The sequence below is a fragment of the Rhizobium sp. TRM95796 genome, from assembly GCF_025779995.1.
Classification (GTDB): domain Bacteria; phylum Pseudomonadota; class Alphaproteobacteria; order Rhizobiales; family Rhizobiaceae; genus Rhizobium_E.
Genome location: NZ_JAOXHE010000002.1, coordinates 395644 through 452087, shown reverse-complemented (window position 1 = coordinate 452087; position 56444 = coordinate 395644). Strand labels below are relative to the sequence as shown.

General features: G+C 61.4%; 53 protein-coding genes (2 of these 53 only partly in view). 23 read left to right on the top strand and 30 right to left on the bottom strand.

Features of this window, described 5'->3' with window-relative positions:
• The 3 genes from OCK01_RS08290 to pepN all read right to left on the bottom strand — a co-directional run.
• Positions 1 to 248, bottom strand: partial view of a hypothetical protein gene (locus OCK01_RS08290; RefSeq protein ID WP_263823337.1) — the 5' portion only. Its footprint begins 7 nt before the window's first position; 248 of the gene's 255 nt are visible here — the first part of the coding sequence; its start codon is at positions 246 to 248; the stop codon falls past the left edge of the window.
• A 92-nt stretch (positions 249 to 340) separates the two neighbouring features.
• Positions 341 to 2632 (bottom strand): ATP-binding protein, encoded by a 2292-nt coding sequence (locus tag OCK01_RS08285; protein ID WP_263823336.1) that lies wholly within the window; start codon positions 2630 to 2632, stop codon positions 341 to 343.
• A gap of 261 nt (positions 2633 to 2893) precedes the next feature.
• Positions 2894 to 5542 (bottom strand): aminopeptidase N, encoded by a 2649-nt coding sequence (gene pepN / locus OCK01_RS08280; RefSeq protein ID WP_263823335.1) that lies wholly within the window; start codon positions 5540 to 5542, stop codon positions 2894 to 2896.
• A 288-nt stretch (positions 5543 to 5830) separates the two neighbouring features.
• Here pepN and OCK01_RS08275 point away from each other — a divergent pair, with 288 nt between their 5' ends.
• Positions 5831 to 6748, top strand: coding sequence for a DMT family transporter (locus OCK01_RS08275; RefSeq protein WP_263823334.1), 918 nt, complete (start codon positions 5831 to 5833; stop codon positions 6746 to 6748).
• On the opposite strand, the gene OCK01_RS08270 is transcribed toward OCK01_RS08275, so the two are convergent.
• The 3 genes from OCK01_RS08270 to OCK01_RS08260 all read right to left on the bottom strand — a co-directional run bounded on the left by OCK01_RS08270 (position 6726) and on the right by OCK01_RS08260 (position 9367).
• Positions 6726 to 7886 (bottom strand): MFS transporter, encoded by a 1161-nt coding sequence (locus OCK01_RS08270; RefSeq protein WP_263823333.1) that lies wholly within the window; start codon positions 7884 to 7886, stop codon positions 6726 to 6728. The genes OCK01_RS08275 and OCK01_RS08270 overlap by 23 nt on opposite strands.
• Before the next feature lie 46 nt (positions 7887 to 7932).
• Entirely contained in the window at positions 7933 to 8712 is a 780-nt protein-coding gene (locus OCK01_RS08265) for a hypothetical protein (protein ID WP_263823332.1), read from the bottom strand.
• A gap of 151 nt (positions 8713 to 8863) precedes the next feature.
• Complete coding sequence (locus OCK01_RS08260) at positions 8864 to 9367, bottom strand: hypothetical protein (protein WP_263823331.1); 504 nt, start codon at positions 9365 to 9367, stop codon at positions 8864 to 8866.
• Between the two features lie 360 nt (positions 9368 to 9727).
• Here OCK01_RS08260 and OCK01_RS08255 point away from each other — a divergent pair, with 360 nt between their 5' ends.
• Positions 9728 to 10024, top strand: a complete 297-nt coding sequence (locus OCK01_RS08255) for a hypothetical protein (RefSeq protein ID WP_263823330.1) — start codon at positions 9728 to 9730, stop codon at positions 10022 to 10024.
• A 52-nt stretch (positions 10025 to 10076) separates the two neighbouring features.
• Here the strand turns inward: OCK01_RS08255 and OCK01_RS08250 are convergent, their stop codons facing one another.
• The gene (locus tag OCK01_RS08250; RefSeq protein ID WP_263823329.1) at positions 10077 to 11369 is read right to left on the bottom strand and encodes an Hsp70 family protein; all 1293 of its coding nucleotides are present in this window, start codon (positions 11367 to 11369) and stop codon (positions 10077 to 10079) included.
• Positions 11370 to 11701: 332 nt separating this feature from the next.
• Between OCK01_RS08250 and OCK01_RS08245 the strand changes: the two genes are divergently transcribed.
• Both OCK01_RS08245 and OCK01_RS08240 read left to right on the top strand, forming a co-directional pair.
• The gene (locus OCK01_RS08245; protein WP_263823328.1) at positions 11702 to 12067 is read left to right on the top strand and encodes a type II toxin-antitoxin system VapC family toxin; all 366 of its coding nucleotides are present in this window, start codon (positions 11702 to 11704) and stop codon (positions 12065 to 12067) included.
• 175 nt (positions 12068 to 12242) lie between these two features.
• Positions 12243 to 13904, top strand: coding sequence for an electron transfer flavoprotein-ubiquinone oxidoreductase (locus OCK01_RS08240; RefSeq protein WP_263823327.1), 1662 nt, complete (start codon positions 12243 to 12245; stop codon positions 13902 to 13904).
• A 12-nt stretch (positions 13905 to 13916) separates the two neighbouring features.
• Here OCK01_RS08240 and OCK01_RS08235 read toward each other — a convergent pair whose 3' ends face one another.
• Positions 13917 to 15143 (bottom strand): RNA polymerase sigma factor, encoded by a 1227-nt coding sequence (locus OCK01_RS08235; protein WP_263823547.1) that lies wholly within the window; start codon positions 15141 to 15143, stop codon positions 13917 to 13919.
• Positions 15144 to 15145: 2 nt separating this feature from the next.
• Positions 15146 to 15529 (bottom strand): YciI family protein, encoded by a 384-nt coding sequence (locus OCK01_RS08230; RefSeq protein ID WP_182826805.1) that lies wholly within the window; start codon positions 15527 to 15529, stop codon positions 15146 to 15148.
• On the opposite strand from OCK01_RS08230, the gene OCK01_RS08225 reads away from it, so the two are divergent.
• Both OCK01_RS08225 and OCK01_RS08220 read left to right on the top strand, forming a co-directional pair.
• Complete coding sequence (locus OCK01_RS08225; protein WP_263823326.1) at positions 15512 to 15976, top strand: hypothetical protein; 465 nt, start codon at positions 15512 to 15514, stop codon at positions 15974 to 15976. The genes OCK01_RS08230 and OCK01_RS08225 overlap by 18 nt on opposite strands.
• A gap of 83 nt (positions 15977 to 16059) precedes the next feature.
• On the top strand, positions 16060 to 16677 hold the full coding sequence (locus OCK01_RS08220; protein ID WP_263823325.1) for a L,D-transpeptidase: 618 nt from the start codon (positions 16060 to 16062) through the stop codon (positions 16675 to 16677).
• Here the strand turns inward: OCK01_RS08220 and OCK01_RS08215 are convergent.
• On the bottom strand, positions 16668 to 17573 hold the full coding sequence (locus tag OCK01_RS08215; protein ID WP_263823546.1) for a DMT family transporter: 906 nt from the start codon (positions 17571 to 17573) through the stop codon (positions 16668 to 16670). The genes OCK01_RS08220 and OCK01_RS08215 overlap by 10 nt on opposite strands.
• A 140-nt stretch (positions 17574 to 17713) precedes the next feature.
• Here OCK01_RS08215 and OCK01_RS08210 point away from each other — a divergent pair, with 140 nt between their 5' ends.
• Positions 17714 to 18184, top strand: coding sequence for an Lrp/AsnC family transcriptional regulator (locus OCK01_RS08210; protein ID WP_263823324.1), 471 nt, complete (start codon positions 17714 to 17716; stop codon positions 18182 to 18184).
• A gap of 9 nt (positions 18185 to 18193) precedes the next feature.
• Here OCK01_RS08210 and OCK01_RS08205 read toward each other — a convergent pair whose 3' ends face one another.
• Complete coding sequence (locus OCK01_RS08205; RefSeq protein ID WP_263823545.1) at positions 18194 to 19384, bottom strand: MFS transporter; 1191 nt, start codon at positions 19382 to 19384, stop codon at positions 18194 to 18196.
• Between the two features lie 274 nt (positions 19385 to 19658).
• Between OCK01_RS08205 and OCK01_RS08200 the strand changes: the two genes are divergently transcribed.
• Positions 19659 to 20588 (top strand): diacylglycerol/lipid kinase family protein, encoded by a 930-nt coding sequence (locus tag OCK01_RS08200; RefSeq protein WP_263823323.1) that lies wholly within the window; start codon positions 19659 to 19661, stop codon positions 20586 to 20588.
• Here the strand turns inward: OCK01_RS08200 and OCK01_RS08195 are convergent.
• Positions 20563 to 21309, bottom strand: coding sequence for a class I SAM-dependent methyltransferase (locus tag OCK01_RS08195; protein ID WP_263823322.1), 747 nt, complete (start codon positions 21307 to 21309; stop codon positions 20563 to 20565). The two genes, OCK01_RS08200 and OCK01_RS08195, sit on opposite strands and share 26 nt — an antisense overlap.
• On the bottom strand, positions 21306 to 22808 hold the full coding sequence (locus tag OCK01_RS08190) for an AMP nucleosidase (RefSeq protein WP_263823321.1): 1503 nt from the start codon (positions 22806 to 22808) through the stop codon (positions 21306 to 21308). The genes OCK01_RS08195 and OCK01_RS08190 overlap by 4 nt, the downstream gene beginning before the upstream one ends.
• 22 nt (positions 22809 to 22830) lie before the next feature.
• Between OCK01_RS08190 and OCK01_RS08185 the strand changes: the two genes are divergently transcribed.
• On the top strand, positions 22831 to 23136 hold the full coding sequence (locus OCK01_RS08185) for a hypothetical protein (RefSeq protein ID WP_263823320.1): 306 nt from the start codon (positions 22831 to 22833) through the stop codon (positions 23134 to 23136).
• A gap of 99 nt (positions 23137 to 23235) precedes the next feature.
• Positions 23236 to 23937 (top strand): glutathione S-transferase N-terminal domain-containing protein, encoded by a 702-nt coding sequence (locus OCK01_RS08180; protein ID WP_263823319.1) that lies wholly within the window; start codon positions 23236 to 23238, stop codon positions 23935 to 23937.
• Positions 23938 to 23991: 54 nt separating this feature from the next.
• On the opposite strand, the gene OCK01_RS08175 is transcribed toward OCK01_RS08180, so the two are convergent.
• Positions 23992 to 24327 carry a DUF2147 domain-containing protein gene (locus OCK01_RS08175; RefSeq protein ID WP_182826798.1) on the bottom strand — a complete coding sequence of 112 codons (336 nt, stop codon included), beginning with the start codon at positions 24325 to 24327 and terminating at the stop codon, positions 23992 to 23994.
• 447 nt (positions 24328 to 24774) lie between these two features.
• On the opposite strand from OCK01_RS08175, the gene OCK01_RS08170 reads away from it, so the two are divergent.
• Positions 24775 to 25038 (top strand): sel1 repeat family protein, encoded by a 264-nt coding sequence (locus tag OCK01_RS08170; RefSeq protein ID WP_137154091.1) that lies wholly within the window; start codon positions 24775 to 24777, stop codon positions 25036 to 25038.
• 119 nt (positions 25039 to 25157) lie between these two features.
• Here the strand turns inward: OCK01_RS08170 and OCK01_RS08165 are convergent, their stop codons facing one another.
• From OCK01_RS08165 to OCK01_RS08120, 10 genes are all read right to left on the bottom strand, one after another.
• Positions 25158 to 26270 carry a pyridoxal phosphate-dependent aminotransferase gene (locus OCK01_RS08165; RefSeq protein WP_263823318.1) on the bottom strand — a complete coding sequence of 371 codons (1113 nt, stop codon included), beginning with the start codon at positions 26268 to 26270 and terminating at the stop codon, positions 25158 to 25160.
• A 35-nt stretch (positions 26271 to 26305) separates the two neighbouring features.
• The gene (locus OCK01_RS08160) at positions 26306 to 26698 is read right to left on the bottom strand and encodes a PilZ domain-containing protein (RefSeq protein ID WP_182826796.1); all 393 of its coding nucleotides are present in this window, start codon (positions 26696 to 26698) and stop codon (positions 26306 to 26308) included.
• Positions 26699 to 26896: 198 nt separating this feature from the next.
• Complete coding sequence (locus OCK01_RS08155; protein ID WP_263823317.1) at positions 26897 to 27274, bottom strand: hypothetical protein; 378 nt, start codon at positions 27272 to 27274, stop codon at positions 26897 to 26899.
• Positions 27275 to 27572: 298 nt separating this feature from the next.
• Positions 27573 to 27818 carry a type II toxin-antitoxin system VapC family toxin gene (locus tag OCK01_RS08150; protein ID WP_263823316.1) on the bottom strand — a complete coding sequence of 82 codons (246 nt, stop codon included), beginning with the start codon at positions 27816 to 27818 and terminating at the stop codon, positions 27573 to 27575.
• A complete protein-coding gene (locus OCK01_RS08145) occupies positions 27818 to 28054 on the bottom strand; it encodes a type II toxin-antitoxin system Phd/YefM family antitoxin (protein ID WP_263823315.1) in 237 nt (78 codons plus the stop codon). Before OCK01_RS08145 ends, OCK01_RS08150 begins: the two co-directional genes overlap by 1 nt.
• A gap of 48 nt (positions 28055 to 28102) precedes the next feature.
• Entirely contained in the window at positions 28103 to 28900 is a 798-nt protein-coding gene (iolB, locus tag OCK01_RS08140; RefSeq protein WP_263823314.1) for a 5-deoxy-glucuronate isomerase, read from the bottom strand.
• 36 nt (positions 28901 to 28936) lie between these two features.
• On the bottom strand, positions 28937 to 29854 hold the full coding sequence (gene iolE, locus OCK01_RS08135) for a myo-inosose-2 dehydratase (protein WP_263823313.1): 918 nt from the start codon (positions 29852 to 29854) through the stop codon (positions 28937 to 28939).
• Positions 29855 to 29945: 91 nt separating this feature from the next.
• A complete protein-coding gene (gene iolD / locus OCK01_RS08130; protein ID WP_263823312.1) occupies positions 29946 to 31793 on the bottom strand; it encodes a 3D-(3,5/4)-trihydroxycyclohexane-1,2-dione acylhydrolase (decyclizing) in 1848 nt (615 codons plus the stop codon).
• 139 nt (positions 31794 to 31932) lie between these two features.
• The gene (locus OCK01_RS08125; protein ID WP_263823311.1) at positions 31933 to 33849 is read right to left on the bottom strand and encodes a bifunctional 5-dehydro-2-deoxygluconokinase/5-dehydro-2-deoxyphosphogluconate aldolase; all 1917 of its coding nucleotides are present in this window, start codon (positions 33847 to 33849) and stop codon (positions 31933 to 31935) included.
• A gap of 75 nt (positions 33850 to 33924) precedes the next feature.
• Positions 33925 to 34794 (bottom strand): MurR/RpiR family transcriptional regulator, encoded by an 870-nt coding sequence (locus OCK01_RS08120; RefSeq protein ID WP_263823310.1) that lies wholly within the window; start codon positions 34792 to 34794, stop codon positions 33925 to 33927.
• A 173-nt stretch (positions 34795 to 34967) separates the two neighbouring features.
• On the opposite strand from OCK01_RS08120, the gene OCK01_RS08115 reads away from it, so the two are divergent.
• A complete protein-coding gene (locus tag OCK01_RS08115; RefSeq protein ID WP_263823309.1) occupies positions 34968 to 38417 on the top strand; it encodes a caspase family protein in 3450 nt (1149 codons plus the stop codon).
• Positions 38418 to 38480: 63 nt separating this feature from the next.
• Here the strand turns inward: OCK01_RS08115 and OCK01_RS08110 are convergent, their stop codons facing one another.
• The gene (locus OCK01_RS08110) at positions 38481 to 39476 is read right to left on the bottom strand and encodes a calcium-binding protein (protein WP_263823308.1); all 996 of its coding nucleotides are present in this window, start codon (positions 39474 to 39476) and stop codon (positions 38481 to 38483) included.
• A gap of 321 nt (positions 39477 to 39797) precedes the next feature.
• Between OCK01_RS08110 and OCK01_RS08105 the strand changes: the two genes are divergently transcribed.
• The 6 genes from OCK01_RS08105 to OCK01_RS08080 all read left to right on the top strand — a co-directional run bounded on the left by OCK01_RS08105 (position 39798) and on the right by OCK01_RS08080 (position 47010).
• Complete coding sequence (locus tag OCK01_RS08105) at positions 39798 to 40289, top strand: MgtC/SapB family protein (protein WP_263823544.1); 492 nt, start codon at positions 39798 to 39800, stop codon at positions 40287 to 40289.
• 90 nt (positions 40290 to 40379) lie between these two features.
• Positions 40380 to 40664 carry a DUF1778 domain-containing protein gene (locus tag OCK01_RS08100; RefSeq protein ID WP_412178982.1) on the top strand — a complete coding sequence of 95 codons (285 nt, stop codon included), beginning with the start codon at positions 40380 to 40382 and terminating at the stop codon, positions 40662 to 40664.
• Between the two features lies 1 nt (position 40665).
• Complete coding sequence (locus OCK01_RS08095) at positions 40666 to 41160, top strand: GNAT family N-acetyltransferase (RefSeq protein WP_263823306.1); 495 nt, start codon at positions 40666 to 40668, stop codon at positions 41158 to 41160.
• Between the two features lie 147 nt (positions 41161 to 41307).
• Positions 41308 to 42231: an ImuA family protein gene (locus OCK01_RS08090; RefSeq protein ID WP_263823305.1), complete on the top strand. Its 924-nt coding sequence runs from the start codon at positions 41308 to 41310 to the stop codon at positions 42229 to 42231.
• Positions 42232 to 42271: 40 nt separating this feature from the next.
• Positions 42272 to 43678, top strand: coding sequence for a DNA polymerase Y family protein (locus OCK01_RS08085; protein WP_318530234.1), 1407 nt, complete (start codon positions 42272 to 42274; stop codon positions 43676 to 43678).
• Positions 43678 to 47010, top strand: a complete 3333-nt coding sequence (locus OCK01_RS08080; RefSeq protein ID WP_263823304.1) for an error-prone DNA polymerase — start codon at positions 43678 to 43680, stop codon at positions 47008 to 47010. The genes OCK01_RS08085 and OCK01_RS08080 overlap by 1 nt, the downstream gene beginning before the upstream one ends.
• Positions 47011 to 47087: 77 nt before the next feature.
• Here the strand turns inward: OCK01_RS08080 and OCK01_RS08075 are convergent, their stop codons facing one another.
• The gene (locus OCK01_RS08075) at positions 47088 to 48314 is read right to left on the bottom strand and encodes a hypothetical protein (protein WP_263823303.1); all 1227 of its coding nucleotides are present in this window, start codon (positions 48312 to 48314) and stop codon (positions 47088 to 47090) included.
• Between the two features lie 259 nt (positions 48315 to 48573).
• Between OCK01_RS08075 and OCK01_RS08070 the strand changes: the two genes are divergently transcribed.
• Together OCK01_RS08070 and OCK01_RS26535 are read left to right on the top strand one after the other, a co-directional pair.
• Complete coding sequence (locus OCK01_RS08070; protein WP_263823302.1) at positions 48574 to 49653, top strand: GlxA family transcriptional regulator; 1080 nt, start codon at positions 48574 to 48576, stop codon at positions 49651 to 49653.
• 10 nt (positions 49654 to 49663) lie between these two features.
• A complete protein-coding gene (locus tag OCK01_RS26535; RefSeq protein ID WP_412178981.1) occupies positions 49664 to 50044 on the top strand; it encodes an OB-fold nucleic acid binding domain-containing protein in 381 nt (126 codons plus the stop codon).
• A 24-nt stretch (positions 50045 to 50068) separates the two neighbouring features.
• On the opposite strand, the gene OCK01_RS08060 is transcribed toward OCK01_RS26535, so the two are convergent.
• On the bottom strand, positions 50069 to 51577 hold the full coding sequence (locus tag OCK01_RS08060) for a hypothetical protein (protein WP_263823301.1): 1509 nt from the start codon (positions 51575 to 51577) through the stop codon (positions 50069 to 50071).
• Between the two features lie 341 nt (positions 51578 to 51918).
• Here OCK01_RS08060 and OCK01_RS08055 point away from each other — a divergent pair, with 341 nt between their 5' ends.
• Genes OCK01_RS08055 through OCK01_RS08045 form a run of 3 tightly spaced genes read left to right on the top strand, consistent with a single transcriptional unit; the run spans position 51919 to position 54456 of the window.
• Positions 51919 to 53328, top strand: coding sequence for a cytochrome ubiquinol oxidase subunit I (locus OCK01_RS08055; RefSeq protein WP_263823300.1), 1410 nt, complete (start codon positions 51919 to 51921; stop codon positions 53326 to 53328).
• Positions 53318 to 54322 (top strand): cytochrome d ubiquinol oxidase subunit II, encoded by a 1005-nt coding sequence (cydB, locus tag OCK01_RS08050; RefSeq protein WP_263823299.1) that lies wholly within the window; start codon positions 53318 to 53320, stop codon positions 54320 to 54322. The genes OCK01_RS08055 and cydB overlap by 11 nt, the downstream gene beginning before the upstream one ends.
• A complete protein-coding gene (locus OCK01_RS08045; protein ID WP_263823298.1) occupies positions 54322 to 54456 on the top strand; it encodes a hypothetical protein in 135 nt (44 codons plus the stop codon). Before cydB ends, OCK01_RS08045 begins: the two co-directional genes overlap by 1 nt.
• Here the strand turns inward: OCK01_RS08045 and OCK01_RS08040 are convergent, their stop codons facing one another.
• The 3 genes from OCK01_RS08040 to OCK01_RS08030 form a co-directional block, all read right to left on the bottom strand.
• Positions 54457 to 54831: a hypothetical protein gene (locus OCK01_RS08040; RefSeq protein WP_263823297.1), complete on the bottom strand. Its 375-nt coding sequence runs from the start codon at positions 54829 to 54831 to the stop codon at positions 54457 to 54459. It lies immediately after the preceding gene.
• A 62-nt stretch (positions 54832 to 54893) separates the two neighbouring features.
• Positions 54894 to 56360, bottom strand: a complete 1467-nt coding sequence (locus OCK01_RS08035; protein WP_412178988.1) for a protein adenylyltransferase SelO — start codon at positions 56358 to 56360, stop codon at positions 54894 to 54896.
• Positions 56361 to 56439: 79 nt separating this feature from the next.
• Positions 56440 to 56444, bottom strand: the 3' end of a protein-coding gene (locus tag OCK01_RS08030; protein WP_263823295.1) for a calcium:proton antiporter. Its footprint extends 1096 nt past the window's final position; only the last 5 of its 1101 coding nucleotides appear in the window; the start codon falls outside the window, past its right edge; its stop codon occupies positions 56440 to 56442.

The following is a 56444-nucleotide window of genomic DNA, read 5'->3' as shown; positions in this document are numbered from 1 at the left end:
GATACTTCGCCGTATTCGGCATTCTTTATGGCGTCGAGAAGTTCGTCATCAATATCTTCAACAGCCACGACCTCACGCTCTTTGAGCTTGAGACGCCGGTAGTGTTCGAGTTCCTTGGGACTGAGATAGCCGCCGACAACACGATCGTGCGACGTCACTTCGATCACGCCGACGGCGTGGACCTCTTCCCGATATCGCGCGAAGCTGCGAGAAAACTGGGTTGCTGAAACCTGCAGAGGACGAGACATCGAAACTTCTCCTATAGGAGAAAAATACGTAAATTGCGTATTTTGTCAATGCGAGGGCAGAGGTCAAGAGGTAGCAATCTCCGCCTTCTGTCTTAAATCCTCACAACAATGATCGTGCCCTTGCCCTCTTCGGAATGGATCTTCATTTCGCCGCCGTGGAGTTGGGTGAGGGAGCGGGAGATGGCGAGACCGAGGCCGGAGCCGCCCTGGCTCTTGGCGTATTGGCTCTGAACCTGCTCGAAGGGCTGGCCGATCTTGTGCATGGCGGATTTCGGGATGCCGATGCCGGTGTCCGCGATGGTCATGCAGATGCAATCGCTGAGCTTGCGGGCGCGGACGATGACCTTGCCGTCGGGATTGGTGAATTTCACCGCATTGGACAGCAGATTGAGCAGGATCTGCTTCATGGCGCGCTTGTCGGCCATCAGGCGCAGATCGCCGTCGATATGCTGCTCCACGGTGATGTGCTTCTGGGCTGCGGCGATGTTGATGAAACGCAGGCTTTCCTCGATCAGCACGCCGAGATCAGTGGGCTCGGGATTGATCTTGAGATGTCCCGCCTCGATCTTGGACATATCGAGAATGTCGCTGATGACCTGGAGCAGGTGCTTGCCGCTCTCATGGATGTCTCCGGCATATTCGAAGTACTTTTCCGAGCCGAGCGGGCCGAACATCTGGTTCTGCAGGATCTCGGAAAAGCCGAGAATGGCGTTGAGCGGCGTGCGCAGCTCGTGCGACATATTGGCGAGGAATTCGGACTTGGCGCGGTTTGCGGCCTCGGCGCGCTCCTTCTCCGCCTGATAGTTGGAGTTGGCGACCGACAGTTCGGATTTCTGCCGTTCGAGCTTGAGGCGGGAGGCGGAGAGATCGCCGATCGTCGCCATAAGCCGGCGCTCGCTGTCGCGCAAACGCTCCTGGTGGCGCTTCAGAAGCGTGATGTCGGTGCCCACCGAGACGAGGCCGCCGTCATGGGTGCGGCGCTCGTTGATCTGCAGCCAGCGGCCGTCGGCAAGCTGCACTTCCATAGTCTGGGACATGACCTGACCGGGATCAGGATCGGCGAGTCGTCGTTCGATCACCGGACGTGAGGCCGCCCCCAGCACCACATGCCGCTCGGCGCCGGGGACCAGCACGTAATCGGGAAGGCCGTAAGCCTGTTGGTAGTGCGAATTGCACATTACCAGCCGGTCGTGCTTGTCCCAGAGCACGAAGGCTTCGGAGGTGGATTCGATGGCGTCGGCCAAACGCTGGTCGGCCTCCGCATAGCGCTGGGCGAGCTTGTGCTGCTCGGTGACATCCATGGCGATGCCGATGAGATGAACCCGGCGCGAGGTGGAACGGATGATTTGGGCGCGGGCGCGCAGCCAGACATAATGGCCGGACGCATGACGAACCCGGAAAACCTGGTCGAGCTGGCGCAGTTCGCCGCGCGCGATGCTGCGGGCGAGCGAATAGATGGACTTGTCGTCCGGATGCATGAGCCGGGCGACCTCGCCGAAGGACATCACCGTGTCGCGCGAGGCGACGCCGAGCATTTCGAACATCGAGCGCGACCAGAACAGCCGCCCGTCCTCCATGTCCAGATCCCAGAGGCCGCAGCGACCGCGCGACAAGGCCGTTTCCACCCGCACATTGGATTCGACGAAGATCTCGTCGGCGTCGCGCGCGCGCTTCGCCTGATTGTAATAGGCGTAGAGAATGACGAGAATGATCGCCGCAATGCCGGTGAACAGCGTGACGTTGAGCGAAATTTCCTCGCGCCAGAGCGCGTCGACGCCATCTGTGGGCAGGAAGACCATCACCGAACCGAGATCAGCGCCGATGCGCGCGACGGAAGCATAGAAGCTCTTGCCATTCAGCAGGACGCGTTGATCCGCCGCGGGGATCTGGTCGGCATAGAAACTCGGCGCCAGCGTCTGGATATAGCGTCCGGGCCGGCCGGCTTCGGAACCGATGGCGGCGACGATATAGCCGCTTCTATCTGCGGCATAGACTTCCAGTCCCGAATTGATCAGAGCGGCCGGCAGATCGGCGCGAGCAAGGGCCTCGGCGCGCATGGCTTCGTTCTTCGTGACGACGTCCGGATTGCCGGCGAGCCGCGCCGCGATGGTATTCGCCGACAGTTGAGCCTGAAGGATATGGGCGTCCTCCAACCGCTGCACTTCGGCATAGATGCCGAAAGCGCGCGAGGCGGCGACGACCAGCAGAAAAGCAGTGATCAGGATAGGGATGGAACGCTTCAGATGCGGTTGCGCCCGGGACATGCTCCCCGCGCGCCGCCAGCCTTTCATGAATGTTCGCACCTGCCGCTCGACGCCCGAAAGAGCCGTAAAGCCGGGACGAACGGAGCCGTCGGTCACGCTTCCCCGTCGCGTATCCGCCATGTTTTCCGCCTTGATTCCTTTGATGATTCGACCGCCGCTCGCTCGAATCTGCCGTAATGAATCATCCCCGAATCGGCTTGTCCAGAGATCAGGATTAAACTTTTATTAACCCCTTTATTCGACTCGGCTTTTTTTCGGGGACATCGCCGGAGCCGGAACAAAATCAGCCGGATAGGCGGCTCTTTCGGGTGTCGGGGTTGAGTTCGGCGGCGCTGCGAAGAGGGGGAGGAAGAGCGGCGGGAACCACCCCGCCGCGCTCCGTCAGCCTTTCAGCATGCGATCGACGAGATCGCGGACATCAGGAGAGAGCGGCCCCGACCGATCAATCTCCATCAGCGCGGACTTCGCATGGCTGGCGCGAACGGGTTCGAGCGACCTCCAGGAGCGCATGGAGGTGAGGATACGGGCTGCGACCTGTGGGTTGCGCTTGTCGATCGCCACGATCTGCTCGGCGAGGAAAGCATAGCCCGCGCCGTCCTTGCGGTTGAAGCCGGTGGGGTTCTGCATGGCGAAAGAGCCGATCAGCGACCGCAGGCGATTGGGATTGTTCGGCGCAAAATGGCGGCTTTCCGTGAGGGCCTTGACGCGATCAAGCGTCGAAGCGCCGGGAATGGCGGCCTGGATGGTGAACCACTTATCCATGACCAGCGGATTGTCGCCGAACCGCGTTTCGAAGGCGGCGAGCGCGTCGGTCGCTTCGGCGCTGCCGGGGAAACGATGCGCGAGCGTGGTCAGAGCAGACGCCTGTTCGGTCATGTTGTCGGCTTCGGCGAAGGCCTTTGCGGCCCGCGCCGGCGTCCCGTCGGCATAGGCGAGCCAGCCGAGCGCGGCGTTGCGCAGGGCGCGCTTGCCGGCGCTGACGGCGTCGGGGCTGAACGGACCTTCGGGGGCTAGCGTCGCATGGATATCGGCGAGCGCCCCGGCTGCGGCCTTGGCGGCGGCGCCGATTACTCCCTCGCGGGCTTCGTGAATAGCGTCGGTGTCGATATTGGCGCCGATCTCGCGGGCGATGTCGGATTCCGACGGCAACGCCAGCGCCTGCGCGCGGAAAGCGGGCTCGAGCGCATCATTGACGAGCGTCGCGCCGAGAATGTCGATCAATTCGGCGCTGGCGGACGGCGCCTCGCCGGCCTGGACGGCGCGCACGGCCTTCAGGAGATCCTGCAGCGCCAGCGTGTTGATCGCCTGCCAGCGTGAGAAGAGATCGGCGTCGTGACGGGCGATATGAACGATGTCGGCGGCCGACTGGTCGAGATGCAGGTTGATCGGGGCCGAGAAGCTGCGATTGACCGACAGGACCGGACGAGAGGGTACGCCTTCGAACACGAAAGTCTGGGCGCGATCGGTGAGATGCAGGACGCCGCCGGAATATTCGCCGCCGGAGACGGCGCTGGGCTTGGCTTCCGAACCGTCTTCCAGGATCAGCCCGAGCGACAGCGGAATATGCATCGGCTGCTTACTGGGCTGGCCCGGCGTCGGCGGGATCATCTGTTCAAGCGACAGCGACAGCGTCTTGGCCGCCGCGTCATAGGCGGCGGAGGCCGACACCAGCGGCGTGCCGGACTGGCGGTACCAGAGTGAGAACTGGCCGAGATCACGGCCGCTCGCATCCTCGAAGCAGGTGACGAAATCCTCGATCGTCACCGCCTGGCCGTCATGGCGCTCGAAATAGAGATCCATGCCCTTGCGGAAATCCGCAGCGCCCAAGAGTGTCGCGATCATGCGGGTGACTTCAGAGCCCTTCTCATAGACCGTGGTCGTGTAGAAGTTGTTGATCTCGCGGTAGACCTCAGGGCGGACGGGGTGGGCGAGGGGGCCGGCGTCCTCGGCGAACTGCTCGGCCTTGAGATGGCGGACCTCGGCGATGCGCTTGACGGCGCGGGAGCGCTGGTCGGCGGAGAATTCGTGGTCGCGATAGACGGTCAGGCCTTCCTTGAGGCAGAGCTGGAACCAGTCGCGGCAGGTGATGCGGTTGCCGGTCCAGTTGTGGAAATATTCATGCGCGACGATCGCTTCGATATTGGCGTAGTCCTGGTCGGTGGCGGTTTCCGGATCGGCGAGAATGTATTTGTCGTTGAAGACGTTGAGGCCCTTGTTCTCCATGGCGCCCATGTTGAAGTCGGACACGGCGACGATCATGAAGATGTCGAGATCATATTCGCGGCCGAAGGCTTCCTCGTCCCACTTCATCGAGCGCTTGAGCGCGTCCATGGCGTAGGCCGCGCGCGGCTCCTTGCCATGCTCGACATAGATCTTCAACGCGACGTCGTTGCCGGACAGGGTGGTGAAGGTGTCTTCAACCACGCCGAGATCGCCGGCGACCAGCGCGAAGAGATAGCTGGGTTTGGGATGCGGATCGAACCAGGCGGCGAAACGGCGGCCGTCGCCATAGGGACCGGCGCCGAGAAAATTGCCGTTCGACAGCATGAGCGGATTGGCCTCGCCATCGCCGATGATGGTGATGGTGTAGACGCCGAGAACGTCGGGGCGATCCATGAAATAGGTGATCCGCCTGAAACCCTCCGCCTCGCACTGCGTGCAATAGGTGCCGTTGGTGCGGTAGAGCCCCATCAGCTTGGTGTTGGCTTCCGGATTGATGATGGTCTCGATGGTGACCTCGAACGTCACGCCCGTGGGCAGATCGCGGATGACCAACTGTTTATCGGAGACGTCGTATTGCGAAGCGGGAATTTCGTTGCCGTCTATGGCGACCGCTTTCAGCGACAGTTCATCGCCATCCAGCACAAGCGGCGCATCCTCGGCTGCGCCATCGCGGCGATGCATCAGCGAGCGCTGGATCACCAGCGTCGCCGTAGGGTCGAGTTCGAAGGTGAGATCGACGCGCTCGAGCACGAAATCTGTGGGGCGGTAGTCTGTCAGATGAATAATCTGGCCGGAGGAGGCGTCCATCGTGTCTTCCCGGTTTGCAAGCGCGAATCATCATGGTGATCGTCGGCGAAAGCGCTCATCCCGCTTGCAATTCATGCGATGCGCGCAAATCCGGCGGCAGTATTTCAGTGAAATGCTGATCTAACGTTAACATGTATCAAAAGGGAACAGCTTTGTCTTGCAGTCGATCGTATGCGATCATTCTTGGGGCGGGATGATCGCAGCCGCCGCTATTTTGCCCGTCGACGTCTTGTCTTGGCCGTCGAATGAGCGCAAGTGGGAAACTCAAGCCCTGCCGAGCCGAATCCCATGGACAAGACCGTCACCAATCCGCTGCGCGGCATCACGATGAAGCTGCTGTCGATCGTGCTGTTTCTCTGCATGCAGATCCTGATCAAGGAAGGCGGCAAGGGGTTGGCGACCGGGGAGATCACCTTCTTTCGATCCCTCTTCGCCATGCCCGCAATCCTAGCCTGGCTGGCGATGCGCGGCGAATTTCTCTCGGCCTTCCGCACCGACAACCCCTTCGGCCATTTCAAGCGCGGCTTTATTGGCGTTATATCGATGTCATTCGGCTTTTACGCGTTGGTGCATCTGCCGCTGCCGGAGGCGATCGTCATCGGCTATGCGTTGCCGCTGTTCACCGTCATCGCAGGCGCCGTGCTTCTGGGGGAGACAGTCCGGGCCTATCGCTGGAGCGCGGTGGCTGTGGGGTTCTTGGGGGTGATGATCATTCTCTGGCCGAAACTCGATCTGTTCACATCGGGGCGGATGAGCGCCGGAGAATTTGCGGGCGCGATCGCAGCCTTGACGAGCGCGGCGCTGGCGGCGCTCGCCATGGTGCAGGTCAGGCAGTTGGTGCGCACCGAGAATACGCCGACGATCGTGTTGTATTTCTCGCTGTCGGCGACCTTGCTGTCGCTTCTGACCATCCCCTTTGGCTGGCCGGCGATGAGTTGGGAGCAGGCGCTGATGCTGATGGGGGCCGGTTTCTTCGGCGGGGTGGCGCAGATCCTTCTGACCGAGAGTTACCGTTACGCCGACGTCTCGACCATCGCGCCTTTCGAGTATACGTCAATCATCGGCGGGGCGGCGGTGGGCTATTTGCTGTTCGGGGAAACGCTCAGCGGCTCCCTGTATCTGGGAGCCGCCGTGATCATCGGCTCCGGCGTGTTCATCATCTGGCGGGAAAGCCGCCGCGGCGTCAAACGTCCGACGGCGGGATGACGGCGGGACGCTGCCGCAAGCGAAGCCCCGCATAAGCGCCGTAGAGCGCGAAACACAGAGCCAGCAGCATCGGCAGGCCCGGCGCGCCGCCGAAGGCGATGGCCTGGCCGGCGGCCAGTGGGCCGACGACGACGCCCAATCCGTAGAGCACAGTGATGCCGCTGGAGATCCGCACATATTCGCCGGGCTCGGCGAGATCGTTGGCATGCGCGACATTCAGCGAATAGATCGGGAAGATCACCATGCCGGCGAGGAAGCCCGAGAGATAGACGAAATAGGGCGAGGCTGACGACGCCGCCATGGCGAGCGCCGCGACGATGCCGAAAGCGCCACAGCCGACCATGACCAGCCGGCGGTCCATGCGGTCGGAAATGCGGCCGAGCGGGAACTGCGCCACCACCGAGCCCAAAATGACGGCGGCGATGAGATTGGCCCCACCCGTTTCGCTGAGCCCGCTCATTTTGGCGTAGACGGCGGAGAAATTCACCCAGGCCGCCGAGATGACGCCGGCGATGAAGGTGCCGACAAAGGCGACCGGCGAGCGCGTCCACAGGCCCTTGAGATCGAAACCCGCTTCGGTGGGGATAGAGGGCGAGGTGCTGGAGGACAGCGCGATCGGGAAGATCGCCACGGAAAACAGGATCGCGGCGACGATGAACAGCACCGTTGTCATGGGATCGGCGAGCGCCGCGATATAGGGGCCGGCGATCGAGCCGCCCATGGCCACGACCATATAGACCGAAAACATCAGGCCGCGATTTTCATTGGTGGCCTTCTCGTTGATCCAGCTCTCCATGATCATGTAGCCGCCGGCGATGGCGAAGCCGAACAGGCCGCGAAACAGCATCCACCAGAGGGGCGTTTGTTCGAGCGAGCAGAGCAGGATCGAGATCGACATCAGCGCGATATAGGCCGAGAACACCCGCACATGGCCGGTGCGGCGGATGAAGCGCGGCGTGACGAAGGACGACAGCGTATAGCCGAGCGAATAGACCGCCCCGATCAGCGAAATGTCATAGGCCGTCCAGCCCTCTCCGAGCGCGCGCAACTGCACGATATAGCCGCCCAGCCCGAAACCGGTCATGACGATGAAGATCGTGAGAAGCAGGCTGGAAATCGATTTGAGGCTGTTGGTCACGTCAAGGCTCCGTAGCAGCCGCCGATTGTAGCGCGCCGGCGGCTGCTTAGGCTATTCCGTCCGCGCCGTCCATCGGCGAAGCCGACGCGTAGCGGGTGGACTCTAGGATTTGTTCCGCGCGGAGATAGGCGCGGGAGATGACGACGGAGAGATAGGTGACGAGGAGGGCGTTGAACCAGAATACCACCACAACAAGGATCCATGTGGTCATGGACCACGGCCCACCGATCAGGCGTGTTGCCGGAACGTGTTTGTCGATCTGCGAACCCAACACGGCGGCGCCCAACGTCGCTCCGATGAAAGCAAGATTGCCGAGGGCCGCGCGTGCGAATATGGCCCAGAATGTAAAGCGAGTGCGGTCCAAGGCATCGCCGAAACCGCTGCGCTCGCCCTTGATCGAAGCGGGAAGCCAGGTGGCTGCTGCGCTGAACAATAACAATGTCAGGATGCCGGATACGACGAGGACAAACACCACGAGCAGATCTCTGTTCGCGGGTGTTACATCGAAAATCGTGAAACCAAGGCCCAATGTTATGATCATCGGAGTTCCGAGAAGCACGACGGCCTTCAGGAGAAAGCCGGCATAAAAGCCCTTGAAAGGCGTTTTGGCGGAGCGGGTCAGAGGCGGCAAAACGCCATTTTCTGAAAACACAATCGCCCAGACGACCACTTCGGCAAGGATGACCCAAAGCATTGTGGTCCCGAAATTGATGGACTGGTCTACCAGTCCGAGATCGCGGGCATAGCTGGCGCCGACCATGAAGGCCATGAAAGTCCAGTAAATCGCACCGTATTTTCGAATAACCGAAAAGGCTTCTTTCAACATTTTTCGCCCCGCAAGTTTCTAAATTTCGGCACGGCTATAGCTCGCTCTACAACCTGCAGCAAGGGCGGTCACAGCTCCGCCCTAGCCTTCAGAGTTCCACCCATTTTGCCTGTGCAGCGCTGATATTCAACCAAAGGCGGCCGGCGGTTCCCTATATCAGTCCGTGTTCCAGGCAGTTCGGCAAGATTTGCCGACGGATGTGATCTAGGTCATCCTGAAACATGTCATCTGAAGGAAATGGTAGATCATTCTTGAAAAAATCGATCAATTCCTGATCACTCACCCCCGGAAAGGGTGACGGATGCAATATAGCATCCCGTGAATATATGCAAAATTCAAGCCGTGCATCGAAATACAAAGCCAGTTTTGCGCTGGGTTTTATTGCAATGACATGCTGAGAATAATTCGCGAACTGCAGAAATCTGGTTAGCATTCCAGATTTAAAGCTAACGCATTTGACCGCAAATGTAATCTGTCGATAGGGCTCGAAAAAATATACTGGCCCCTCCATTTCCCCGAATTTTTTCTCGATCAAATTGTAGATGAGGATAGCTTGACCATCATTTTGTCCTCCTCCGGAAACAAAATCCCAAAGAAAGTGATTTTTCCATGTCGGATGGAGGGGAATAGAAATGGTTCCCATAAAGCGGATCATATGGTTTTGTATTCGCCACGGCGCCGGGAACCGCCAATAAAAGCTCGGTCTCGGAAATCATCTCACAACATGGGGCAACAAACGTTGGATCCCTGGATGTCGCCGCGCTCGGGTTCATATTAATAATACACCTCATTTTTGTGGCGATTTTGTCCTGAGATTCTGAGTTTGAAAAGTTATTCCTCCTCGAAATCGCGCAACGGATTACATCACACCTCGACAAAAATGTTCAGAGCTTCACTGGCATAATCGCTCTATCGTGGATGCCGTAAGAGTTCTTTTTAGGGCTAAACCCAAGAGCGCTTTTGTGCGACCATCTCCTGACCTGTTGATTTGGATACCTACGGAAGAAGAATAGGAATGCGGGAGATTCCGCCATTTAAGTTATCGCTTGTCCCCCTAAATGATGAGGCGGCAAAACTAGAAAAATTTCAATGGGCAGGAGGCGGTGTCGGAGACCGAAATAGGCTGGGCGGCAAGCCAGATTTCCTTCAGGGTGAGGAGTATCCTGCGTGCATGGAATGTGGGAGAAAAATGAGATTCTATGCCCAGTTGGATTCATTGAATGATGAATTTATAATTGCTGATTGCGGGATGATCTATGTCTTTATGTGTTTTGAATGCGTAGAGACACAATCCATTATTCAATCATACTGAAAGCCAATGCTTGCAACCCACTGCATTTATTTGCGAGCGGCAAGCGCCCCGCTTAAAGCGCCGCCCAATCCGCCGCGTCCTCACGCTCGCCGATCAGGGCGAGGCCATGGGCGATGGAGAGGAGTTCGCCGCCGCTTTCGATGCGCTCGGCGCCGAAGCGGTTTTCGAACAGGCGGCGCACCGCCGGCACGAAGGAGGTGCCGCCGGTGAGGAAGACCTTGTCGATCGCCTCGGGCGCCATGCCGGTCTTGGTCAGCACGTCGTCGAGCGCGGTTTCCATCGCCTTGAGGTCGTCGGCGATCCAGCCTTCGAAATCCGTGCGCTTGACCATGCGGCGGCTCTTTTCGCCGAGCGGCGCAAAGAAGAATTCGGTCTCTTCCTCCTCCGACAGGCGCATCTTGGTCCGCGACACCGCCTGATAGAGCGGATAGCCTTCGTCCTGTTCGATCAGGTCTATGAAGGCTTCGAGCTTTTCCGGCTCAAGCGAGGCGCGAACCAGCCCCTTCAAATCCTGGAAATCCTTGAGCGTCTTGAAGATCGACAACTGGTTCCAGCGACCGAAATTGGCGTAATAATTGGTCGGAACATCGAGGATCTTGTCGAAGCTCTTGAATTTCGAACCTTTGCCGATCACCGGGGAGACGAGATTGTCGATGATGCGGTAATCGAACTGGTCGCCGGCCACGCCGACGCCGGAATGGCCGAGCGGCGTCGCGGTCAGCCGGCCCGCAGACGTCTCGAAACGGATGACGGAGTAGTCGGTGGTGCCGCCGCCGAAATCGGCCACCAGCACGGTGGCGTCGCGCTTCAGCTTTTCGGCGAAGAAGAAGGCGGCGGCGACGGGCTCGTAGACGAAATGCACCTCCGGAAAACCGAGACGGCCCAGCGCTTCGTTGTAGCGCGTGACGGCCAGGCCTTCATCGGGATTGGCGCCGGCATATTTGACCGGCCGTCCGACGACAATGCGGCTGATGCCGCTGTCGAGCGCCGCGCCGGCATAATCGCGCAAACGGTTGAGGAAGGTCTCCATCAGGTCTTCGAAGCTGAAGCGCTTGGCGTAGACCATCGTGCCCTGAAACAAGGGCGAGGCGGCAAATGTCTTGATCGACTGCAGGAAACGCACGTCGCCGGGATTGTCGACAAAGACGCGGATCGCCGCGGCGCCCGCTTCGACATCCAGCTTGGACGCGCCGAGACGACCATCCTTCATGAAGGACAGACAGGTGCGCATGCTGTCGGTGTGGCCGGCGAGGCTGTCGAAGGACAGCGAGCGCGAGCCGTCGCCTTCCTTGACCGCGAGCACGGTGTTGGTGGTGCCGAAATCCAGGCCGAGCGCGGTCGCCATCTGAAAACTCCATCGAGAATGGGAAATGCTGCGCCGCAGCGGAAGGCGCGCCTCATGCCACAGGGGCAGGGGGATGGCAATGGGAATTTGACGCTGAGCCTGAACGCGACTACCTTCGCGCGAAGGACACGGAGGATCTTCCGCATGGCCAGTACGACTGCAAGCCGAGACGGCGCCGATAAGATAAACGCGACAGAAAATGACGGTTCAGCGGAGTGGAGGTCTGCGCTTCAGGCCGTTTTCGGCGTCTGGCGGGATCATGATGACCTGGACCGACAAACCATCGAGGAGCGGCGAAAACTCGTCGAGCGAATGTCAAGAGCCGACGGCGCATGATTGTCGACAGTTGCATTCTGATTGATGTTTCCCGGGGCAACCAAGCCGTTCTCAATTTTCTCCTACACCAGAATGAGCGTCCCGCCATCTCTATGCTGACTGTCGTGGAAGTGATGCGTGGCGTCCGCAAGACGTCGGAGGAAACGCTGTTCCGCGCGCTGTTTGAGAAAATGGTCTGCGTGCCCGTGGATCTCGATATTTCCTTGCGCGCGGGTGAATATCTTCGCCGCTATGGACCGAGCCACGGCGTAGATCTTGTAGATGCTGTTATCGCGTCGACTGCCATCTCGATGCAAAAGCCGTTGGCGACGTTGAACCTCAAACATTTCCCCATGTTCCCAGATTTGGCGCGACCCTATTGATATACAGGTTCATGGCAGCAATTCTTCTAACATTTTTTTGTCCGATAATTTACGTTTACGTCAAAGTAAGGTATGAGCAAATGAGATAGGCTTATGTCGTTTGCTGGCTCGACAAGGTTTTGCGGATTTGACACAAGTCTTCGACCAATTTGCGCGCCCGGCCGGAGTTTTTGAAATGAGCGATATGGAATTGCCCGAACGCGAGAGCATGGAATTCGACGTGGTGATCGTGGGCGCGGGGCCTGCGGGTCTGTCGGCGGCCATCAGGCTGAAGCAGGTCAATCCCGATCTCTCGGTCGTGGTGCTGGAGAAGGGCGCGGAAGTCGGCGCCCATATCCTCTCGGGCGCGGTGGTCGATCCTATCGGCGTCGACCGGCTGCTGCCGGGCTGGCGCGAAGAGGCGGATCATCCGTTCAAGACGCCTGTCACCGACGACCATTTCCTGTTTCTGGGGCCGGCGGGCTCGATCCGCCTGCCCAACATCTTCATGCCGCCTTTGATGAACAATCATGGCAATTACATCGTCTCGCTCGGCAATGTCTGTCGCTGGCTGGCGACCAAGGCGGAAGAACTCGGCGTCGAGATCTATCCGGGCTTCGCCGCCACCGAAGTGCTTTATGACGAGAACGGCGCGGTGCGCGGCGTCGCCTCCGGCGACATGGGCATCGGCCGCGACGGCGAGCCGACAGGAAACTATGCCCGCGGCATGGAGCTTCTCGGCAAATATACGCTGATCGGCGAGGGCGTGCGCGGCTCGCTCGCCAAGCAGATGATCGCCAAATACGACCTCTCGAAGGATCGCGAGCCGCAAAAGTTCGGCATCGGCATCAAGGAACTCTGGCAGGTCAAGCCGGAAAACCACAGACCGGGCCTGGTGCAGCACTCCTTCGGCTGGCCGCTCGACATGAAAACCGGCGGCGGATCGTTCCTCTATCATCTCGAAGACAATCAGGTCGCCGTCGGCTTCGTCGTGCATCTGAACTATAAGAATCCCTACCTCTTCCCGTTCGAAGAGATGCAGCGGTTCAAGACGCATCCGGCGATCCGCGGCGTGTTTGAGGGCGCAAAGCGCATCTCCTACGGCGCTCGCGCCATCACCGAAGGCGGCTACCAGTCTGTGCCGAAGACAAGCTTTCCCGGCGGCGCCTTGATCGGCTGCTCGGCCGGGTTCGTCAATGTCCCGCGCATCAAGGGCAGCCATAACGCCGTGCTCTCCGGCATGCTCGCCGCCGACAAGATCGCGGAGGCGATCGCCAATGGTCGCGCCAATGATGAAATCGTCGAGATCGAAAACGAATGGCGCGCGGGCGACATCGGCAAGGATCTCAAGCGCGTTCGCAACGTCAAGCCGCTCTGGTCGAAGTTCGGCACGGCGATCGGCGTGGGCCTCGGCGGTCTCGATATGTGGACCAATCAGCTGTTCGGCTTCTCCTTCTTCGGCACGCTGAAGCATGGCAAGAACGACGCCGCCTCGCTGGAGCCTGCCGCCAAGCACAAGAAGATCGACTATCCCAAGCCCGACGGCGTGCTGACCTTCGACCGTCTGTCTTCGGTGTTCCTGTCCAACACCAATCACGAGGAAGACCAGCCGATCCATCTGCGGCTGAAAGATCCGGCGCTGCAGAAGTCGTCCGAGCTTGACGTCTTTGCCGGTCCCTCCAGCCGCTACTGTCCGGCCGGCGTCTATGAATGGGTGGAGAAGGACGGAGACAAGGTTTTCGTGATCAACGCGCAGAACTGCGTGCACTGCAAGACCTGCGACATCAAGGACCCCAACCAGAACATCACCTGGGTGCCGCCGCAGGGCGGCGAGGGGCCGGTCTATCCGAATATGTGATGGCACCGGCGCCTAACCGAGCTCCCGGATGCGGTGCGCCAGAAACTGGCGCTCCGGCTCCAGCTTGGCGAGCGACAGCGCTTGCTGATAGGCTTGCCGCGCTTGAGCGATATCGCCGATCTGGCGGAGGAAATCGGCGCGGGCGGCATGCGCCAGATGATAGGCGCCGAGCTCTCCCGTCTCCAGCAAGCGATCGACCAGCGCCAGGCCGCCAGCCGGACCATCGACCATGGCGACGGCCACGGCGCGGTTGAGCGCCGCGATCGGCGAGGGCGCCGCCTGCAGCACGAGGTCATAGAGCCCGACGATGCGACGCCAATCCGTCTCTTCGCTGGATGTCGCCGTGGAATGCACGCCCGCGATGGCCGCCTGCAGCGTATAGGCCCCGACTTCGCCGCTCGCCCAGGCGCGTTCGAGAAGCGTGGTCGCTCCGGCGATGAGATCCTGTCGCCAGAGGCGTCGATCCTGGTCCGCCAGCAGGACGAGGTCTCCATCGGCGCCGCGCCTCGCCGGCGCGCGGGCGTGCTGGAACAGCATCAACGCCCCAAGCCCCAGAACCTCGGGCCCCGGCAAGAGTCCGATCAGCAGCCTGTTGAGACGAATGGCCTCCTCGGCGAGATCCTGCCGCATCAAGTCCGCGCCGCTCGACGCCGCATAGCCTTCGTTGAACAGGAGGTAGATGACATGCAGGACGACTGACAGCCGCGCCGGCAGCGCGGCGGCGTCCGGCACGTCATAGGGGAGAGCCAACTCGCGAATGCGCTTCTTCGCGCGCACGATGCGCTGGGCGATGGTCGGCGCGGAGACGAGGAAGGCGCGGGCGATTTCTTCCGTCTTCAGCCCGCAGACTTCGCGCAGCGCCAGAGCCAGTTGCGCATCCGGCTGAAGGGCGGGATGGCAGCAGATGAAAATCAGGCGCAGTTCGTCATCGGCGAGCAATTCCGGCTCATCCTGCATCTCGACTGTTCCGCTTCCGTAGAGTGTGTCCGTCACATCAGCCGTCAATTCGCCGAACCGTTTGTGACGACGCAGTCTGTCGATCACCTGAAACCGTCCCGTCGACACCAGCCAGGCGAGGGGATTGTCGGGCGGCCCCTTCTCCGGCCACTGCCTCGCCGCCTGCAGGAAGGCGTCCTGCAGCGCTTCTTCCGCCAGGTCGAAACTGCCCAGCAACCGGATCAGGCTTGCCAGCGCTTTTCGCGAATGCTGACGAAAGATGGCGTCGATGCCGTCGTCCATCGTCATCCGGCTGCCCGAGTTTGCGCAGCCACCAGCGCTTCGAGATCGAAGATCGGGCGCACCTCCATGCCGCCATATCGTCCGACCGGCACGGCGCTCGCCAATCGGATCGCCTCGTTGAGATCGCGTGCCTCGACGACGAGGAAACCGCCGAGATGCTCGCGGGTCTCGCAGAACGGACCGTCGGTGATGGAAATCTCGCCATTTCCGTGTCGGATCGAAACGGCTGTCTCAGGCCCGAGCAGGGGCTCTGCGGCGATGAAATGTCCTTGTTCCTTGAGCATGACGTCGTGGGCAAGCGAGTCCCGGTCGAGCTTGTCCTTCTCGTCTTGCGGCATGTGATCGAAGACGCCGTCAGGCAGCCAGACTTGCAGCAGATATTTCATCGTTCGGTTCCTCGGTTGGTTGATGGCGGACTGGTCGAATGGCGCGAGGGCATTTCGACAGCAAAAGGCGGGAAAGAGAAACTATTTTTGCGACGTCGTGCGGCCAAGCTGTCGAAACTCGCCTCTCGCATTCGACCAGCGTCATCGAAAAAATGCGAGGGCGAAGACATGGATCCGCGTATGGCCTTCTGGGCGAACCTGACGATGGCGGCGAATTGGAAGGGTGAGGATGACTTCTATGCCGCCTGCGGTGGTGGCGACGAGCGCGTCAACGCGTTGCGGGTATTGCTCTCGACGCTTCTTTTCCTGAGCGTCGGCATGTCGGCATTCCTGATGGGATCCGAACCGTCCGACGACCGCAGGAGCGGTCAACGGCTGGCGGCCGACGCCGAATTGTATCATGGAACGGACCGCCCTGGTTTGCGGCAAAATCCTGACGATCGTTAACTTTTGCGACGCTGCTTTACGCTCCATTAACCATAATCTTCCTAATGTCTGCGGCATCAACGGGGCATTAAGGACTCAATTCGATGGCGGTTTCTCGGCGGGCGTTCCTTCTCGGCGCATCGGCGCTTCTGGCGGGTTGCCAGACCAATCACTCCAACGACAAGGCCAATTACGGCGCGCAGACGACGGAGCCTTATCCGCTGCCCGCCATGTCGCTGGACAAGATCAAGCCGGAACTGCGTCGCACGGAGGTCGATTACGCCACCAGCCAGCCTGCCGGCACCGTCGTGGTCGATACGCCCGCCCGTCGTCTCTATTATGTGCTCGGCAATGGCAGGGCGATTCGTTACGCCGTCAGCGTCGGCCGCGAAGGGTTGGAGCTGCGCGGCAACGCTTATGTCGGCCGCAAGGCCGAATGGCCGACCTGGACGCCGACCGCAAACATGATCCGCCGCGAACCGGCGAAATACGGCCCGCTGGCCGGCGGCATGAAGGGCGGCCCGAACAATCCGCTCGGCGCCCGCGCCATGTATCTCTATCGCGGCGGCAACGACATTCACTTCCGCATTCACGGCACCAACCAGCCGCAATCGATCGGCTACGCCATGTCGTCGGGCTGCATCCGCATGCTGAACCACGACGTCATCGATCTCTACAGCCGTGTCTCCACCGGCGACAAGGTCGTGGTCATTCAGGCCTGACGTCGAGACAGAAGCCCGGTCGAGAGCACCACGCCGAGACCGGTGATGACGGCTGCGGCGATCGTCGCCGCGCCGATCTGCTCGCCCAGCAACAAGCCGCCGCCGACAGCCGCGGCCGCTGGCGTCGCCGCGGTAAAGGCGGCGGCAAGCGTGCCGCCCAAGGCCCGGATCGCGTAGCCATAGAGCAGGGTGGCGCAGAGGCCAGACAAGACGCCCTGCGTCAACACCTGCAATCCGATTTCGCCGAGCGGGGCTGAAAACAGGCGAACGCCGAGAAACGGGATCAGCGCCAGCGTGATCAGCGTCGACCAGACGCAGACGAGCGCGCCGCCTTCGAGCGGCGTCAGGCCGGAGCGCCGGAAAGCATGGGTGAAGATTGCCCAGAGCGTCGCGCAGAACGGCAGGATCAGATAGCTTCTCCAGCCGAGTTCGACTTCGCCGACGCCCAACGTCAGCATCACCAGCCCGCCGAGCGCGATGGCGCCCATGCCGAACCAGCGCATCAGGTCGGGGCGTTCGCGATAAATCGCCACGCCGATCAGCGCTGTCGCCAATGGCATCACGCCCGGCAGCAGGACGCCGGCGGCAGAGGCAGGCGTCGCCCGCATGCCCACGGCCACGATCTGGAAGAAGGGCGCGCCGGAGCCCAGGATCATCAACACGAGCGGCCATTTCGGCGTGGCCTTCGGCCAGAGACCTGTCCTGAGCCAGACCGGCGCGAGGATCAACGCCGGAATGCCGTAGCGTAGCAAGCTGAGATCGACGGCCTTGAGCGACGAGACGGTTCCATGTCGCGTCGACACCAGCCACGCCGCCCAGATGGCCACCACCGCCAGCGCTGCGAGGCGGCCCGTAAAGGGCGAGATTTCACTCGTTTTCGCCGTATCCGCCGCCATCGTCATCCGCTCGCTCCTAGCCCCGACCGTCAAGGCTCGGACACTAAACCAGCGCGGTCGCGCATGTCCTTGCGACTTGTGACTTGAAATTAAGGCTATGGCGCAGGATATTGCGTCCGCTGGTGGATAATTGGTGGACTATGCCAAAACTGGATGACTTCGATCTCTCGATCCTCGACGCCCTGCAGGAGGATGCGCGCATGACCAATGTCGACATCGCATCGCGGGTCAATCTCTCGCCATCTCCCTGTCTCAGGAGGGTCCGGGCGCTGGAAAAGGCCGGCGTGATCCGTGGCTACAGGGCGGATATCGACCGCCGTGCCGTGGGCCTGGAATTGACGGTGTTCGTGTTCTTCAAGGTGATCCGCCACAGCCGGGAGAATGCCGGCAATCTGCAGGATGCGCTTTTGGCGCTGCCTGAGGTCGTTGCCTGCCACATGATCTCGGGAGAGGCGGATTTTCTGGCGGAAGTGGTGGTGGAGGATCTCGCCGCCTATGAGCGGCTGTTGACCGAGCAACTGCTGACGCTGCCGGAGGTCACCGATATCCGATCCAATTTCGCGATCCGCACCGTAAAGGCGAACGGACCGCTGAAATTGCCGGAGGTATAAAACGGCGCCTCAGCGCGCCGCCCGTTTTTCGAGAAGCCAGGAGGCGCCGAAGACGAACAGGCCGAAGAAGGACAGAATGGCGCCGACATAGCCAGTGGCGGCATAGCCATAGCCATAGGCGATCACCAGGCCGCCGAGCCAAGCGCCCAGCGCATTGGCGACATTGAAGGCCGAATGCATCGACGCTGCGGCCAGCGTCTGGCCGTCGGCGGCGACGTCCATCAGCCGTGTCTGCACAGCCGGCCCGGCGGCGAAGGTGCAGCCGATCAGAAACACCGACAGGCAGAGCAGATAGGGATTGGCGGCGGTCAGGCCGAACACGGTCATCACCACCACATTGAACACCAACATGCCGCCGATCGTGCCCATCAGCGACATGTCAGCGAGTTTTGAGCCGACGACATTGCCGACATTCATGCCGACGCCGAACAGAACCATGATCACCGGGATCATCGTGGCGGGCATCAGCGCCACTTCCGTGGCGGTGCCGGCGATATAGCTGAAGATCGAGAACATGCCGCCGAAACCCGTGGCGGCCAGCGTCAGGGTGAGCAGCACCTGCGGATGGGTGAAGGCGATGAGTTCGCGGGAGACGCTCGCGCCTGCCGCCGGCCGGTCGCGCGGCAGATAGAGCCAGATGAGGGTGACGGTCAGCGCGCCGATGCCGCCGACAGCGAAAAACAGCACCCGCCAGGAGAGATACTGGCCGAACAGCGCCATCACCGGCGTGCCGGCCAGCGTCGCCACCGTCAATCCGAGCATCACGTAGCCGACGGCGCGTGCGCGCATGTAAACAGGCACCAGCGACGCCGCGACCAGGGCGGAGACGCCGAAATAGGCGCCGTGCGGAAGGCCGGAGAGGAAACGCAGCGCGGTGAAGCTCCAGAAATCAGGCGCGACCGCGCTGGCGAGATTACCGGCGGCGAAGACGCTCATCAGCACCAGGAGCAGGGAGCGGCGCGAAGACTTGGCGCCGAGAATCGCGATCAGCGGCGCGCCGATCACCACGCCGAGCGCATAGGCGCTGATCACGTAACCCGCTTCCGGCGTTGTAACTGCGAAGGTTCTGGCGACATCCGGAAGCAGGCCCATGATGGCGAATTCGCCGGTGCCGATGCCGAAGCCGCCGCAGGCGAGCGCCAGGATCACCAAGGCGATCTGGAAGCGCGTCAGCGCACGCGCCTCTTCGGGTATTGCTATCGTATCGGTGCAAACAGCGTCGCTCACGGTAAAGATCCGTCTGAAGGGGTTTGGGGACCCGGATGTCGAGAATGGAAGCGGCGCAGACGATTCAGGCCGTCCGATGATGAGTTATAGTAATATAATAGAGGTTTTGCATTGCGGTAAAGGCGATTTTGCGGCGCAAATGAAAATGAGAATGATCAAAAGTCGGTTCTGCGCGTTACTGAGCCGGCCGCTCCTAAAAAACGCGGAAAACAAGCCTATATCCTGCTGACCACACGGGAGATGACGCGTGAAGATCAAAGCCATTCTCAACCGCGACGGCGGAACGTTCCGGACCACGGATATGAAGGCCTATGAAGCGAAAATGGCGGAGATCTTCGCCGAGCGCGGCCATGTTCTTGAAACGGTGGTCGTCGAAGGGTCGGATGTCGGCGCCGCGCTGGAGAAGGCGGCCGGCCGTGACGATGTCGATGCGATCATCGCCGGCGGCGGCGACGGCACGATCTCCTCGGCCGCGGGCATCGCCTGGAAAGCGGGCAAGCCGCTCGGCGTCATTCCGGCAGGCACGATGAACCTGTTCGCCCGTACGCTGCGCTTGCCGCTCGATATCTGGCAGGTCCTGCCCGTTCTCGCCGACGGCGTCGTCGACGACGCCGATATCGGCAGCGTCAACGGCCGCGCTTTCGTGCATCAATTCTCGGCCGGCATGCATGCGCGCATGGTGCGCTATCGCAACCAGATGAGCTATGGCTCGCGCGCCGGCAAGATTGCCGCCAATGTCCGCGCGGCGGTCGGCGCGGTGCTCAACCCGCCGCGTTTCGAGATCGAGTTCGATGCCGACGGCCATCGTGAAAACCGCATGGTTTCGGCGATTTCGGTGTCCAACAACCCCTTCGGCGAGAATGGACTGTTGGTTGCCGAGGACGTCAAGACCGGTCATCTCGGTTTCTATATCGCCGATCCGCTCGATCCCGCCGGCGCTGTGGGACTGGCGGTCGATGTGCTGCGCGGACGGTTGAAGGCCAATCCCGCCATCACCGAAATGAAAGCGCAGTCTGTCGACCTGCATTTCCCCAAACTCTATCGAGCCGCCAATTTCGTACTCGACGGGGAGTTGATGAAACTGCCGCGCGATGTCGAAATTCGTCTTCATCCAGGAGAATTGAAGGTGATCGCCCCGGCGGACGCCAGCCTCAAGCCAATCGACCCAACGGTATGATTTCCTTGCAGCCGGGCTCAAACGGCGCGCCTATCCAGTCGCCCAGCCAGACGTCGATCACGAGTCCGGCGCGGGCGATCAGGCCCGCGAGATGCGCCTGATCGATGAAACGGATCGACGAGCGGGACGAGAGTGTCTCGCCCGATGCCAGACGATAGGCGGTCTCATAGCAGACGATCCCGGTCTCTTCATCGACGGTGACGTCGTTCCAGCTTTCGACTTTGCCGAAATCAGGATGCGCCACGGTCCGACGTGACGCCTCTGGCGTCCAGCCCTCCCATTCGCGGCGGGCGGGGTTGCGGCTGTCGAAAATGAATTGCCCCGATGGCGTGAGATGCGCCGCGATGGTGGCGAGCGCCGCCTTTACGTCGGCATCGGTCAGCAAGCATTGAAAGGCATGTCCGGTCATGGTCACGAGATCGAAGCGCTCGCCCAGCCGGATGCTGCGAATGTCGCCTTCGACCCAGCGAACCTGCTCGCCATTCGTCCGATGCCGCGCCACTTCCAGCATGGCTGACGCGGGATCGACGCCGACCATGGGCCTGCCGTCGGCGATGCCGGCGAGAAACAATCCGGTCCCGCATCCGAAATCGAGCACGGAGCCGGCGGCGCGGGCCAGTTCCGCGCAGTAGCGCGTATCTTGTCCCCAACCGTTTTCGAGATCGTAGAAGTCGACGAGCCGCGGATCGCTGTACAGCCGGTCGTCTTCTTGCTTTGTCATTGGAAGGCCGTTTCGAAGAAGCTGCGCAATTTGCGTGAATGCAGCTTTTCGGGCGACATGGCCGACAGTTTCTCAAGCGCCAGAAGCCCGATCTTGAGATGCTGGCTGACCTGGCTCTTGTAGAAGGCGGTCGCCATGCCCGGCAGTTTCAATTCTCCATGCAGCGGTTTATCCGATACGCAGAGCAATGTTCCGTACGGTACGCGGAAGCGGAAGCCGTTGGCGGCGATGGTGGCCGATTCCATGTCGAGCGCGATGGCGCGGGCTTGCGACAGGCGTTTGACGGGTCCGGATTGGTCGCGGAGCTCCCAGTTGCGGTTGTCGATCGTCGCCACCGTGCCGGTGCGCATGATGCGCTTGAGCTCGTAGCCGTCATAGCCGGTGACCTCGGCCACCGCATCCTGCAGCGCCTGCTGGATTTCCGCCAATGCCGGGATCGGCACCCAGACCGGCAGGTCGTCGTCCAGCACATGATCTTCGCGCATATAGGCATGCGCCAGCACGTAGTCGCCGAGGCGTTGCGAATTGCGCAGTCCAGCGCAATGGCCGAGCATCAGCCAGGCATGCGGCCTGAGAACGGCGATATGGTCGGTGATGGTCTTGGCGTTGGAGGGACCGACGCCGATATTGACCATGGTGATGCCGGCATGGCCCTTGCGCTTGATGTGATAGGTCGGCATCTGCGGCAGGCGCTGGGCGGGCGAGCCTTCGCTCGGCGCGTCCTCGCCGGGATAGGTGACGAGATTGCCGGGTTCGACGAAGGCTGTGTAGCCGTTGCCGCCTTCGGCCATCTGCCGGCGCGCCCAGGCGCAGAATTCGTCGATGTAGAACTGGTAATTGGTGAACAGCACGAAATTCTGGAAATGCTCCGCCTTGGTCGCCGTGTAATGGCTGAGCCGCGCCAGCGAGTAATCGATGCGCTGGGCGGTGAAAGGCGCGAGCGGCTTCGGCGTGCCAGGCGGTGGCTCATATTCGCCATTGGCGATTTCGTCGTCGGTGGTTGAAAGATCGGGCGTGTCGAACAGGTCGCGCAACGGCGCCTCGATGGTGCTGCCGACCGACGCTTCGATATGGGCGCCTTCGCCGAAGGCGAAATGCAGCGGAATAGGGGTCGACGATTCCGCGACGATCACCGGCAGCCCATGATTTTTCAGAAGCTGCCCGATCTGCGTCTTGAGGTAGTGCTTGAACAGGAGAGGGCGGGTGATGGTGGTGGAATATTCGCCTGGCTCGCTCAGGAAACCATAGGGCAGGCGCGAGTCGACATGATCGTAGCGAACCGTTCCCAGTCTTATCTCGGGGTAGAAGGCGCGGTATCTGCCTTCTGCGGCGCCGCCCTGAATGATCTTTTCGAAGGCGGTTCGAAGAAACGACGTGTTGCGTTCGTACAGCGACGCAATCGCGTCGACGGCTTCATCGGCCGTGGTGAAGGAAGCCGGCTCAAAGGGCTCCGGAGAGATGACGTTCAGGATGGAGGAAGAAAGGATTCGCTTGGCCATAGGCCATAATAGAAGGCGGTTTATGACAGTTGAACAGTCCCGGATCGGTCATTCCCGCGAATTTTTCACGCTGCGCCGCGGCATGAGGGCAATTGCGCAGGATGATTCAGCGAATTCCGCAGCTGGCGTTCATCGGGTTCGAGCAGCTTTCGACATTGAACTGGGCGAAATGCGGAGCGCGAGAATGATTTTCCACCGCGATCTGCAAACCAATCGCGAAAAGCGCGGCGCCGAGGCAGATGATCGCAAAGCGGCGTATCATGATCGCATTCATCTCAGGCTTCATCCCATTCGTGTCTTCGATGGAGAAAACTCTAACCAGATGTGACTGAACCCGCGCTGACCTTCATGTTCATTTTCGGTTCAGAGTGGTTGCCGGCCATTAACCGGCTCACTAACTATCGTCAGACAGAGGAAGGAGACGCCCATGTCCGCACCGATCGATCTCTACTACTGGCCGACGCCGAACGGCTGGAAAATCACCGTCATGCTGGAGGAGCTCGAAGCCCCTTACCAGATCAAATACATCAATATTTCGAAGGGCGAGCAGTTCGAGCCGTCCTTCCTGGCGATCGCGCCCAACAATCGCATGCCGGCGATCGTTGATCATGACGGTCCTGGCGGCGCCCCGATCTCGGTGTTCGAATCCGGCGCCATCCTTCAATATCTCGGCCGGAAGTTCGGCAAGTTCTATCCGGCCGATGAACGCGCCCGTGTCGAGGTCGACCAATGGTTGTTCTGGCAAATGGGCGGGCTCGGTCCCATGGCCGGGCAGGCGCATCATTTCCGCAATTATGCGCCGGAAAAGATCCAATATGGCATCGACCGCTACACCAACGAGGTCAACCGTCTGTATGGCGTGATGAACAAGCGGCTCGCCGATCGCGATTACCTCGCCGGCGACTATTCGATCGCCGACATGGCCTGCATCGGCTGGGTGATCCCGTACAAGAACCAAGGTCAGGATCTCGACGACTTCCCGCATCTCAAAGCCTGGTTCGAGCGCCTGCATCAGCGCCCCGCGCTATTGAGAGGCATTGCCGTGGGCAAGGAAGAGCGGGAACGCCAGGCCAATCTCGCCGAAGACAAGGAAGCGCAGAAAGTCCTCTTCGGCCAACGCGCTCGATAACGACAAAAGAGGCGGCTCCCTCTGGGGGGCCGCCTCCTCGCATGAGGAACTCGATCAGAGCTTGGTCCAGGTCTGCGATTTGCAGAGCACGCCCATCACACAGCCCTTGAGTTTCATGGAAGCGCCCGACACGGTCGCGTAGCCGGAATATGTCTTGTCGTTCTCGGGATCTGTGATCTCGCCTTTGTAGTCGGCGCCGGCTCCGGACATCGTGCCGATACGTTTGCCCGAAAACTTTCCTGATTTCAGCGTCACACAATAAGCGCCGCCGCATTTGGCGATCGCGGCGGTTTCGCCGCTCTTGGTTTTCCAGTTGCCCTCGATCGGTTCCGCCGCAATTGCCGCGCCCGCGGACGCCATGATCAGAAGTGCCGTCAAAAATCTGCGCATCCATGCCTCCCAGTCTGCAAGGCCGTCCCAGAGGCCTCGTCACGGAATTGGTAGCGTCGATTTGCCTGGAAGAAAACAGGAAACTGAACAGCAGTCGCGTCTTGCAAAAACGCGCGATCGATTTCCATGGTTACGGGCCGATTAAAACCGCAGGCTGAAATTTTCGTAAAGTTTTCCGTATTCGCCGAGAAGCGCAGGCGGTTGGATACTTAAGGAAAACATAAGTTTACCAGCTGTTCGGATTTCGTTTGCTGCAAATTAAGGATGCATTTTAGGCGAATTTTCAAAGCCCTCCGGCATAGTAGAGCCATAACAAGGACGGCAGTAAACGCCGCCGAAAAACGGAAAGCGCCGAGCGATCGAAAAGAATAGGCAAGCGCAGTCCGGCCTTCATGCAAGGCAAAACAGGGTGAAAAGAAAACAACGTCTTAAACAGGGACAACGACAATGGCGCGTTACGACATGAACATTTCGAATTCGGCTATGGGCGGCGAAAGCCAGGCCGACATCTTCTGCGACATGGGCCTGATGTACGCCACGGGCCAGGGCTGCGACATCGATCTGGTCGCTGCGCACAAATGGCTCAACATCGCCGCGATCAAAGGCTCCGAACGCGCCGCCATGCTGCGCGCCGAACTGACCCCGTCGATGACCAAGATGGAATTGGCCCGCGCCCTGCGCGCCGCCCGCGAATGGATGACGATGCACTGATCGTCATTCGCATGCCGCTCATCACAAAAGACGTGAAGACCAAGACTGCGGTTTACGCAGCAGGATATTGAAGCCGCGACCGCTCACCCAGCGCCCGCGGCTTTTTCTTTGGCCGGCGTTCAGCCGATTTTCGCGAGAACCTTGGGAAGCGCCTTCTCGAAAAGATCGAGATCGCTCACCAGCCCGACGCTGACGCGGATGCAGCGGTTGAGCGGGGCCACGCCCGGCATCCGGATGAACACGCCTTCCTCCATCAAGCCATCGACGATGGCGCGCGCATAAGTTCCGTCGCGATGGCAATCGATCGCCACGAAATTCGTCGCGGAGGGCAGGGGAGAAAGACCATTGGCGCGGGCGATCATGCCGATGCGGTCCCGGGCGGCGGCGATCTTCGCCAATGTGTCGGCGAGATAATCCTGATCCGCAAGCGCTGCGATCGCGCCAGCGACGCCGACACGGTTCATGCCGAAGTGATTGCGGATCTTGTCGAAGGCCTGGGCCGTGCCGCGGGCGGCGATGACATAGCCGATGCGCGCGCCGGCCAGCCCATAGGCCTTGGAGAAGGTGCGGGTGCGGATCACGTTCGGCCGGTCGAGCAGCGCTTCATTGGCGGGCAGCGTGCCTTGCGGGGCGGTTTCCCCATAGGCCTCGTCCAGGATCAGCAAGGTCTCGTCGGGAATGCCGCGGGCGAAAGCGAGAACCGCCCCGGCGTCGTGCCAACTGCCCATGGGATTGTCGGGATTGGCGAAATAGACGAGCGGCGCTTTTTCGCGCTTCACTGCATCGAGAAGACCGTCGAGATCTTCCTTGTCGTCTTTGTAGGGGACGGTCACCAACCGCCCGCCATAACCGTTCACATGATAGTTGAACGTCGGATAGCCGCCGAGCGAGGTGACCACCGGCATGCCTTTTTCGATCGTCATCCGCACGATCTCTCCGAGCAGACCATCGATGCCTTCGCCGACATTGACCTCATGCCGATCGAGGCCGAGATGGTTCGCCAGCGCCTCGCGCAACGCGAAATTCTCGGGATCGGAATATTTCCAGCTCTCGTCGATCGCCGCCGCCATCGCCGCTTTCACCCGCGGCGATGGGCCGAAGCCGTTTTCATTGGCGCCGATCCGCGCCGCGACGAGGAGATTGCGGTTCCGTTCGATGGCTTCCGGCCCCACGAAAGGGATGGTGGCCGGAAGATCTCGGACGAGCGGCGTGAAATATTCGAAGGTCGACATATGCGTGGGAGCCCCGATTCATGATCGGGATCACCCTATTGAAAACGAACGCGTCCGGGAAGATTGTCGCCGGCGATGAAATCGCCGCGCACGATTTTCGACAACAGGCCCTCGGGCAGCGGCTTGATGAACCGCACGCCGACGCGTCCGTCGAGCCGATGGACCTCGGCGCAGCCGATGCGGATCGCCAGACCCGAGAAGGAAAGATAATAGTGATCGGGAAGGCCGATGGTCGTAAACATCTGCAAGCAGGCGCCGCCGCGAGAGATGTCCACCACCTGACAGGATCGCGGGGAAAGGCCCGCCAGCCCGGGGAGGACGGAATAGACCACGCCGGGTCTATTGACGATGAATCGTTCGAATTTCTTTGCTTCCAGGCCCTGCTCTACATGAACAGTGCTGATCGTCGCTTCTGCGCCTACAGCCATGGACACACTCCTTGTTTCCATGACCCGACAATCCACCCCAAACATTTAATCCGCCTCAAGGGCGGTCTTAGAATTTTAACGAATCCAGATTTAAGCGACAGGGCTGTGCGAATTCGGGAGTTTTGGACGAAATCCACCCGTTTCAACGAATAAGGGCCGCGCGAGGCGGCCCGGGCATATCGTCGCTTTGCAGTTGGCTCAGATGGCCTCGAGTTCCTCAATCGACACGCCGCCGACGATCGTCTGCAGATAGCCCGCGTCGAGGAACATGTTGAATTTGATCATCATGCGATCTTTTTCACGGCGCACCATCGTCGAACCGATTTCCTCCGAAGAGCCCATGATCACCAGGAAGAAATTGCGCGGCAGGTCGATATAGGGACTGAAATTCAAAAGCGCGCCGCCGCAGGAGATGCTCTCGATCAAGGTGTTGTATTTCTTCTTGATCTGCAGATGCGGCGCGACGGGGATGATGGTGCCCGGACGGTCTATCTTATGCATCTTGAAGCTGCGCTTCGGATTCTGGATCATCAGAACGTCGTTGAAATTCTTGAACTCCCGGATCTGCATGGTCATCCTCCTTTCTGGTTGAAGACGACAATAGCATCGGCGGGTTGAGGCAGGTTCAAGCGGATTGCTACAATTTTATCGAAGCGCGTGATTTTGAGGTCGACTGGGCCATTGCGGCACAGGTTTCAAGTCCATGATGGTTGATTAAGCGTTACCACACGCGCCCAGGCCAGGACGGCCGAGCCGACAACTCGTCAAACGCGGTGTCTGCGGACAAAATGGGCAGTCTCATCTCCAGCGCGGTGGCGGCGAGCATGCGATCGAACGGGTCGCGATGGTTCCAATCGCAGGCCGGCGCGCAGGCTTATGGCGATGTCAGATCTAGGATCTTGCCATTCTGCCGCTTGAGCGCGCTGGGACCCTCTGCAACGACCGGCGCCATCGACGACCATTTGCCGAGCCTTGCCTCCTGGGCGATTTCATAAAAGGAGATGACGCTGACAAACACATCGTCGGCATCATCTATTAGCGCCACAATTCGGGCGGGAGGTTGCCGGTCGATCTTCAGATCCCATGCCCACACATGGGTATCCGGCAGGTAAGACGCCATCAACCGCCTTCCCAGAGCCTCAACTCTTCTTCGCTCATTGGCTCAAGAAAGTCAGGCGCGTCGCCTTTGAGCTGATCTTTGAGAATGCCCAGATGGAACTTCCGCTTCTTCGGCCAAGCCACAATGGTCGCGACCGGCCTGTCGCCGTCCGCAATGGTCACGTCCTGCACAGTCTCGGCCGACTGCTCGATAAGGCGGGCGAGATCGGATTGCGCCTCTTCGATCGTCACCTTCATATCCGATCTCCTGCCCATCGAGATGAGCCAGGGAGACGGGATGTCAAGTCAGGTGGAAAGCAGCCATTCATGCTCCTTGGCGTTGTGGAACTTCCACACCCGCTTCGGGCCCGCCATGACGTTGAGATAATAGAGGTCATAGCCGTGGATGGTGGCGCAGGGGTGATATCCCTTAGGCACCAGGGTCACATCGCCATTCTCCACCGCCATGGCTTCGTCGAGCGAGCGATCGTCGGTATAGACGCGCTGGAAGGCGAAGCCCTGCGGCGGGTTGAGGCGGTGGTAATAGGTCTCTTCCAGGAAGCTCTCGTTTGGCAGGTCGTCCTGGTCGTGCTTGTGCGACGGATAGGACGAGGTGTTGCCCGAGGGCGTGATGACCTCGACCACCAGCAGAGAGGCCGCCGCGCCGTCGTCCTCCGGCATGATATTCGTCACGTGCCTGACATTGGAGCCCTTGCCGCGACTGAATTGCGGATGCACGCCTGGGGCAATCAGCCTGGTCTTGAAGCCTTCGCCGCCCGGCGCCGTGCAGACGGCCAATTCAAGATCGGTCGTCGCCGTCACCGACCAGGAGGAGTCGGCCTGCACGTAAAGCGCATGCGGCGCGCCGTCGAACACGCTCATGCGTTCGCCGACTTCGCCGAACTCTTCGCCCGAGGCAGTCGCCTTGCCCCTGCCGGTCAGCCAGACCAGGCAGGCTTCGCGGTCGCCGGTCTGTTCGGTGGCCGTTTCGCCCGCCTTCAGCCGGTAGACCGAAAAGCCGACATAGGTCCAGCCCGCGCTTTCGGGCGTCACATCATGGATGAGGCCGTGGCTTGCCTTCGGTTTCACCAGCAGTTTCGGCATGGTCATAACTCCTGTCTGTCAGATCGGGGCGAGGGCTCAGCCTTTCGGAAAGCCTTCGGTTTCCACCGTATAACCCGCAGCCGTCATCACGCGCATCAGTTCGGCATGACCGATCTCCGCCATCTTCTGCGGCGGCGCAGTCTTCGGGTCCTGCTCGGCTTCGACCACGAACCAGCCTTCATAGCCGCAATCGGCAAAACGCTGGACGATCGCGCCAAAATCGAGCGAACCGTCGCCCGGAACGGTGAAGGCGCCGAGCGCCACCGCGTCGAGGAAAGACTGCTTGGAACGATCAAGACCATCGACCACCGAACGGCGGATGTCCTTCACATGCACATGGTTGATGCGGGCATGGTGATTATCGATGGCGCGCAGCACGTCGCCGCCGGCGAAGGCCAGATGGCCGGCGTCGAGCAGCAGTGGAATGCCTTCGCCGGAATTCTTCATGAAGGCGTCGAGTTCCGGCTCGGTCTCCACGACGGCGGCCATATGGTGATGGTAGGACAGCGGCATGCCCTGATCCGCGCACCATTCGCCGAATTCGGTCACCTTGCGCGCATAGACCTTCATCTCGTCGTCGGAAAGACGCGGCTTGGTGGCGAGCGGCTTGGAGCGGTCGCCCTGAATGGAGAGGCCGACTTCGCCATAGACGATGCAGGGCGCGTTGACCGCCTTGAACAGCTCGATCATCGGCGCAATGCGGTCCTTGTTGGCGGACAGGTCCTCGATGGTCAGCGTGCCGGAAAACCAGCCGCCGCACAGCGTCACGTCGGCGGCGCGCAGGATCGGCAGCATCACGTCGGGGTCATCGGGGAAACGGCGTCCCTTTTCCATGCCGGTGAAGCCGGCGGTGCGCGACTGGCGCAGGCATTCCTCGAGCGACACGTCGTCGCTCAGATCCGGAAGGTCGTCATTCCACCAGGCGATGGGCGACATGCCGAGTTTGGCTTTCATCTTGGTCTCCTCATAGTCTCGATCCGGCGCTGCAGCGTCCGGGAAGATATTGAAACGTAGCGAGGCGCTGTTTGCGCCTCTAAATGTTTGGTCAGCCCATGCGCTGGGCGGCCAGCGCCTTGAGATAGGCGGCGCGGGCGTCGTTGACCTGAGGACGCGGGCTAACTTCGGGCACAGCAACATCCCACCAGTGACCGCCTTCCTGGGTGGTGATCAACGGGTCGGTGTCGATCACGATCAGCGTGGTGCGGTCATTGGCCTTTGTGTCTTCTAGCGCCTGCTCGAGCTCCGCAATCGAGGCGACCTTAAGCGCGATCGCGCCCATGGCTTCGGCGTGCTTGGCGAAATCGATCTCCGGCATCACCTCGTGATAGGCGTCCTTCAAGAGATTGTTGAAGTTGGCGCCGCCGGTGCCCATCTGCAGCCGGTTGATGCAACCATAGCCACGGTTGTCGAGCAGCACGACGGTGATCTTTTTGCCGATCATCACCGAGGTGGCGAGTTCCTGGTTGAGCATCATATAGGAGCCGTCGCCGACCATGACCACGACATCGGCGTCGGGCCGCGCCATCTTGACGCCCAGACCCCCGGCGATCTCATAGCCCATGCAGGAGAAGCCATATTCCATGTGATAGCTGCCGGGGCTGGTGGCCGGCCACAGCTTGTGCAATTCGCCCGGCAGGCCGCCAGCGGCGCAGAGCAGCACCGAGTTTTCGCCTGCGCGGTTACGGGCGACGGCGCCGATCACCTGGGCATCCGAGGGCAGGGCGTTGGTGGGAGCCATGGCCTTGTCCGCAGCCTTCATCCATTCGGCCTTCAGCGCGGCAGCCTTATCCTTGAGCGTTGCGGGCGCAGACCAGCCTGAGAGCGCGGCAGTCAGATCCGTCAGCGCGACCTTGGCGTCGGCGACTAGCGGCAGCGCATTGTGCTTGGCGGCGTCGAAGCTGGCTGTGTTGATGCCGAGGAAACGCACACCGTCGCCCTTGAACAGCGCCCAGGAACCGGTGGTGAAATCCTGCATGCGGGTGCCGACAGCAATCACCAGATCGGCGGCTTCGGCGAGCGCGTTGGAGGCCGAGGTGCCGGTGACGCCAATGGAGCCCATCGACAGCGCATGGCGCTCGTCGATCGCCGACTTGCCGGCCTGGGTGACGGCGACCGGAATGCCGGTCTTTTCGGCGAACGCCTTCAGCTCTTCGGTCGCGCGCGAATACAGCACGCCGCCTCCGGCGATGATCACCGGCGACTTGGCGGATTTGATCGCGGCGATGGCGGCGGCCAGTTCGTCCTCGTCGGGACGGGGGCGGCGGAAACTCCAGATCTTCTCGGCAAAGAAGCTTTCGGGATAATCAAAGGCTTCGGCCTGCACATCCTGGCAGAGCGACAGCGTCACCGGGCCGCAATCGACCGGATCGGTCAGCACCTGCATCGCGCGCTTCAGCGCCGGCATGATCTGCTCGGGCCTGACAATGCGGTCGAAATAGCGTGAAAGGGGACGGAAGGCGTCGTTGGCGGTCAGTGTGCCATCGCCGAAATTCTCGATCTGCTGCAGCACTGGATCCGGCGCGCGGTTGGCGAAGACGTCGCCGGGCAGGAACAGCACCGGCAGGCGGTTGACATGCGCCACGCCCGCAGCGGTGACCATGTTGAGCGCGCCGGGACCGATCGAGGTCGTGCAGGCCATGAAACGCTGGCGGAAGCTCGCTTTGGCGTAGGCGACGGCGGCATGCGCCATGCCCTGCTCATTGTGGGCGCGATAGGTCTGAAGCTCGTCGCGCACCTGATAGAGGGCTTCGCCCATGCCCGCGACATTGCCATGGCCGAAAATCGCCCAGACGCCGCCAAAGATCGGCAGCGTCTCGCCGTCGATCACCGTCTTCTGCGCCTTCATGAAGTGCACGATAGCCTGCGCCATCGTCAGCCGGATCGTCTTCGCCATCCTATCCTCCCGCATTCCTCTCGCAGGTCTGCGCCCGCGCCTCGCTGTCTTAATCCCTCTTCCCGATTTCGGGGAGAGGCGAGATCAAATAGAACTGCGGCCTCCGCGTGGCGTTTCGGCTCAGCCCCTGCTTTTCTTCTCAGAGCCCGCGCGTGCGCAGCCAGGCCTTTGTCAGCTCTTCGAAGCGGCCAGCCATATCGGTAATCGCTTCTTCGTCCGTCATGCGGCCGCCGAGCCATTGATTGGCGGCATGCGCGAAGATGGTGCGGCCGACGGCGAAACCCTTGACCATCGGCGCGACACGGGTTGCGGCAAAAGCCTTCTCGAGTTCGGCGGCGGGCGCTTCTAGGCCCAGCAGCACGATGCCGCGGCAATAGGCGTCGTTCTCGGCAATCACCGTTTCGATGTTCTTCCAGGCGGTGGCCGAATGCTGTGGCTCAAGCTTCCACCAGTCGGGGCGGATGCCGAGCGCATAAAGTTCGGTCATGGCGCGCGAGATCGTGTCGTCGTCGAGCGGACCATGCTTGCCGGCGATGATTTCCACCAGAAGCTCACGGCCCACCTTGCGGGCGGCGTCATAGAGGGCGCGCAGCTTCTGCTGCTGCTCTTTCTTGAGCGCCTTCGGATCGTCGGGATGGTAGAAGCACAGGCATTTGATGCAATGGTCTACAGGCCATTCCACCAGCTGCGAGCCGATGTCCTGCGAGAATTCAAAGCGCAGCGGGCGCGAGCCCGGCAATTCGACCGGCCGGCCGATCCAGGAGAAATCCTTCTTGGCGGCGTCGAAAAAGGCTTCGCGGCCGAAACGCTCGTCGATCAGCATGCCGTAGCCTTCGCGGCCCTGGCTGACGCGGGCAGCCGCGGCGACGGCGAGACGCTTGAAGGCGTTGATCTTGGCATGCGGCGCCTTGTGCTGGTCGGCAATGTCGGTCAACTGCGAGCGATGGTCGATGGCGAGCGCCATCAAAAGCGGGATCTCCTTGCGCCGCGTGGTGGCCCAATGGATATGGCTGATGTCCTCGTCTTTGCGCAGCGCCTTGAATTTCGAGCCGTGCTTGAGGAAATAGCTGAGCTCTTCCCAAGTGGGATATTCGGGCGCGCAGAGCAGACGCGAGACGGCGAAGGCGCCGCAGGCATTGGCCCAGGTGGCCGAGGTCTTGTGGCTTTCGCCTTTCAGCCAGCCGCGCAGGAAGCCCGACATGAAGGCGTCGCCGGCGCCGAGCACATTATAGACCTCGATCGGGAAACCTTGTCCGACAATGCCGTCTTCGAGATCATCGCTGATCGGGCCGTCATAGACTACGCAGCCCATGGCGCCGCGCTTGAGCACGATGGTCGCGGGGCTGAGCGCGCGGATCGCTTTGAGCGAGGCCAGCACGCTGTCGGCGCCCGAGGCGATCATGATTTCCTCTTCCGTGCCGACGATCAGGTCGCAATCCGGCAGCACCGATTTCATCAGCGCCGAGACGCGGTCAGATTTCACATATCGCTCAAAACCTTCGGCATGGCCAGCAAGGCCCCAGAGGTTGGGGCGGTAGTCGATGTCGAAGATCACCTTGCCGCCATTGGCCTTGGCGATGCGGATCGCCTTGCGCTGCGCAGCCTCGGTGTTGGGCTTGGAGAAGTGCGTGCCGGACACCAGCACGGCGCGCGAGGAGGCGACGAAGGCCTCGTCGATGTCGTCTTCGCAGAGCGCCATGTCGGCGCAATCGGTGCGCACGAAGATCATCGGCGACACGCCTTCGGATTCCACCGATAGAAGCACCAGCGCCGTCAGCCGGTCCTTGTCGGCCACGATGCCGTCGGTCGCCACGCCTTCGCGCTCGAGTTGTTCGCGGATGAAGCGGCCCATCTGCTCGTCGCCGACGCGGGTGATCAGCGCCGATTTCAGCCCGAGACGGGCGGAGCCCACGGAAATATTGGTCGGGCAGCCGCCAACGGATTTGGCGAAGGAGGCGATGTCCTCGAGCCGCGAGCCGGATTGCTGGCCGTAGAGATCGACGGAAGACCGCCCGATGGTGATCACGTCCAACGTCTTGGCATCCGCTTGCGCCATGTCTCTCTCCCGCTTGCATGGTCCAAATTCGCTGCATTTGAAACAACGATTTCAAATGAAAGTCAAATGGAATTTCTATTCCGTTTTGGAATATCCATCCCTTTCGCGTTCCATCCGCCGCCTCTTTTCCGCCACCGCCACCGGCAGGGCCATGGCCAGCGCCATGGAGGCCGACAGCGAGCGGAAGCCGGCGAAATCCGATTCCACCACCTCGAACCAGCAGGCGGAGAATGCGGCCAAGGGAGAAAACACCGAGTCGGTGACGGAAACGATCGGGGTCCCGCGCTCCGCAAAGGATTGCGCCTGCGCGATCGTGTCGGCGGCATAGGGCGAAAAGCTGACCGCGAAGGCCGCGTCGCGCGGACCTGCAAACCGCGCCATCTCCGCCTCGACGCCGTTGGGCGTGGCGACCATGACATAGCGGATGCCGAGTTTGCCGAAGGCATAGGTCATATGCGCCGTGAGCGGATAGGAGCGGCGCTTGGCGATGAGATAAATCGTCTCCGCCCGCGCCAGGATTTCGGTGGCCCGCGCCAATTTTTCGATTTCGAGACTAGCCGCGAAACGATTGATCGATTGGCTGGCTGCCGTCAGAAAGCCGCCGAGCAGCTCGGTTTCCGCAGCCTGGGCGTTGCTCTGCTCAAGCATGTTGAGCCGCTCTTCATAGGAAAGCGTCTTCTCCTTGAGCCGCTCGCGGAAAATCCGCTGTAGATCGGAAAAACCCTCATAACCGAGATGGTGGGCGAGCCGCACCAGCGTCGAAGGCTGCACCGCCGCGGCGCCGGCGATGCTGGCCGCCGTCCCAAAGGCGATCTCGTCGGGATTGGCGAGGCAATAGGCGGCGATCTGGGCGAGACGCTTGGGCATACCCGCCTTCCGCTCGATCATCGCGGCGCGCAGCGCGCCGAAATCCCGGGGTGGCGGCACCTTTGTCATATCGTCCATGCGTCATCCTGCCGTTGACGTTTCACAAAATGCGAAGAATGGAATGAATATTCTGTCCGGTGATCTGCGTCGATCCCGAATGCAGTCGTTTGAAGAGAAAAAACCAAAATGGGTGCATTGAAAGCGGGCCGCTCATTCGTATTATCCGCGACTGCTGTTGCAAGGGGATGGAAATGGCGGGGTTTCGGGCGAGGGGCTGGTGGTTTTTCGGGCTGTGTTTGGCCGTCTTTCTCCTCGCGACCGAAGGGTCGGCCGAGGCCGCCCGGCGCGTGGCCCTGCTGATCGGCAATCAGAATTACGAGCGGACCACACCGCTGCGCAATCCCGCCAATGACGTCGAACTGATGCGCAACACGCTCACCGAAGCTGGTTTCGACGATGTCATGGTCGCCAAGGACGTCGATCTCGCCGGCATGCGCAAGGCGCTCAGGACTTTCGAAAACAAGGCCGAGGGCGCCGAAGTCGCCGTGCTTTATTATTCCGGTCACGGCATGGAAATGAACGGCGAGAATTATCTCATCCCCATCGACGCCGTGCTGGCCTCCGACAAGGATGTCGAAGACGAGGCGCTGTCGCTGTCTCGCGCCGAGCGCTCGCTCAATGGCGCGACGCGGCTGAAGCTGATGATCCTCGACGCCTGCCGCAACAATCCCTTCCTCGACACGATGACGCGCTCGGCCGGCACGCGCGCTGTGTCGCGCGGCCTCGCGCGCGTCGAACCGCAAAGCGTCGACACGCTGGTCGCCTACGCCTCGCGCGCCGGCACCGTGGCGCTGGATGGCGAAGGCGGCAACAGTCCTTTCGCCGAAGCGCTGGCGCGCTACATCACCCAGCCCGGAGTCGATATCCGCATCGCGCTCGGCCAGGTGCGCGATGCGGTCATGAAAGCCACCAATCGCCAGCAGGAGCCCTTCGTCTACGGTTCGCTCGGCGGCGCGCAGATCTTTCTGTCGATCAAGCAGATCGACATCACCATCAATACAGGCCCGGCGCAGGACAAGCAGACGATCGAGACGGCGTCCGCCGCCGCCGACTGGCAGAATATCAAGGATCTTGCCGACAAGGATCTTCTCGAAGCCTTCATTTCCAAGCATGGCGGCGATCCCGTCTATCGCATGCTGGCTGAGAAGAAGATCAAGCAATTGCAGGCGACGCAGGCCAAGACCGAGGCGGCCGCCGACCAGATCGCCTGGGAGGCGTTGAAGGGATCGACCGATCCCGCAGCCCTCAAGCGCTTTATCGAACGCTACCCGCAAAGCCCGTTCCGCCGCGAGGCGGAGGCTTCGCTCGCCGCACTCTCGCCGCCTCCGGTCGCTTCGTCGACGGATACGTTGTCGGCCTCCGAGCGTGATTGCCAGCTGCTGGCCGGCGAATTGCAGGGCGCGCGCGGCTTCGCCGGCGTCTATCTCGATCGCATCGACGCCAAGCGGGCGTTGACCGCTTGCGCCCAGGCGGTCAACGAGAAGCCGTCTGCGGGGCTCTATGTCAATTTGCTCGGCCGCGCCTATGAGGCCGACAAGAATTATGTGGAAGCCGCGAAGCGTTATCGCGAGGCGGCCGATCTCGGCGATATGTTTGGGCTCGCCAATCTCGGCTGGCTGCAGGTCAACGGCTCCGTCGACGGCGCCGATCCCGCCAAGGGTGTGGAGGCCTTCGAGACCGCCGCCCGCGCCGGCAATCACTTCGCTCAGGCCTCTCTGGGACAGATCTATCGCGATGGGCTGGCCGGCCAGGCGCAGGATTACGCCAAATCCTTCGACTGGTATCGCCAGGCCGCCGACAAGGGCAACGCCAATGCGCTCGGCAATCTCGGCTGGTTCTATCGGGAAGGCGTGACGGTTTCCCAGGATTACGCCCGCTCGGTCGACTATTACCGGCGCGGCGCGGAAGCCGGCGATATGGCCTCGATCGCGGGCCTCGGTTACGCTGCCCAGAACGGTCTCGGCATGGCGCGCAACTATGAGGAGGCGCGCCAATGGTATGAGAAGGGCGCCAATGCCGGCGACGCTTATTCCATGGCGTCCCTCGGCTTTCTCTATGACACAGGCGCCGGCGTAAAGCAGGATTATGTCGAGGCGCGCTACTGGTATGAAAAGGCCGCCAATGAAGGCAGCGCCTACGCCATGGGCAATCTCGCCCGCCTCTACGATCAGGGGCTCGGCACGGCGGTGGATCCCGACGAGGCCGTGCGCTGGGCCATCGCCGCCGTCTCGCGCGGCGACAGCGCCAAGATCGGCGAACTCAAGACCTCGCCCGACAATTTCTCTCCGTTGTTTCGCAAAGGCTTCCAGGAGGCCCTGAAGGAACAGGGCGTATTTGCGGGCGAGGCGAACGGAGAGTTCGGTGTCGACACGTCGAAGGCGATCGACGATCTTGCCGCCGGCAAGACCGGTGCGGACATGCTGGACAGCTCCGCCGAGGAGACCGCGCCCGACGTCAACGAAGAGCAGGAACAAAGCGCGGTCGGCGCTTCCGGCAGGTTGGGCAATCTCATGCAGAGCGCCCGCACGGAGACGGAGGCGAACATGTCCGCCAAGGCTTCAACGGAGGATGGCGAGGCTGCGCAGACGCTGAGCGCCCAATGCTACGAACTGGCCGGCGAGCCGGGCTCGAAGCCGAATTTCGGCGGCGTCGACTTCTCCGACATCGATGTCCGGGCTGCGACCGAAGCCTGCAGCCGCGCCGCCGCCGAATCTCCCGACGATCCGATGCTGCTCAACATGCTCGGCCGCGCTCATGACGCGGGCGAAGATTACGCCGCCGCGCGCGAAGCCTATGACAAGGCCGCCGGCATGGGCAACGGCTTCGCTTCCGTCAACCGCGCCTGGCTTTCGATCTATGGCAAAGGTGAAGACGCGGATGTCGACAAGGGATTTGGGATGCTGAAGGCCGCCGCCGCCAAGGGCAACCCCGCCGCCCAGGCTTCGCTCGGCTGGCTGTATCGCGAAGGTTACGGCTCGGTGGCGCGAAACTACCGCACCGCCGTCGAATGGTATCGCAAGGCCGCCGCCCAGGACAATCCCAACGCGCTCGCCGCCATGGGCTGGCTCTATCGCGAGGGGCTGGGCGTCGCGCGTGACGACAAGGAATCTCTGCGCGCCTATCGGCGCGCCGCCGAACTGGGAGAAATCAATGCGATCGGCTCGCTCGGTTATGCGCTTCAGAACGGCGTGGGAACCGATGTGGATATCGTCGAAGCCAAGCTCTGGTACGAGGCCGGGGCCGAACGCGGCGACGCCTATTGCATGGGTTCGCTCGCTTGGCTCTATGAGGCGGGCGAGGGGGTCGAGCAGGATTATAAGCTCGCCGCGCAATGGTATGAGAAGGCCGGGGAGGCTGGCAGTTCCTACGCCCAGGGTAATCTCGCGCGTCTTTACGATCAGGGTCTCGGCGTCGAAGAGGATGCGGTCAAGGCCGTGGAGCTCGCGGTCGCCAGTATCGCGGCGGGCGAGACGGATTTTATTAGCGATGTGAAGGATGGAGCGAAAGACTTTTCAGCCGCGTTCCGCCGCGGTCTGCAGAAGGAACTGAAATCGCGCGGGTACTATTCCGGTCCTCTCGATGGCGTGTTCGGCGCGACGACGGCGCGGGCGATCGACAAATTGGCGGGCCGGGACTCCTGACGCGAAAACGCCCGCCGATGCGGCGGGCGTTTCCTGTGGCGAATGAGGCTTCGCCAATCGATTTCAAAGAATGAAATCGCCGGCGCGCAGCGAGGCCATGTTGTCGACTTCTATCGAGAAGTCTGCGCGGCCGTCGCCATTGACGTCGCCGCGGATGATGCCGCCGGAATAGCGCAATTCGCCGGCCGTGTCGGAGAAGGCCGCGCTGCCGATGAAGTCGAAAGCGTTGTCACGGCTGCTCGACTTGACGGCGTCGATGTCCATCAGATCGATCTGGTCGCCTTGCGAGCGGCTGAAATCAACGATCACGTCGCGATTGGAGTTGTTGGGGCTGTCCGACGTCGACTGGAAGATGAAGAAGTCGGCGCCACTGTTGCCGGTCAGCCTGTCGAGGCCCCTGCCGCCATAGAGGTCGTCGTCGCCCGAGCCGCCGTAGAGCTTGTCGTTGCCGTCGAGACCCTTGAGGATATCGTCGCCATTCTGACCCCAGAGACCGTTGGCGCCGGAATCACCGATCAAGGTGTCTTTGTAATTGGTGCCCTTGGCGTTCTCGATGGAGTACAGAACCTCTTCGGTGCCATCGCCAGATGTGGCGTATTCCTGGGAAAGATCGACCTTGATGCCGGCGCCGGCCAGATCCGGATCACTGTTCTGGCGGGAGTAATCTACCGTATCGGTCCCCGAACCACCGGAGATCAGGTTGTAGAAGCCGACCGAATAGAAGGTGTCGTTACCACCGTCGCCATAATAATCGGATGCCCAGGTGGAAATCTTGAAAGTGTCGGCGCCATTGCCGCCCCAGACGCGATCATAAAGATCGCTGTCGCCGGAAAAGCCGTTGCCGACATAGGTGTCATTGCCATCGCCGAGATAGACGTCGTTGCCCCATTCGATGGTGCTGTGGACATAGTCGTTGCCGGCGCCGGCTTCGACATAGGTGTTGTTGGCCTTCAGATGGATGGTGTCGTTGCCGCCGCGGGTGTATATCTCGTCATAGGGACGGTTTGCGCTCTGGCTGACGTCGTCGCGACCGTTGTCGCCGTAATAGATATAGGCCATGTTTCTGTCCTTCCTTGTATTCCCTCTCCGGCTCCCTGCTGGAATCGTGAGAGATTTTCATCTGGAGATCCGGATGTCTTCCTTAATCTCCGTATGATGGTCTTGTAATGGCGCCGGACTGAACCGCCTCTGAAAAGCGCGTTAATCCGGCGTTCATCTTGGCGAGGCCCTGCCGTCGCCTATAAGTCATGGTGGCGATGGTTGTTCCATCGGCTTGCCGATGATCCCCGCAAACACCAGGAGGCGACACCGAACGGTTTGATGGCTAATTTGGACCTGGGCGTGACGGAACGAAATCCGTTTTCGGGTTTTTTAAGGACCATGGACCAGATCGTCGCAGACATGTTTCCGCCCACCCAGATCGCCTATCCGGTGATTTTCGCCCGTTTCATCGGCGCGATCCTCTTCGGAGCCGTCATCGGGCTGGAACGCGAGCGCAAGGATAGGCCTGCTGGCCTCAAGACCCATATCATGGTGTCGCTCGCCGCGGCGCTCTTCGCCATCATCTCCATCGAAAGCGTGCATATGCCGGGCCTCGACCAGGATGCGGTGCGTATCGATCCATTACGCGTGGTCGAGGCGGTGACCGCCGGCGTCGCCTTTCTCGCCGCTGGCACGATCGTTTTGTCCAAGGGCGAGGTGAAAGGGCTGACGACCGGGGCCAGCCTCTGGCTGTCAGGCGCGATCGGGCTGGCGCTCGGCTTCGGCCATTGGATGATCGGCCTGTTCGTCACCTCTGCCGCCTTTTTCGTGCTCTATGTCCTCGGCCGGCTGGAGCATGGCCGCCGGCAGAGTGAGGTGGAGAAGGAGTGAGCCCTTCTTGAAGATCTTCAGATCAAACGCCTGGATTGTTCTGCCAAAGGATGCGTGGTATACAATGTATATCTCATCTTTTGGAGATTGATGATGGCCAACACAGCGGATCGAAGCGGGGCGACAAAGCCGGTTCAGTTGCGTATCCGCAAGGATATCAGCGATCTGATTGATCGCGCCGCGGGCGTCAACGGCAAGACCCGCTCCGAATTCATGATCGACGCATCGCGCCGGGCAGCGGAGGACGCTCTGCTCGACCAGACCTTCGTGCAGGTCGATGACGAAAGTTTTCGCCGCTATGTGGAAATTCTTGACAAGGCTCCTGAGGGCGAGGGGTTTGCACGCCTGATGAATGTCGCCAAGCCGTGGGGCTGAGATGATCTCGCCTCCGAGCCTCTTGGATGGAGGGCATCAGACTGAGCTTTTCGATTGCGGACAGGACTCACTGAATCATTGGCTTCGCCGGCGCGCCCGCGCCAATCAGGCAAGCGGCGCGTCGCGGACTTATGTGTGCTGTGTGCATGACCGCGTGATCGGCTATTATTGCATTTCTTCAGGCGGGCTTGCTCTTCGTGAAGCGCCAGGCGGCCTGCGTCGCAATATGCCCGATCCCGTTCCGATGGCCATCCTTGGACGCCTCGCGATTGATCGAACATGGCAAGGCAAAGGCCTGGGCGCAGCGCTTTTGCAGGATGGCGTTCTGCGCGTGAGGCAGGCGGCGCACATCCTCGGCATTCGCGGCGTTCTCGTTCACGCCATTTCGCCTGAGGCCAAAGTCTTTTATGAACATTATGGTTTCGCCGCGACGGCCACTCAACCGATGACTCTGGTCCTATCGTTGAAACAATCCGATCACACTCCCCAGGATTGAAAGTTATCCTGCCGGATTGGTTAATATTTCCTGAATTCTTCCTAGGAAAATAATCTCCCCTCGATTGAAACCTAGGACCGTTGACTCTCGTCCCATTTTCTGGATTCAATAGGAACATAACAAGAACAAAAACGAGGATGCAACGCCATGGCGGAGCCGGCTTTGGCGCGCGAGGACCTGTGCGCCCTGCGAAGCGAGATCGAACGACTGGAAAGCGCCGATGTCTCTAATCTGGGACGGATGGCGCGCGGCCAGGCCTGGGATCGGGCGGCGACTGCCGCCGTTCACGAAAGAGTGGAAACCGGCGCCGAACCCTTCGACGCAGCGCTCGGCGGCGGGCTGGCGCGGGCGGCGCTGCATGAGATCCGCACCGAGGCGACCGCCGACAATGGCGCGGCCAGCGGCTTTGCGCTGGCCTTGTCGCGGCTGGCGCTGGGGCGCGGGCCGGGCCTCATCCTGTGGATCGCCGATCCCATGGGCGCGCGCGAAAGCGGCAGGCTCTATGCGCCGGGGCTGATGGCGCATGGCCTGCCGTCCGCTGGCCTGCTGCATGCCGCGCCGCGCAAGCTCAAGGACGCGCTGATGGTGACGGAGGCCGCACTCACCGTCTCCTCCTTCGCCGCGGTGGTTTTCGAGGTCTATGGCAATCCCGCCCGCTTCGGCCTCACCGAAAGCCGCCGCATCAGCCTGCGCGCCAAGGCGCATAAGAAGCCGGTCTTCCTGCTGCGCGAGCGGGGCGGGGAAGAGGCCTCCAGCGCCGAAAGCCGACTGCTCGTCCGCCCCGCGCCGTCCTCCCCCGTGCGCATGCCCAGTGGCCGGACCTATGAGGCCGGGCTCGGCCGGCCCGTCTTCCATGTCACGCTCGAAAAGAGCCGCAATCCCCTGTCGCCCGACTTTTACCTGGAGTGGAACGCCGATGACTGTCTCTTTCGCGCAATCGAGCCTGGCCGGATCGCTGTTCGGCCCGCAGACCAGCCAGCGGATTCTGGCGCTCTGGTTTCCCTGTCTGGCGACCGATCGGCTCGCCCGGATCCGATGGGGCAGGTTGTGGCGTTCTCACGGGCGTCCTGAACATCCCCCTGTCGTCTGCGCCGCGCTGCAGCGCAACGCCATCAGGCTGACGGCGGTGGACGAGGAAGCGCGGCTGCTGGGCCTGAAGCCCGGACAGGGCGCGGCCGAGGCGCGCGCCATGATACCCGATCTCGACGTGGTCGAGGACGATCCCGCCGCCGACCGCGCGCTGATCGAGGCGGTGGCCGACTGGTGCGACCGCTACACGCCGCTGGTGGCGCTCGACGGCGCCGACGGCCTCTTCCTCGACATCACCGGCTCGTCGCATCTGTTCGGCGGCGAAAAAGCGCTGCTCGACGATCTCTTGGCGCGGCTCTTCCATATGGGCTTCGAGGCGCGGGCGGCGATTTCGTCGGCGCCCGGCCTGTCTTCGGCGCTGTGTCGTTACAGCCGCCGCGACATCGTCATGCCCGAGGCCATGGAGGAGGCGCTGGCGCCTCTGCCGGTCAGGGCGCTGCGCCTGCCGGAGGAGACGGTGGCGCTGCTCGTCAAGGCGGGGCTGAAACAGGCGGCGGATCTCATCGGCCAGCCGCGCGCGCCGCTCGCCCGTCGTTTCGGCCCACGGCTGCTGCTCCGGCTCGATCAGGCGCTCGGGCTCGAGGAGGAGCCGATTTCGCCGCGCCGGCCGGTGGCGGCGCTCTCCGCCGAACGTCGCCTTGCGGAGCCGATCGGCGACGAGGACGCGATTCTCGCCATGCTCCGCCATCTCGGCGACAGTCTCAAAATCCTGTTCGAAGCGCGCGGCGAGGGCGGCAAGCTGTTCGAACTGCTGTTGTTTCGCGTCGATGGCCGGGTGTTTCCGATCCGCGCCGGCGCGGCGCTGCCCATTCGCGATCCTGCCCGCATCGCCGCCTTGTTTCGCGCCCGGCTGGCTGCCGCCCAGGACGATCTCGACGCCGGCTATGGTTTCGAGACGCTCCGGCTCAACGTGCTGACATCCGCGCCATTTGATCAGGCCCAGCCGGATTTCGACGGCCGCGGTCGCACGGATGACAGTCTCACGGAGTTCATCGACCAGATGGCCGCCCGCTTCGGCCCCGATCTCATCACGCGGCCCGCGCTGTTTGAAAGCCATGTTCCCGAGCGCGCCGGCCGTTTCATGCCGGCGCTGGCGATTGAGGAGAGGCCGGCCCCCGCTTGGCCCGCCGACCGGCCCGTGCGTCCCCTGCGCATGCTGACCTATCCCGAGCCGGTGGAGACGACGGCGGAAGTGCCGGATGGTCCGCCGAAAACCTTCCGTTGGCGCAAGAGCTTCTTCCGCGTCGCCCGCGCCGAGGGGCCCGAACGCATCGCGCCGGAATGGTGGATCGACGGCGAATCCGCGCCGTCGCGCGATTATTTCCGCATCGAGGACGAGGCGGGCCGCCGCTACTGGCTCTATCGCGAGGGGCTCTATGAGCGCGACAATCATGATCCGCGCTGGTTCATCCAGGGGGTGTTTTCCTGATGATCCGCTTCTGCGAACTCGGCCTTCGCAGCAATTTCTCGTTTCTGGAAGGGGCCTCCCATCCGGAGGAAATCACTGTAGCCGCCTCCCGGCTGGGATTGTCGGGCATCGGTTTGGCCGACCGCAACACGGTGGCCGGCGTGGTGCGGCTGCATCTCGCCGCCAAGGAGGCAAGCCTGCCCTATCGGCCGGGCGCGCGCCTGTGCTTCGCTGACGCCACCCCCGATATTCTCGCTTATCCGCGCGATCGCCGCGCCTGGGGCAGGCTTTGCCGGCTGCTGAGCCTCGGCAACCAGCGCGGCGGCAAGGCCAATTGCCTGCTGCACGAGACCGATCTCCTGGAGTGGGGCGAGGGGATGATGCTGGCGGTCATGCCGGGCCTGGCCGATTTCGAGCGCTTGCCGGATCTGCTCGCCCGCCTGCGCGAGGCCTTCGCCGATCATGTCCATCTCGGACTGACGCCGCGTTACGACGGCTTCGACCGCCGCCATCACCATGCGCTCGCCGACATCGCCCGCCAGACCGGCGCCAGGCTTATGGCCACCAATGACGCGCTGATGCATGAAGCGGACCGGCGGCCGCTCGCCGATGTCGTCACCGCCATTCGCGAGCATGTTACGGTGCAGGCCGCGGGCTTCCGGCTCGCCGCCCATGCCGAGCGCCATCTGAAATCGCCGGCTGAAATCGCCCGGCTGCTGCGCCGCCATCCCGAAGCCATCGCCAACGCCAACGCCTTCTTCGACGCGCTCAATTTTTCGCTGGAAGAGCTGAAATACCAGTATCCTGACGAGGCCGTGCCCGGCGAAACGCCCGAGCAGACGCTGCGCCGGCTCGCCTATGAGGGCGCGGCGGCGCGTTATCCGGATGGAATTTCCGATAAGGTGCGCGGCCAGATCGAGTATGAGCTGAAACTGATCCGCGAGCTGGAATACGAGCCCTATTTCCTCACCGTCTGGGACATCGTCCGCTTTGCCCGCTCGCAAGGCATTCTCTGCCAGGGGCGGGGGTCGGCGGCCAATTCCACCGTCTGTTTCTGCATCGGCATCACCGAGGTCGATCCGGCGCTGACCGATCTCCTGTTCGAGCGCTTCATCTCGCCCGAGCGCCGCGAGCCCCCTGATATCGACGTCGATTTCGAGCATGAGCGGCGCGAGGAGGTGATCCAGTATATCTACGGCAAATATGGCCGCGACCATGCCGGCATCGCCGCCACCGTCATCAGCTATCGCGCCCGCTCGGCCGGTCGCGAAACGGCCAAGGCCTTCGGGCTCTCGGAAGACCAGCAATCGGCGCTGTCGGGCGCGGTCTGGGGCTGGTCATCATCAGCGCTCGACGAGCGCGAGGCGCGCGCCGCCGGCCTCGACACGTCAGATCCCACCACCCGCCGCGTGCTGGATTACGCCTCGGTGCTGATGGGCTTTCCCCGCCATCTCTCCCAGCATGTCGGAGGCTTCGTCATCACCCGCGACCGGCTGGACGAGGTGGTCCCCGTCACCCCCACCGCCATGGAGGGCCGCTCGCAGGTGGAGTGGGACAAGGACGATCTCGATGCGCTCGGCATTCTCAAGATCGACATTCTCGCGCTCGGCATGCTCACCTGCATCGCCAAGGCGTTCGGCCTGATCAAGCGCCATTACAAGGGAGAGCTGACGCTCGCCACCATCCCCAAGGAGCGCTATGAGGTCTATGAGATGATCTGCCGCGCCGATACGCTCGGCGTATTCCAGATCGAGAGCCGGGCGCAGATGAGCATGCTGCCCAGGCTGAGGCCGCAGACCTTCTACGACCTCGTCATCGAAGTGGCGATCGTCCGGCCCGGGCCGATCCAGGGCGATATGGTTCATCCCTATCTCCGCCGCCGCCAGGGCAAGGAGCCGGTCGCCTATCCCAGCAAGGAGCTGGAAGAGGTGCTCGGCCGCACGCTCGGCGTGCCGCTGTTTCAGGAACAGGCGATGAAGATCGCCATTGTCGCCGCTGGTTTCACCCCGTCCGAAGCCGACAAGCTCCGCCGCGCCATGGCCACCTTCCGCCGCGTCGGCACCATCCACACCTTCCAGAAGAAGATGGTCGAGGGAATGGTCGCACGCGGCTACGAGGCCGATTTCGCCGAGCGCTGCTTCAAGCAGATCGAGGGATTCGGCGAATATGGCTTTCCCGAAAGCCACGCCGCCTCCTTCGCGCTTCTGGTCTACGCCTCCTGCTGGCTGAAGGCGCGGCACCCGGATGTGTTCTGCGCCGCCATCCTCAATTCCCAGCCGATGGGTTTTTACGCTCCGGCGCAGCTGGTGCGCGACGCCCGCGAGCATGGGGTGGAGGTGCGCGAGCCTGATGTGAATTTTTCAGGCTGGGCGAGCGATCTCGAACCGCAGGCCTTCGATCCCGCCCGCATCCATCCGCGCCACCGCTCCATGGCGGGCGTCATCCGCACCCGTTTCGCCGTCCGGCTCGGCTTTCACCAGGTCAAGGGACTGTCGGAAGTCGATATGGTCAGGCTCGTCGAGCGGCGGGGGGAGGGCTATGCGTCGGTGCGCGATCTCTGGCTGCGCTCGGGCCTCACCCGCGCCGTGATCGAAAGACTGGCGGACGCCGATTGCTTCCGCTCGATCGGGCTCGATCGCCGCGCAGCGCTGTGGGCCGTGCGGGCGCTGGATGAGAAGAGCGCGGCCGAACGGCTGCCGCTGTTTGAAAACAAGGGCGCCGATCTGCTCGCCCATGAAGAGGATGTGCGCCTGCCCAAAATGCCCGAGGGCGAGCATGTCATTCATGATTACCGCACCCAGTCGCTGTCGCTGAAGGCGCATCCGATCTCGTTCCTGCGGCCTGATTTCGAACGGTTGGGCATTATCAGGGCCATGGATCTCGACCACATCCGCAATGGCGCCCGCGTCATGGTGGCGGGGCTCGTGCTGGTGCGGCAGCGGCCGGGCTCGGCCAAGGGCGTGATCTTCATGACCATCGAGGACGAGACGGGTGTCGCCAACGCCATCGTCTGGCCGAAGGTGTTCGAGGCCTACAGGCCCGTGGTTATGGGCGCGCGGCTGGCGGGCGTGCGCGGCCGCGTCCAGAAGGCCGATGGCGTCATCCATGTCGTGGCCGAAAGCGTGGAAAACCTCACCGACCATCTCGCCAAGCTCTCGGACGACGGCCGCCTGATCGAAAGCCTCGCCAATGCCGACGAAGTCCGCCGCCCTGTGCCCGAAAGCCGCACGCGCGCCAAGCCCGGCGCCGCCGTGACCGCGCTGTTCAAGGAAATGCCGGAGCTGAAGGAGGATCTGCGACGACAGGCCGAGATGGCGCGGAAGGTGATGCCGTCGGGGCGGAATTTTCACTGAATGAATATCGGCAGGCGCTTGCGCGCCTGCCGATTTGGCGACGGCATCGGGCAGGGAGAAACCGCCGCCGCGGGGTCTCAGAACATGAAATCGGACGCGTCGAGTTCCGATTTGGTGAGATCGGCCACGAACAGCGTGTCGTCATTGTTGGAAATCAGCGCGCCGCCCTTCTCGAATGTCAGATGGCCGGATTTCAACGCTTTGAAGCTGGCGAAATCCGAGCAGCCCGACAGATCGATCTTGTCGACGCCATTCTTGAAATCGGTGATAGTGTCATCGCCGAAAGTGTCGGAGAACACGAATATGTCCGCGCCGCCTTTGCCGGTCAGCCTATCGTCGCCCTGAAGGCCGGACAGGCGGTTTCGCCCGCTGTTGCCGACAAGGACGTTGTCGCTGTTGTCGCCCGCGCCGTTGATGCTCTTGCTGCCCAGCAAAAACAGCTTTTCCACGCCATAAGAGGTGTTGAGCGCGTAGCTGACGGTGGCGTAGACCGTGTCGACGTCGCCCTCTGGAGCGTTCGTGTATTCCACGACGGTGATTTTCTGGCTGTTGACGTAGAACCTGTCGTCGCCGTCCCCGCCCGACACGACGCCGGCAAAGACGCCGCCGCGCGTATCGAACACATCGTCGCCCTCGTAGAGCCGGATCTCTCCCGACATCTTGCCGCGATTGATCAGCGTCTCATTGCCTGCGTCGCCGCTGAAGGACAATGTCGCGCCGGCCAGCGAGCCGTTGTTGATGGTTTTCGAGTCCAGCCCGGCGTCGTTCTGTCGGCTGAAACCGTATTTGCCAGAGATGACGCTGTCGTCGCCGAGCGAAATCGTGGTGGAGACATTGGTCAGTAGGACAGCTGTCGCCGCTGCTTTGATGACGCCGTCATTGTGGAAGTCGACATTGTCGCCGCTCCAGATCACGCCAGCATAACTGGATTTGATCGTGCCGGTATTGTTGATCTCGTAATGACCAGCGCCCAGCGAGATCTGGCCGTTCAGCAGGCCGTCATTATTGATGGTCTGGTCGTCGCCCTGGAGCGAAATGCTGACCGAGCCCTTGACGACGCCGGTGCTGGCCACCGTCACCACATCGCCCACGCCGCCCAGATAGAGGCCGCCGCCGGTCTGCTGTGCGCTCGTCACCACGCCCTTGATGATGAAGGCGTTGTCGGTATAGCCGCTGGATTCATAGATGCCGTAAAAGCCGCTGCCGGCCGACACCGTCACGCCCTTGGCGACGGTCCATTGCGCATTGGATTCGGCGATGTTCAGCTGATTGGCGATATTGCTGTTGAGCGCGTATTTCTTCATGACGATTCCACGGCCTCGAGGCGCAGGCAGACAGCGGCGCGCGACAATGATCGCTGTCGCCACTTTCCTGTCGGCCTGCTGTTATGTTGCTGAAAAGCTTAGGGCTAAGCGGCCCTGACAGGAAGCGGCCCGCGCTCGCGCGCAGGTAGTTTGGCGAGATCGTTGCGAAGATTGGCAGGATCGCGCGCCAACGGCCTTGTGACTTTCGCCGGACGGTCAAATCGTGTCTAACCGGACGCAACACCGGTCAGGAGACGTCATGAAGCAGCATCCCAAGCACTCCGTCGCCATGCTGCTCTATCCCGGCGTGTCGGCCAGCGATGTCGCGGGGCCGATGGAATGCTTCGGGCTGGCCAATTACATCTCGGGCAACGGCATCTATACGCTGGGCACATTTTCATCCGATGGCGCGCCGGTGGCGGCCGCAGGTTCGTGGTTGACGCTGCAGCCGACCCACAGTTTCGACAGTTTGCCCGAGACTGTCGACACGCTGCTGATCCCCGGCGGCCCGGCCGCTTTCACTCTGTCGAAAGACAGCGAGATCACCGCCTGGCTGCGCCGCCGCGCGGAAAAGGTAGCGAGGGTGGGCTCGATCTGCAACGGCGCCTTCGTGCTGGCGGCGCTCGGGGCCGCAGATCAGGGTAAGCTCGCCACCCACTGGCTGTTTGCCGATCAGCTGGCGCGGCTGCATCCCGATGTCGATGTCGACCACGACGCCATCTATGTGCGCAGCGGCAAGGTCTGGTCCTCCGGCGGCATGACCTCGGGCATGGATCTGGCGCTGGCGCTGATCGAGGAGGATTGCGGACGCACGCTCGCCATGGAAGTGGCCCGCCACATGGTGCTCTATCTCCGGCGCTCCGGCGGCCAGTCGCAATTCAGCATGCATCTCAAGGCGCAGTTTTCCGACCTGCCGGCCATCGGCCGGCTGCAGCAATGGATCATCGACAATCCGCAATCCGACCTGCGCGTCGAAACGCTGGCGGCGCGCGCCGCGATGAGTTCCCGCAGCCTGTTGCGCGTCTTCAAGGAGCAGACCGGCCTGACGCTCGGCAAATTCGTCGCCGAGACCCGCCTTCGCCATGCCTGCAGCCTGCTCGAAGACACCGATCGCGAGCAGAAGGAAGTCGCAAGCCTGTCGGGGCTGGGCAGCGAAACCAATCTCCGCAAAGTGTTCATGACCCGGCTCGGCATCACCCCCAGCCAATACCGCCAGCGCTTCCGCGCTGCCGACACTGCGCCCGCAGGCCCCGAAACCTCTGGCCCTATCGGCTATGACGACGCCTGGCTCTACCGCACCGAAGTGAAGGATTTCCACCGGTCGCTGAAGAGGCGGTAGGTGTGAGGGAGTGGCGGGTTCGGAGAGGCGCGCGGGCTCGGCCAAGGGCGTGATCTTCATGACCATCGAGGACGAGACGGGTGTCGCCAACGCCATCGTCTGGCCAAAAGTTTTCGAGGCCTACCGGCCGATCGTCATGGGCGCGCGGCTGGCGGGCGTGCGCGGCCGCGTCCAGAAGGCCGATGGCGTCATCCATGTCGTGGCCGAAAGCGTCGAAAACCTCACCGACCATCTCGCCAAGCTCTCGGACGACCGACGCCTGATCGAAAGCCTCGCCAACGCCGTCGGGGCAGAATTTTCATTGATGTGGCTAGATTTTATAGTGCAATTACTATGTAGTCGGCATAATTTAAGTAAGAGATTACAACACTATGGCCACACATATATATGAATAAAAATAAACTTTACTAAAAATTCAATTTTTAATTATTTCCCACCAGGGCAGCAAATGGTTCATCTTTAATGGAAATTTCTTCTCTGTAAGTTGAATACCGCATTCGCGGGCTATTTGAGGGAGACTGTAGCCTTCAAAGCGCGGGTGACACGCATGGCTCAGAACCTGCAGGAATTCGTCTGTTTCGGTAACAATGCAAGTGTCAGCCAACTCCTGAACAGAGACGAAGATAATGGTTTTCATATCAGCCGCTGTAATATCAATATCTTGGGCTGCAAGTTCCCGGGCGCGGTCAGCAGCAATGCGACGTAGCTTGTCAGCCATCTGCATCCAGTTATCCATGGTCAGGACAATTCCGTAAGCCGTCGGAGAAACGGAATGTTCTGCATAGATCCCTCGGCGGGCATGAGAGAAAAATCGCCAAACCTGGTAGATGCCCTTCACCAATTGATCAAATTTTGCTCGCTCGGCCTCAATAGGGTTTTCGGAAAATTGGGCTGCAAAAGTCAATTTTGTTGCTTTGCATTCAATAATTGCCACGATCGCATCACCGTCTTTAACTAAGCAATCAGGCGGATCAATTCTATTAGCCTTCGTTCCATAAGCTGCTCCTTGCAGAGTTTCAAGCCGCGGATTGAACCCCTTCGTGAGCACACGGACGTAGTCTTCAAACCTTGAATTTGCCTCAGACAACAGCCTCTTGGGGCCCTTTGCTATGTCATAATATAGTCCTGCCGTAGCGCGATGCATAATGAGTGGTGTTAACGGAGATATGTAAAGCGGTTTTCGGTGGGGCCGATCAATCCGCACTATAGGCTTTTGCCTTAAAACGCTCGGCATGTAAGCCGTCTTCAGCGGGCCCTTCAGCGCTTTCATCGCGTCGAGGTTGAGCTTCTTGGCTCGCTTTCGTATATCCGTGATGTCCGAACTCAGAATATTTAAAGTTTTTTCCATATCTTCTTGAGCTACATCAAGGCTAGAGACATCAATTTCTTCTTTAAATGGAGCTTGAGCTTGGACACCAAAAAGCACTAAGCTCATGAAAATAAAAGATGATACGGATAATCCGTTCTGTTCTTGAAAAAAATGTCCACACTCTCCTTGTCCGTAAACGAAAGCATATCGGAAAAGTTGCTCGCTGTTATAACCTCTCTGCCAAGAGAATTGGCGTTGTCCAACCTTATACATTTCTTCTAGAACTTTATCCGCCGAAGCAGTGAGGTTATACTCGCCTTCTTCGATTGACCTCAAAATATTTACTAAAAAGGAGAATGAATTAAAATCTTGAAGATTAGTAAAGTGGTATCTGCCTGCTTGTGGTTTGTCCTTAGGTGTTGTGAGTAGGGACGTTATAATTGTCTCCAGCTCCCATTTATATATTGCAAATTTATCTGACATATCCGAAGTGACAGCTTCCTTTGGATACTTGAGAAACGGTTTGGCGGCTTCGTCGTTGCCTGATTGTATCGAGTCTACTGCCCAAATCATGCGCAGGCAGTCTAAGTCGTTGGCTCGCTCAAGCCATTTCACATATCGCGACTTGTTCAGTTTCAGCTTAAATCGACTCTTTTCCATTTCTCAACAATATGTAATTAGCAGTCATGATGCGACAGTGATAAAACCTTCATCCTGATAAAAATAAAATTAGTAATATTTGGATGACAATAAAAAGGTGTCGCAGTGCATTTTTTAAGTCACGCCCAAAGCAGTTGAGGAACAATCCCCACTTCCTCCGGTTCCGCCTGCGGCGACACACCGCGTGGCGTCTTGTCCGATTGAGAAACGTCAGTTGCAGCTACACATTTCATGACGCCAGCGTAATATAGCAAGCGCCCGTCCTGAGGGCGCGACGATAAAAAGGAGTTGGCGCCATGTTTGACCAATTCGACGCGGTTCTTCTCGCGCGCATCCAATTCGCCTTCACCGTGTCCTTCCACATCATCTTCCCGGCCTTTTCGATCGGGCTGGCGAGCTACCTCGCCGTGCTCGAAGGCCTGTGGCTGTGGACGAAGGACCGAGTCTATCTCGAACTCTTCGATTTCTGGAAGACCATCTTCGCCATCGCTTTCGCCATGGGCGTGGTCTCGGGCATCGTCATGTCCTATCAGTTCGGCACCAACTGGTCGGTGTTCTCGGACAAGGCCGGCCCGGTCATCGGCCCGTTGATGGGCTATGAGGTGCTGACCGCCTTCTTCCTCGAGGCGGGCTTTCTCGGCGTCATGCTGTTCGGCCGCAACAAGGTCGGGCCGGGGCTGCATTTCTTCGCCACGCTGATGGTGGCGGTGGGCACGCTGATCTCGGCCACCTGGATTCTGGCGGTGAATTCCTGGATGCAGACGCCGCAGGGTTTCGCCATCAACGACAAGGGTCAGTTCATCCCGACCGACTGGTGGGCCATCGTCTTTAACCCGTCCTTCCCCTATAGGCTCACCCATATGGTGCTCGCCGCCTATCTCACCACGGCGCTGGTGGTTGGCGCGGTCGGCGCCTGGCATCTGCTCCGGCGGCATGCGCCGATCCGCTCGCGCAAGATGCTGTCGATGGCCATGGGCATGATCACCGTGGTCGCGCCTTTGCAGATCGTCGCCGGCGACGCCCATGGGCTGAACACGCTGGAGCATCAGCCCGCCAAGGTCATGGCCATGGAAGGCCATTTCGACAGCCATCCCGAGGGCGCGCCGCTCATCCTGTTCGGCCTGCCCAATCAGGATGAGCAACGGGTCGATTACGCCGTCCAGATCCCCAAACTGTCGAGCCTGATCCTCAAGCATGATCTCAACGCTCCGCTCGCCGGCTTGGACACCATCCCGCGCGATCGCCAGCCGCCGGTGGCGGTGGTGTTCTGGTCGTTCCGGGTGATGGTGACGCTCGGTTTCGCCATGCTGGGGCTGGCTTTGTTCAGCCTGTGGCGGCGCTGGAAGGGCGATTTCGCCACCCACACATGGTTCCTGCGCTCTGCGCTCGTCATGGGTCCGATGGGTTTCGTCGCCGTGCTCGCCGGCTGGATCACCACCGAAGTCGGCCGCCAGCCCTATACGGTCTATGGCCATCTGTTGACCGCAGAGTCGCATTCGCCGATCGCCGCGCCGGCGGTGGCGGCTTCGCTGATCGCCTTCATCGTCGTCTATTTCTTCGTCTTCGGCGCGGGCGTCTTCTATATCCTCCGGCTGATGGGCCGTCTGCCGCGCGACCCCATGCCGGATCTCGGCGGCGGGCCGATCCGCTCCGCCGGCATCCATCCCGGCCCGGCGCAGATGAAGGAGCCCGCCCATGCCCATTGATTATCCGTTCATCTGGGCGGCCATTATCGCCTTCGCCGTGTTGGCCTATGTCATCCTCGACGGCTTCGATCTCGGCATCGGCATCCTCTATCCGCTGTTTCCGGAGAAACACGACAAGGATGTGATGATGAACTCGGTGGCGCCCGTCTGGGATGGCAACGAGACCTGGCTGGTGCTGGGGGGAGGCGGCCTGCTCGCCGTCTTCCCGCTCGCTTACGCCACCATCCTGCCGGCGCTCTACATGCCGATCATCCTGATGCTGCTCGGGCTGATCTTCCGGGGCGTCGCTTTCGAGTTCCGCTGGCGCACCCATCGCTGGCAGGGTTTCTGGAACAAGGCTTTCTTCGCCGGCTCCTTCACGGCGGCGCTGTGCCAGGGCATCGCGCTGGGCGCCTTGGTGCAGGGCATCCGTATTGAAAACCGCGCCTATGCCGGCGGCTGGTGGGATTGGCTGACGCCGTTCTCCATCGCCACCGGCGTCGCCGTGGTGATCGGCTATGCGCTGCTCGGCTCCACCTGGCTGGTGATGAAGACGCATGGCGAACTCGGCGCCAAGGCGCGGCGGCTGGCTTATCTTTCGGCGGTCGCCACGCTCGTCGCCATGGGCGCGGTCAGCCTGTGGACGCCGTTCCTCAGCGACGTCTATCTCAGCCGCTGGTTCGCCTGGCCGACCGCCGCCTTCAGCGTCATCGTGCCGCTGCTGGTCGCGGGCTGCTTCGCGCTCATGCTCTACGGTTTGAAGGCGCACCGCGACACGCTGCCGTTTCTGGCGGCGCTCGGCCTGTTCATCCTCGGCTATGCCGGCATCGGCATTTCCTTCTACCCCTATATCGTGCCGCCCTCGCTGACCATCTGGGATGCGGCGGCGCCGGATTCGAGCCTCGCTTTCCTGCTGGTCGGCGCGCTGGTGCTGGTGCCGATGATCCTCTGCTACACCGCCTATTCCTACTGGGTGTTCCGCGGCAAGGTGGATCCGGAAGAAGGATATCACTGATGGATGAAAGGCTGGAAAGCAACGAAAAAGGCGCTTCCGCGGGGAAGCGCCTCCTCTGGTTCTTCGGCCTCTGGATCGCGGGCGTCGCCGCAGTCAGTCTGGTCGGACTGGCGATCCGGACGGTGCTGATCTGATCAGGCGGCGTTGGATTTCGGCCCGCTGCCCGATACGGTGCTGCTCGTGATCGACACCGGGTCGCTGGCGGGGAAGGAGTCTTCCAGCCCCTCCTGCAACTGATCTTCGAGTTCTTCCTTCTGCCCGGTCTGGCGGGCCGACAGCCGCTCGGAGGCGGGCTTGTCGGTCACATCGCGCAATTGGCCGGCATCCATGCCGGCAATTTCGGCCATCACGTGGCGAGCGCGAGTCTCGGCGTTCAAACGGTTCAGATCGCTTTCATCGCCATTCGGCATGAAGACGGAAACGATGTCGCCGGCTGGGCTGACGAATTCGACCGTATAACCCTGTTTGCCGCCGCGTTCGGGAATGACCTGCGATTCGACATTTTCCATGTGAAAACCTCCTGTTCGGTTCGTTCTAACAACGCCGGGCGGGGCAAGGAGGTTCCCGTCGGTCAGGTGCCGCAGAAGGTGCGCAGCACCCGCTCCTCGGGCCGGGCCGGGAGTTCATAGCGCGCGGCAACATCGGCCCTCCGCTCGTAGGGATGCGCCAGCACGGCGTGCAGCTGCTCGAAGGGGCCAAAATCCTCCCGCTCCGTCGCCGCCACGATCGCCTCCTCGATCAGGTGGTTGCGCGGAATATAGATGGGATTGACCGCCCGCATCGCCGCAGCGCGCTCGGCAGCCGAGATCTCCTCGCCCGCATGACGCTGCCGCCACTCGGTCAGCCAAGCTGTGACAGGATCCGGATCGACGAAGAGGGAGAGCAGAGGGGCGTCATCTCCAAGCGCCGCATCCGAAAGCAGGCGGAAGGCGCGGGTGAAATCGACCTCGCCCGCCTGCAGCAGGTCTAGGAACCCCTGGATCAGCGGCTCATCACCCTCGCGCTCGGTCGTCAAACCCAGCTTGCGCCTGAGCCCCGCCACCCAATGGCCGGTGAACTGCGGGCCGAAGCGCTGCACCTCGGAATTGGCGATTTCCACGGCGGCGTCGAGCTCGTCGGCAAGCAGCGGCAGCAGCGTTTCGGCCAGCCTTGCGAGGTTCCACTGCGCGATGCCGGCCTGGTTATGATAGGCGTAGCGGCCGTTCCGGTCGATGGAGCTGAACACGGTGGCGGGATCATAGGCTTCCATGAAGGCGCAGGGGCCGAAATCGATCGTCTCGCCGGAAATCGAGGAATTGTCGGTGTTCATCACGCCATGGATGAAGCCGATCTGCATCCAGCGCGCCACGAGCGCGCTTTGCCGCTCGGCCACGCGCCGGAGCAGCCCGAGATAGGGATTGGCCTCGTCGGCGAGATCTGGATAGAGCCGCTCGATGACGTAATCCGCCAGCGCCTTGACGCCGTCGGTGTCGCCGCGCGCGGCGAAAAACTGGAAGGTGCCGACCCGCACATGGCTTTTCGCCACCCTCGTCAGCACGGCGCCGGGCAGCGACGTCTCGCGATAGACCTGATCGCCGGTGGCGACGGCCGCCAGCGCCCGCGTCGTCGGCAGTCCCAGCGCATGCATGGCTTCGCTGACGATATATTCGCGGATGACGGGGCCGAGCGCGGCGCGGCCATCGCCGCCGCGCGAATAGGGCGTGCGGCCCGCGCCCTTGAGCTGGATGTCGCGCCTGACGCCCTCGCGGTCGACAGTCTCGCCGAGCAGTATAGCGCGGCCGTCGCCGAGTTGCGGCGAGAAGCCGCCGAACTGGTGGCCGGCATAGGCCATGGCGATCGGCATCGATCCATCCGGCACCTGATTGCCGGAAAACACCGCACCCGCCGTCGCCTCGTCCATGGCTTCCCAGGACGGCCCGAGTTCGCGGGCGAGATCGCGGTTATAGGCGATCAACCGTGGGCTCGGCGCGCCGGACGGATGAACCCGGGCGTAAAACCGGTCGGGCAGGGCGGCATAGGTGTTGACGAAATCGAGCATGGGGCGGCTTTCGAGGCTCAGGAACTGACAGAACACAGATGGGCGCGCGATGTTTCCGCTGCAAGCGCTCATCCGTCTTCTACA

Bases quoted from the DNA above. Each gene is read 5' to 3' on its own strand.
- OCK01_RS08170 (WP_137154091.1), top strand. From the start codon at position 24,775: ATGGCGCGTTACGACATGAACATTTCGAATTCGGCTATGGGCGGCGAA.
- OCK01_RS08100 (WP_412178982.1), top strand. From the start codon at position 40,380: ATGATGGCCAACACAGCGGATCGAAGCGGGGCGACAAAGCCGGTTCAG.
- OCK01_RS08185 (WP_263823320.1), top strand. From the start codon at position 22,831: ATGACAGTTGAACAGTCCCGGATCGGTCATTCCCGCGAATTTTTCACG.
- OCK01_RS08255 (WP_263823330.1), top strand. From the start codon at position 9,728: ATGCGGGAGATTCCGCCATTTAAGTTATCGCTTGTCCCCCTAAATGAT.
- OCK01_RS08155 (WP_263823317.1), bottom strand. From the start codon at position 27,274: ATGACCATGCAGATCCGGGAGTTCAAGAATTTCAACGACGTTCTGATG.
- OCK01_RS08260 (WP_263823331.1), bottom strand. From the start codon at position 9,367: ATGATCCGCTTTATGGGAACCATTTCTATTCCCCTCCATCCGACATGG.
- OCK01_RS08095 (WP_263823306.1), top strand. From the start codon at position 40,666: ATGATCTCGCCTCCGAGCCTCTTGGATGGAGGGCATCAGACTGAGCTT.
- OCK01_RS08250 (WP_263823329.1), bottom strand. From the start codon at position 11,369: ATGGCGACCGCGCTCGGCCTGGATTTCGGCACCACCAACACCGTGCTC.
- OCK01_RS08215 (WP_263823546.1), bottom strand. From the start codon at position 17,573: ATGGCGGCGGATACGGCGAAAACGAGTGAAATCTCGCCCTTTACGGGC.
- OCK01_RS08055 (WP_263823300.1), top strand. From the start codon at position 51,919: ATGTTTGACCAATTCGACGCGGTTCTTCTCGCGCGCATCCAATTCGCC.
- iolE (WP_263823313.1), bottom strand. From the start codon at position 29,854: ATGAAAGCCAAACTCGGCATGTCGCCCATCGCCTGGTGGAATGACGAC.
- OCK01_RS08180 (WP_263823319.1), top strand. From the start codon at position 23,236: ATGTCCGCACCGATCGATCTCTACTACTGGCCGACGCCGAACGGCTGG.
- OCK01_RS08105 (WP_263823544.1), top strand. From the start codon at position 39,798: ATGGACCAGATCGTCGCAGACATGTTTCCGCCCACCCAGATCGCCTAT.
- OCK01_RS08245 (WP_263823328.1), top strand. From the start codon at position 11,702: ATGATTGTCGACAGTTGCATTCTGATTGATGTTTCCCGGGGCAACCAA.
- OCK01_RS08265 (WP_263823332.1), bottom strand. From the start codon at position 8,712: ATGTTGAAAGAAGCCTTTTCGGTTATTCGAAAATACGGTGCGATTTAC.
- OCK01_RS08045 (WP_263823298.1), top strand. From the start codon at position 54,322: ATGGATGAAAGGCTGGAAAGCAACGAAAAAGGCGCTTCCGCGGGGAAG.
- OCK01_RS08175 (WP_182826798.1), bottom strand. From the start codon at position 24,327: ATGCGCAGATTTTTGACGGCACTTCTGATCATGGCGTCCGCGGGCGCG.
- OCK01_RS08145 (WP_263823315.1), bottom strand. From the start codon at position 28,054: ATGAAGGTGACGATCGAAGAGGCGCAATCCGATCTCGCCCGCCTTATC.
- OCK01_RS08090 (WP_263823305.1), top strand. From the start codon at position 41,308: ATGGCGGAGCCGGCTTTGGCGCGCGAGGACCTGTGCGCCCTGCGAAGC.
- cydB (WP_263823299.1), top strand. From the start codon at position 53,318: ATGCCCATTGATTATCCGTTCATCTGGGCGGCCATTATCGCCTTCGCC.
- OCK01_RS08120 (WP_263823310.1), bottom strand. From the start codon at position 34,794: ATGGACGATATGACAAAGGTGCCGCCACCCCGGGATTTCGGCGCGCTG.
- OCK01_RS08235 (WP_263823547.1), bottom strand. From the start codon at position 15,143: ATGGACGACGGCATCGACGCCATCTTTCGTCAGCATTCGCGAAAAGCG.
- OCK01_RS08040 (WP_263823297.1), bottom strand. From the start codon at position 54,831: ATGGAAAATGTCGAATCGCAGGTCATTCCCGAACGCGGCGGCAAACAG.
- OCK01_RS08220 (WP_263823325.1), top strand. From the start codon at position 16,060: ATGGCGGTTTCTCGGCGGGCGTTCCTTCTCGGCGCATCGGCGCTTCTG.
- OCK01_RS08110 (WP_263823308.1), bottom strand. From the start codon at position 39,476: ATGGCCTATATCTATTACGGCGACAACGGTCGCGACGACGTCAGCCAG.
- OCK01_RS08230 (WP_182826805.1), bottom strand. From the start codon at position 15,529: ATGAAATATCTGCTGCAAGTCTGGCTGCCTGACGGCGTCTTCGATCAC.
- iolB (WP_263823314.1), bottom strand. From the start codon at position 28,900: ATGCCGAAACTGCTGGTGAAACCGAAGGCAAGCCACGGCCTCATCCAT.
- OCK01_RS08275 (WP_263823334.1), top strand. From the start codon at position 5,831: ATGGACAAGACCGTCACCAATCCGCTGCGCGGCATCACGATGAAGCTG.
- OCK01_RS08240 (WP_263823327.1), top strand. From the start codon at position 12,243: ATGAGCGATATGGAATTGCCCGAACGCGAGAGCATGGAATTCGACGTG.
- OCK01_RS08195 (WP_263823322.1), bottom strand. From the start codon at position 21,309: ATGACAAAGCAAGAAGACGACCGGCTGTACAGCGATCCGCGGCTCGTC.
- OCK01_RS08115 (WP_263823309.1), top strand. From the start codon at position 34,968: ATGGCGGGGTTTCGGGCGAGGGGCTGGTGGTTTTTCGGGCTGTGTTTG.
- iolD (WP_263823312.1), bottom strand. From the start codon at position 31,793: ATGGCGAAGACGATCCGGCTGACGATGGCGCAGGCTATCGTGCACTTC.
- OCK01_RS08160 (WP_182826796.1), bottom strand. From the start codon at position 26,698: ATGGCTGTAGGCGCAGAAGCGACGATCAGCACTGTTCATGTAGAGCAG.
- OCK01_RS08035 (WP_412178988.1), bottom strand. From the start codon at position 56,360: ATGCTCGATTTCGTCAACACCTATGCCGCCCTGCCCGACCGGTTTTAC.
- pepN (WP_263823335.1), bottom strand. From the start codon at position 5,542: ATGGACGCCTCCTCCGGCCAGATTATTCATCTGACAGACTACCGCCCC.
- OCK01_RS08080 (WP_263823304.1), top strand. From the start codon at position 43,678: ATGATCCGCTTCTGCGAACTCGGCCTTCGCAGCAATTTCTCGTTTCTG.
- OCK01_RS08285 (WP_263823336.1), bottom strand. From the start codon at position 2,632: ATGGCGGATACGCGACGGGGAAGCGTGACCGACGGCTCCGTTCGTCCC.
- OCK01_RS08075 (WP_263823303.1), bottom strand. From the start codon at position 48,314: ATGAAGAAATACGCGCTCAACAGCAATATCGCCAATCAGCTGAACATC.
- OCK01_RS08210 (WP_263823324.1), top strand. From the start codon at position 17,714: ATGCCAAAACTGGATGACTTCGATCTCTCGATCCTCGACGCCCTGCAG.
- OCK01_RS08150 (WP_263823316.1), bottom strand. From the start codon at position 27,818: ATGGCGTCTTACCTGCCGGATACCCATGTGTGGGCATGGGATCTGAAG.
- OCK01_RS08125 (WP_263823311.1), bottom strand. From the start codon at position 33,849: ATGGCGCAAGCGGATGCCAAGACGTTGGACGTGATCACCATCGGGCGG.
- OCK01_RS08070 (WP_263823302.1), top strand. From the start codon at position 48,574: ATGAAGCAGCATCCCAAGCACTCCGTCGCCATGCTGCTCTATCCCGGC.
- OCK01_RS08190 (WP_263823321.1), bottom strand. From the start codon at position 22,808: ATGGCCAAGCGAATCCTTTCTTCCTCCATCCTGAACGTCATCTCTCCG.
- OCK01_RS08165 (WP_263823318.1), bottom strand. From the start codon at position 26,270: ATGTCGACCTTCGAATATTTCACGCCGCTCGTCCGAGATCTTCCGGCC.